The organism is Gilvimarinus sp. F26214L, assembly GCF_054401055.1.
Window position 1 is genome coordinate 112,867 of sequence record NZ_JBTIYG010000009.1, and the last position, 57,671, is coordinate 170,537.

At 60.1% G+C, this 57,671-nt stretch carries 48 protein-coding genes (1 of these 48 running past the window's edge); 25 read left to right on the top strand and 23 right to left on the bottom strand.

Features of this window, described 5'->3' with window-relative positions; genetic code table 11:
* Positions 1 to 125 carry the beginning of an MlaC/ttg2D family ABC transporter substrate-binding protein gene (locus tag ACURWW_RS11825; protein ID WP_458618488.1) on the bottom strand. The gene continues 535 nt to the left of window position 1, outside the view, so the window shows 125 of its 660 coding nt (coding positions 1-125); the start codon lies at positions 123 to 125; its stop codon lies off the left edge, out of view.
* A 231-nt stretch (positions 126 to 356) separates the two neighbouring features.
* Between ACURWW_RS11825 and ACURWW_RS11830 the strand changes: the two genes are divergently transcribed.
* The 12 genes from ACURWW_RS11830 to yjgA all read left to right on the top strand — a co-directional run bounded on the left by ACURWW_RS11830 (position 357) and on the right by yjgA (position 10,044).
* On the top strand, positions 357 to 1,325 hold the full coding sequence (locus tag ACURWW_RS11830; protein ID WP_445616863.1) for a KpsF/GutQ family sugar-phosphate isomerase: 969 nt from the start codon (positions 357 to 359) through the stop codon (positions 1,323 to 1,325).
* Positions 1,326 to 1,352: 27 nt separating this feature from the next.
* A complete protein-coding gene (locus ACURWW_RS11835; protein ID WP_445616864.1) occupies positions 1,353 to 1,889 on the top strand; it encodes a KdsC family phosphatase in 537 nt (178 codons plus the stop codon).
* Positions 1,882 to 2,508: an LPS export ABC transporter periplasmic protein LptC gene (gene lptC / locus ACURWW_RS11840; RefSeq protein WP_445616865.1), complete on the top strand. Its 627-nt coding sequence runs from the start codon at positions 1,882 to 1,884 to the stop codon at positions 2,506 to 2,508. Before ACURWW_RS11835 ends, lptC begins: the two co-directional genes overlap by 8 nt.
* On the top strand, positions 2,492 to 3,022 hold the full coding sequence (gene lptA / locus ACURWW_RS11845; protein ID WP_445616866.1) for a lipopolysaccharide transport periplasmic protein LptA: 531 nt from the start codon (positions 2,492 to 2,494) through the stop codon (positions 3,020 to 3,022). The genes lptC and lptA overlap by 17 nt, the downstream gene beginning before the upstream one ends.
* Before the next feature lie 5 nt (positions 3,023 to 3,027).
* Entirely contained in the window at positions 3,028 to 3,753 is a 726-nt protein-coding gene (gene lptB / locus ACURWW_RS11850) for an LPS export ABC transporter ATP-binding protein (RefSeq protein ID WP_445616867.1), read from the top strand.
* A gap of 321 nt (positions 3,754 to 4,074) precedes the next feature.
* A complete protein-coding gene (locus tag ACURWW_RS11855) occupies positions 4,075 to 5,565 on the top strand; it encodes an RNA polymerase factor sigma-54 (RefSeq protein WP_445616868.1) in 1,491 nt (496 codons plus the stop codon).
* Between the two features lie 207 nt (positions 5,566 to 5,772).
* Positions 5,773 to 6,063 carry a ribosome hibernation-promoting factor, HPF/YfiA family gene (hpf, locus tag ACURWW_RS11860; protein WP_445616869.1) on the top strand — a complete coding sequence of 97 codons (291 nt, stop codon included), beginning with the start codon at positions 5,773 to 5,775 and terminating at the stop codon, positions 6,061 to 6,063.
* Positions 6,064 to 6,107: 44 nt separating this feature from the next.
* Positions 6,108 to 6,572 carry a PTS sugar transporter subunit IIA gene (locus ACURWW_RS11865; protein ID WP_445616870.1) on the top strand — a complete coding sequence of 155 codons (465 nt, stop codon included), beginning with the start codon at positions 6,108 to 6,110 and terminating at the stop codon, positions 6,570 to 6,572.
* A gap of 185 nt (positions 6,573 to 6,757) precedes the next feature.
* Positions 6,758 to 7,672, top strand: a complete 915-nt coding sequence (gene rapZ, locus ACURWW_RS11870) for an RNase adapter RapZ (RefSeq protein WP_445616871.1) — start codon at positions 6,758 to 6,760, stop codon at positions 7,670 to 7,672.
* A 75-nt stretch (positions 7,673 to 7,747) separates the two neighbouring features.
* The gene (locus ACURWW_RS11875; RefSeq protein WP_458618489.1) at positions 7,748 to 8,017 is read left to right on the top strand and encodes an HPr family phosphocarrier protein; all 270 of its coding nucleotides are present in this window, start codon (positions 7,748 to 7,750) and stop codon (positions 8,015 to 8,017) included.
* Between the two features lie 86 nt (positions 8,018 to 8,103).
* The gene (gene mgtE, locus ACURWW_RS11880) at positions 8,104 to 9,468 is read left to right on the top strand and encodes a magnesium transporter (RefSeq protein ID WP_445616873.1); all 1,365 of its coding nucleotides are present in this window, start codon (positions 8,104 to 8,106) and stop codon (positions 9,466 to 9,468) included.
* 36 nt (positions 9,469 to 9,504) lie between these two features.
* A complete protein-coding gene (yjgA, locus tag ACURWW_RS11885; protein ID WP_445616874.1) occupies positions 9,505 to 10,044 on the top strand; it encodes a ribosome biogenesis factor YjgA in 540 nt (179 codons plus the stop codon).
* A 33-nt stretch (positions 10,045 to 10,077) separates the two neighbouring features.
* On the opposite strand, the gene ACURWW_RS11890 is transcribed toward yjgA, so the two are convergent.
* From ACURWW_RS11890 to ACURWW_RS11915, 6 genes are all read right to left on the bottom strand, one after another.
* Positions 10,078 to 14,034, bottom strand: a complete 3,957-nt coding sequence (locus ACURWW_RS11890) for a YhdP family protein (protein WP_445616875.1) — start codon at positions 14,032 to 14,034, stop codon at positions 10,078 to 10,080.
* A gap of 24 nt (positions 14,035 to 14,058) precedes the next feature.
* Positions 14,059 to 15,585, bottom strand: coding sequence for a ribonuclease G (gene rng, locus ACURWW_RS11895; RefSeq protein ID WP_445616876.1), 1,527 nt, complete (start codon positions 15,583 to 15,585; stop codon positions 14,059 to 14,061).
* Positions 15,578 to 16,186: a Maf family protein gene (locus ACURWW_RS11900; protein ID WP_445616877.1), complete on the bottom strand. Its 609-nt coding sequence runs from the start codon at positions 16,184 to 16,186 to the stop codon at positions 15,578 to 15,580. Before ACURWW_RS11900 ends, rng begins: the two co-directional genes overlap by 8 nt.
* An 89-nt stretch (positions 16,187 to 16,275) precedes the next feature.
* On the bottom strand, positions 16,276 to 16,770 hold the full coding sequence (gene mreD / locus ACURWW_RS11905) for a rod shape-determining protein MreD (RefSeq protein WP_445616878.1): 495 nt from the start codon (positions 16,768 to 16,770) through the stop codon (positions 16,276 to 16,278).
* Between the two features lie 3 nt (positions 16,771 to 16,773).
* A complete protein-coding gene (gene mreC, locus ACURWW_RS11910) occupies positions 16,774 to 17,604 on the bottom strand; it encodes a rod shape-determining protein MreC (protein WP_445616966.1) in 831 nt (276 codons plus the stop codon).
* Positions 17,605 to 17,700: 96 nt separating this feature from the next.
* The gene (locus tag ACURWW_RS11915) at positions 17,701 to 18,735 is read right to left on the bottom strand and encodes a rod shape-determining protein (protein ID WP_445616967.1); all 1,035 of its coding nucleotides are present in this window, start codon (positions 18,733 to 18,735) and stop codon (positions 17,701 to 17,703) included.
* 320 nt (positions 18,736 to 19,055) lie between these two features.
* Between ACURWW_RS11915 and gatC the strand changes: the two genes are divergently transcribed.
* The 5 genes from gatC (at position 19,056) to cysZ (ending at position 24,267) form a co-directional block, all read left to right on the top strand.
* On the top strand, positions 19,056 to 19,337 hold the full coding sequence (gene gatC / locus ACURWW_RS11920; RefSeq protein ID WP_445616879.1) for an Asp-tRNA(Asn)/Glu-tRNA(Gln) amidotransferase subunit GatC: 282 nt from the start codon (positions 19,056 to 19,058) through the stop codon (positions 19,335 to 19,337).
* Between the two features lie 117 nt (positions 19,338 to 19,454).
* Positions 19,455 to 20,906: an Asp-tRNA(Asn)/Glu-tRNA(Gln) amidotransferase subunit GatA gene (gatA, locus tag ACURWW_RS11925; RefSeq protein ID WP_445616880.1), complete on the top strand. Its 1,452-nt coding sequence runs from the start codon at positions 19,455 to 19,457 to the stop codon at positions 20,904 to 20,906.
* A 9-nt stretch (positions 20,907 to 20,915) separates the two neighbouring features.
* Positions 20,916 to 22,373, top strand: a complete 1,458-nt coding sequence (gatB, locus tag ACURWW_RS11930; protein ID WP_445616881.1) for an Asp-tRNA(Asn)/Glu-tRNA(Gln) amidotransferase subunit GatB — start codon at positions 20,916 to 20,918, stop codon at positions 22,371 to 22,373.
* 6 nt (positions 22,374 to 22,379) lie between these two features.
* On the top strand, positions 22,380 to 22,676 hold the full coding sequence (locus ACURWW_RS11935) for a PA4642 family protein (protein WP_445616882.1): 297 nt from the start codon (positions 22,380 to 22,382) through the stop codon (positions 22,674 to 22,676).
* 877 nt (positions 22,677 to 23,553) lie between these two features.
* Positions 23,554 to 24,267 (top strand): sulfate transporter CysZ, encoded by a 714-nt coding sequence (cysZ, locus tag ACURWW_RS11940; RefSeq protein ID WP_445616883.1) that lies wholly within the window; start codon positions 23,554 to 23,556, stop codon positions 24,265 to 24,267.
* 79 nt (positions 24,268 to 24,346) lie between these two features.
* On the opposite strand, the gene rhlB is transcribed toward cysZ, so the two are convergent.
* The gene (rhlB, locus tag ACURWW_RS11945; protein ID WP_445616884.1) at positions 24,347 to 25,789 is read right to left on the bottom strand and encodes an ATP-dependent RNA helicase RhlB; all 1,443 of its coding nucleotides are present in this window, start codon (positions 25,787 to 25,789) and stop codon (positions 24,347 to 24,349) included.
* Positions 25,790 to 26,256: 467 nt separating this feature from the next.
* Positions 26,257 to 27,645: a tetratricopeptide repeat protein gene (locus ACURWW_RS11950; RefSeq protein ID WP_458618490.1), complete on the bottom strand. Its 1,389-nt coding sequence runs from the start codon at positions 27,643 to 27,645 to the stop codon at positions 26,257 to 26,259.
* Between the two features lie 289 nt (positions 27,646 to 27,934).
* Between ACURWW_RS11950 and ACURWW_RS11955 the strand changes: the two genes are divergently transcribed.
* Both ACURWW_RS11955 and ACURWW_RS11960 read left to right on the top strand, forming a co-directional pair.
* A complete protein-coding gene (locus tag ACURWW_RS11955) occupies positions 27,935 to 29,017 on the top strand; it encodes a TAXI family TRAP transporter solute-binding subunit (protein ID WP_458618491.1) in 1,083 nt (360 codons plus the stop codon).
* On the top strand, positions 29,014 to 31,050 hold the full coding sequence (locus tag ACURWW_RS11960) for a TRAP transporter permease (protein ID WP_445616887.1): 2,037 nt from the start codon (positions 29,014 to 29,016) through the stop codon (positions 31,048 to 31,050). Before ACURWW_RS11955 ends, ACURWW_RS11960 begins: the two co-directional genes overlap by 4 nt.
* 53 nt (positions 31,051 to 31,103) lie before the next feature.
* Here ACURWW_RS11960 and ACURWW_RS11965 read toward each other — a convergent pair whose 3' ends face one another.
* Together ACURWW_RS11965 and ACURWW_RS11970 are read right to left on the bottom strand one after the other, a co-directional pair.
* Positions 31,104 to 32,243 (bottom strand): sugar-transfer associated ATP-grasp domain-containing protein, encoded by a 1,140-nt coding sequence (locus tag ACURWW_RS11965; protein WP_445616888.1) that lies wholly within the window; start codon positions 32,241 to 32,243, stop codon positions 31,104 to 31,106.
* A 276-nt stretch (positions 32,244 to 32,519) separates the two neighbouring features.
* Entirely contained in the window at positions 32,520 to 34,874 is a 2,355-nt protein-coding gene (locus ACURWW_RS11970; RefSeq protein WP_445616889.1) for a membrane-bound PQQ-dependent dehydrogenase, glucose/quinate/shikimate family, read from the bottom strand.
* Positions 34,875 to 35,201: 327 nt separating this feature from the next.
* Here ACURWW_RS11970 and ACURWW_RS11975 point away from each other — a divergent pair, with 327 nt between their 5' ends.
* Positions 35,202 to 35,882, top strand: coding sequence for an outer membrane beta-barrel protein (locus ACURWW_RS11975; protein ID WP_445616890.1), 681 nt, complete (start codon positions 35,202 to 35,204; stop codon positions 35,880 to 35,882).
* Between the two features lie 131 nt (positions 35,883 to 36,013).
* Positions 36,014 to 36,193, top strand: a complete 180-nt coding sequence (locus tag ACURWW_RS11980) for a hypothetical protein (RefSeq protein WP_445616891.1) — start codon at positions 36,014 to 36,016, stop codon at positions 36,191 to 36,193.
* An 8-nt stretch (positions 36,194 to 36,201) separates the two neighbouring features.
* Here the strand turns inward: ACURWW_RS11980 and ACURWW_RS11985 are convergent, their stop codons facing one another.
* From ACURWW_RS11985 to ACURWW_RS12015, 7 genes are all read right to left on the bottom strand, one after another.
* Complete coding sequence (locus ACURWW_RS11985; protein WP_445616892.1) at positions 36,202 to 36,630, bottom strand: YqaA family protein; 429 nt, start codon at positions 36,628 to 36,630, stop codon at positions 36,202 to 36,204.
* Positions 36,631 to 37,371 carry a gamma-glutamyl-gamma-aminobutyrate hydrolase family protein gene (locus ACURWW_RS11990; RefSeq protein ID WP_445616893.1) on the bottom strand — a complete coding sequence of 247 codons (741 nt, stop codon included), beginning with the start codon at positions 37,369 to 37,371 and terminating at the stop codon, positions 36,631 to 36,633.
* An 80-nt stretch (positions 37,372 to 37,451) separates the two neighbouring features.
* Positions 37,452 to 38,474, bottom strand: coding sequence for an amidoligase family protein (locus ACURWW_RS11995; protein ID WP_445616894.1), 1,023 nt, complete (start codon positions 38,472 to 38,474; stop codon positions 37,452 to 37,454).
* 111 nt (positions 38,475 to 38,585) lie between these two features.
* On the bottom strand, positions 38,586 to 39,350 hold the full coding sequence (locus ACURWW_RS12000; protein WP_445616895.1) for a DUF4159 domain-containing protein: 765 nt from the start codon (positions 39,348 to 39,350) through the stop codon (positions 38,586 to 38,588).
* 131 nt (positions 39,351 to 39,481) lie between these two features.
* Positions 39,482 to 41,665: a TonB-dependent receptor plug domain-containing protein gene (locus tag ACURWW_RS12005; RefSeq protein WP_445616896.1), complete on the bottom strand. Its 2,184-nt coding sequence runs from the start codon at positions 41,663 to 41,665 to the stop codon at positions 39,482 to 39,484.
* A 354-nt stretch (positions 41,666 to 42,019) separates the two neighbouring features.
* Positions 42,020 to 42,544, bottom strand: a complete 525-nt coding sequence (locus ACURWW_RS12010; RefSeq protein ID WP_445616897.1) for a VOC family protein — start codon at positions 42,542 to 42,544, stop codon at positions 42,020 to 42,022.
* A gap of 85 nt (positions 42,545 to 42,629) precedes the next feature.
* The gene (locus ACURWW_RS12015) at positions 42,630 to 44,843 is read right to left on the bottom strand and encodes an outer membrane protein assembly factor BamB family protein (protein WP_445616898.1); all 2,214 of its coding nucleotides are present in this window, start codon (positions 44,841 to 44,843) and stop codon (positions 42,630 to 42,632) included.
* A gap of 481 nt (positions 44,844 to 45,324) precedes the next feature.
* Here ACURWW_RS12015 and ACURWW_RS12020 point away from each other — a divergent pair, with 481 nt between their 5' ends.
* The 4 genes from ACURWW_RS12020 (at position 45,325) to ACURWW_RS12035 (ending at position 49,610) form a co-directional block, all read left to right on the top strand.
* The gene (locus ACURWW_RS12020) at positions 45,325 to 45,672 is read left to right on the top strand and encodes a CHRD domain-containing protein (RefSeq protein WP_445616899.1); all 348 of its coding nucleotides are present in this window, start codon (positions 45,325 to 45,327) and stop codon (positions 45,670 to 45,672) included.
* A complete protein-coding gene (locus ACURWW_RS12025) occupies positions 45,672 to 47,786 on the top strand; it encodes an outer membrane protein assembly factor BamB family protein (RefSeq protein ID WP_445616900.1) in 2,115 nt (704 codons plus the stop codon). Before ACURWW_RS12020 ends, ACURWW_RS12025 begins: the two co-directional genes overlap by 1 nt.
* Positions 47,787 to 47,811: 25 nt before the next feature.
* Positions 47,812 to 48,531 carry an SDR family NAD(P)-dependent oxidoreductase gene (locus tag ACURWW_RS12030; RefSeq protein WP_445616901.1) on the top strand — a complete coding sequence of 240 codons (720 nt, stop codon included), beginning with the start codon at positions 47,812 to 47,814 and terminating at the stop codon, positions 48,529 to 48,531.
* Between the two features lie 62 nt (positions 48,532 to 48,593).
* Positions 48,594 to 49,610: an NADP-dependent oxidoreductase gene (locus tag ACURWW_RS12035; RefSeq protein WP_445616902.1), complete on the top strand. Its 1,017-nt coding sequence runs from the start codon at positions 48,594 to 48,596 to the stop codon at positions 49,608 to 49,610.
* Positions 49,611 to 49,705: 95 nt separating this feature from the next.
* On the opposite strand, the gene ACURWW_RS12040 is transcribed toward ACURWW_RS12035, so the two are convergent.
* The 5 genes from ACURWW_RS12040 to ACURWW_RS12060 all read right to left on the bottom strand — a co-directional run bounded on the left by ACURWW_RS12040 (position 49,706) and on the right by ACURWW_RS12060 (position 57,639).
* On the bottom strand, positions 49,706 to 50,773 hold the full coding sequence (locus tag ACURWW_RS12040; protein WP_445616903.1) for an AraC family transcriptional regulator ligand-binding domain-containing protein: 1,068 nt from the start codon (positions 50,771 to 50,773) through the stop codon (positions 49,706 to 49,708).
* 511 nt (positions 50,774 to 51,284) lie between these two features.
* Entirely contained in the window at positions 51,285 to 52,952 is a 1,668-nt protein-coding gene (locus tag ACURWW_RS12045) for a carboxylesterase/lipase family protein (protein ID WP_445616904.1), read from the bottom strand.
* Positions 52,953 to 53,099: 147 nt separating this feature from the next.
* Positions 53,100 to 53,801 carry a nitroreductase gene (locus tag ACURWW_RS12050; RefSeq protein ID WP_458618492.1) on the bottom strand — a complete coding sequence of 234 codons (702 nt, stop codon included), beginning with the start codon at positions 53,799 to 53,801 and terminating at the stop codon, positions 53,100 to 53,102.
* Between the two features lie 357 nt (positions 53,802 to 54,158).
* Positions 54,159 to 56,501 (bottom strand): DNA polymerase II, encoded by a 2,343-nt coding sequence (locus tag ACURWW_RS12055; protein ID WP_445616906.1) that lies wholly within the window; start codon positions 56,499 to 56,501, stop codon positions 54,159 to 54,161.
* Positions 56,502 to 56,562: 61 nt separating this feature from the next.
* The gene (locus ACURWW_RS12060; RefSeq protein WP_445616907.1) at positions 56,563 to 57,639 is read right to left on the bottom strand and encodes a DUF2333 family protein; all 1,077 of its coding nucleotides are present in this window, start codon (positions 57,637 to 57,639) and stop codon (positions 56,563 to 56,565) included.
* Positions 57,640 to 57,671 lie beyond the last annotated feature (32 nt).

The following is a 57,671-nucleotide window of genomic DNA, read 5'->3' on the forward strand; positions in this document are numbered from 1 at the left end:
GACTCGGGCTGAGCTGCTGCCAGCGAGCCGAATGCAAGGAGCCCGACGAAGCCGGCAAAGGCCAACAGGCGTCCGGCGCCGTGCCGCAACGCCCTGTTTGTGCGAATCCACTGTACTGAACCCATCATCGACTCCTTTAAGACAATTCAAGAATGCTGACTGTTAGAGCGGGAATCCACCCGGGAGTTTGCTCCGCCTCCCGCCCACTTGCCAGGCTGTGCTCGAGCGCACTATACCAATAAACCGGATCGAGTCACATTGCGAGTCGTCGGCCGCGTCTGAGGGGCGAATTCTTCGCACTCAGTGCTGGAGGGCCGTATAATGCCGACCCAATCCAGCATTCAGCCAGGCGACTAATGGATAAAGAGCAGTTTATCAGGGTGGGCCAGCGCACGGTAAACATCGAGCGCGACGCCATTGCCGCCCTCGCGGGCAAGATTGACGACCAGTTCTATCTGGCCTGTAAAGCCATACTCGACTGCAGTGGTCGAGTCATTGTGACCGGAATGGGCAAATCCCATCACATCGGGGGCAAAATCGCGGCCACTCTGGCGAGCACCGGCACCCCCGCATTTTTTGTTCACCCGGGTGAGGCCAGCCATGGGGACCTGGGCATGATCACCAAAACCGATCTGGTGATTGCCATCTCCTACTCAGGCAGCTCGTCGGAGATTCTGATGCTCCTGCCCCTGCTCAAGCGCATGGGCGTGCCGCTGGTCAGCATGACCGGCAACCCGAACTCTCCCCTCGCCCGCGCGGCGGATTATCGACTGAATGTCGCCATCGACGCGGAGGCCTGCCCGCTGGATCTGGCGCCCACGTCCAGCACAACCTGTGCACTGGTCATGGGGGATGCGCTTGCGGTGGCGCTGCTCGAAGCGCGGGGATTTACGGCCGAGGACTTTGCCTTCTCTCATCCCGGTGGCGCTCTGGGTCGCAAGCTGCTGGTAAAGGTCGAGGATCTGATGCATCGCGGCGCCGAAATCCCCCAGGTCAATCGGGACACCCTGCTTCCCTCCGCACTGGTGGTCATGACCGAGAAAGGGCTGGGGCTTACCACGGTTGTGGACGAAGAAGGCGAGCTGATCGGAATCTTTACCGACGGCGACTTGCGGCGCAGCGTCGATCACGGGGTGGATATCAACCACGCCTCGATCGGCGACGTCATGACGAGCAAGCCGAAAACTGTGCACAAGGAGATGCTCGCAGCCGAAGCACTTGGTCTCATGGAAGACCGGAAGATCACCGCCCTGGTCGTGGAAGAAGACCACCACCCGATCGGCATCATCCACATGCACGACATTCTGCGTGCAGGCGTACTATAAATATTTCCCCCAAGGTTTCTCCACAACATGAGCGAAATCACAGCGGATCTCGCAGCACGCGCGGAAAAGATCAAACTCCTGCTTCTGGATGTGGACGGCGTCCTCACGGCAGGCCAGTTGTACTTCTCGAACAGCGGCGAAGAACTTAAAGCCTTCCATATTCTCGATGGCCTTGGCATCAAGCAATTGCAGCAAAGCGGGGTGAAGGTTGGCATTATCACCGGGCGGGAGAGCGCGCTGGTGGCCCGCCGCGCGGGGGAACTCAGCGTGGAGATCCTCGTCCAGAAGAGCCCCGACAAGCTGCAAGCACTTCGGAAGATCGCTGACCAGGAAGGGCTGACCCTCGATCAGGTTGCCTTCATGGGCGACGATTATCCCGACCTGCCGCCCATTCTCGCGGTCGGGCTGGGGCTGACCACGGCCAATGCCCACCCGGAAGTCAGCGCCCGCTGCCACTGGCAGAGCAAGCGCCGTGGGGGGGACGGGGCCGTGCGGGAGGTTTGCGATCTGATCATGCAAGCCCAGGGAACCTACCAGGCCGCTCTGGAGAAATATCTTGGCTGAGGCAGACGCAGGCAATCCCCGCAAACCGGGCCTGCCCCGCCACTGGCTGACGATAGCCGCGGTTCTGGGGCTGATCGCGGTCAGCGTTCTGCTCCTGGACTCGCCACCCGAGGTTTTTCAACCGGATGCGACTCTCGCTGGGCCGCCGGACGTGCAGATGACCGGCTATCTAACGGGTGTCCGGACCGTGCAGTACAACGCAGCCGGAGAGGTCGAGTATCGCTTCACCACAGACCGGATGTCTCATTTTCAGCCGGCCGGCGAGACCGATTCCGAAGCGGCCTACACCGCGATTGAAGCACCCTTCTTCACTTTCTATCCCGGTGGCACCGCGCCGTGGTACACCAGTGCCCGGCAAGGTCGCTCCAGTGCAAACGGCGACCTCGTTCTGCTGCAGGAAGACGTGCGGGTCTGGCAGGAAGGCCCCGCCGGGCCCACCGTAATCACCACCAGCGAGCTGTTGATCCATCCCCAAACGCAAGTGGCCGAAACCGATCAATTTGTTATCATGACCAACCCGCGCAGCGTTGCCCGCGGCACGGGCATGCGAGCCGACCTGGAACAGGAAAACTTTGCCATTCTTTCCGAAGGTAGCACGATTTATGAGCCCAACCCTTAAACAAGCGGCAGCACCCCTGCTCTGCCTGGCTCTCGTCTGCGCCGGTCCGCCGCTCGCCTTCGGATTACCCACCGACTCCCAGCAGCAAATCAACCTGAGCTTCGACACCTCGAACCTGGATCTCAAGAAAGGCGTTGCGGTGTATCAGGGCAACGTCAAACTGACTCAGGGCTCCTTGCGCATCGAATCCGACGAGCTGGTTGTGCACCGAAAAGGTGAAGTCATTGAAAAGGTTATTGCCACTGGCTCGCCCGCAATCTTCGAACAGCAGCCCGAGCCGGACCAGGCTCCGGTAATTGCTCAGGGCAAGCGGATCGAATATGAACTCCAGGCCCAGGTGGAGACCGTTGCTGTGGTCGACGATGCGGTCGTGGAACAGGCAGGGATCGTCTCCCGTTGCGAGCGGATAGAGTTCAATCTCACGGAGTCTACCGCGAAAATGATGGGGTCATGCGTTACCGAGCGTCCGGCCCAACCGGCTGGAAACACTCCCTCGCCGACCAACGGGCTCTGAGCTTCATGCCTCGATTGTACGCCAGCCACCTGGCCAAGAGTTACAAGGGACGCGAAGTGGTATCCGATGTGTCCCTCGAGGTGAATACCGGCGAGATCGTCGGGCTGCTCGGGCCCAACGGGGCCGGTAAAACCACCTGCTTCTACATGATCGCCGGACTGATCAAGCCCCTGCGCGGGTCAGTCATGATCGACGAGCTGGATATTACCCGCTTTGCCATGCACGACCGGGCCAGAGCCGGCCTGGGCTACCTGCCCCAGGAAGCTTCGGTTTTTCGCAAATTGAGCGTGCAGGACAACATCCTGTCCATCCTGGAAACACGCCAGGGGTTAAACCGTAAACAGCGTCTGGCAAAGACCGATGAACTGCTGCGGGAATTCAATATCACTCACCTGCGCGGCAGCAAGGGGATGGCGCTTTCAGGCGGCGAACGGCGCCGGGTGGAAATAGCCCGCGCGCTGGCCACTGATCCCGAATTCATTTTGCTGGACGAACCCTTCGCAGGGGTCGACCCCATCTCAGTCCACGACATCAAGCAGATCATTGAACACTTGAAACTAAGGGGCATCGGCGTCCTCATAACCGACCACAACGTGCGCGATACCCTGGACATCTGCGAGCGGGCCTATATCGTCAGCGAGGGTCAGCTCATCGAATCGGGCAATCCGGAAGCGGTGCTTGGCAACCCCAAGGTTCGCGAAGTCTACCTTGGCCAGAACTTCCGACTCTGAGCCCCTACCCTCTCCTGAAAAGTTGGCGCGTACAGGCATACATATTGCTTGTCAAAGGCGTCCTCCCGTTGTAGCCTGTCCAGACAGCTAGACCGGCAACTCACTCACGCCTCAGGGCGTATCCATACAAACTGTCCGATCTACTTGCGGCGGGCCGGTCTCATATCGACTGGCTCCCGGCGAGGGGGATGTCTACGCGCTGCTCTTCGAGCTGGCGGAGGCTGGACACATGAGAGAATTTGCAGAGGTAGTTGCAAGAATGATGTTGTTGTCTTTTGAAGTATTCAGCGGCGATCAGACAAAACGGGGTTGCGAACAGACATGAAACAGTCTCTGCAACTCAAACTCGGCCAGCAGCTCACCATGACACCACAGTTGCAGCAGGCAATTCGCCTGCTGCAACTTTCCACCCTCGATCTCCAGCAGGAAATCCAGGACGCGCTGGACTCCAACCCCATGCTGGAAGTCACGGAAGAAGAAGGCAACGAGGGCGGCGACTCCCAGAAGAACACGGAGACCTCCGAGGAGTATCAGGCCCGCGACGAAGCCAGCCCTGATCTCTCGGAAAAAGACCTCAATAGCAGTGATTGGGAATCGGACATCCCCAACGACCTGCCCGTGGATACCAGCTGGGATGAAATCTACCAGCCCACCTCCACGCCCAACTCCTCCGGGTCCGGCGAAAACGACGATTTCGATTTCGAGTCCCGCCGCAGCAGCACCGAATCACTGTTTGACCACTTGATGTGGCAACTGAACCTGACGCCCATGTCCGATCAGGATCGGGTCATCGCCATGGCCATTGTCGATGCAGTGGGCCCCAACGGCATACTCACCAGCAATATCAACGATATCTACAGCGGCCTCATCGAATCCATTGAAGATCTGGAACTCGACGAAGTGGAAGCGGTATTGCACCGGGTTCAGCAGTTTGATCCTCCCGGCGTTGCAGCGCACGATTTGCAGGAGTGCCTGCTGATTCAACTGCGCCAACTGCCCTCGGACACCCCCTATCTGAAGGAAGCGATGACCGTGGTCAGGGATCACCTGACCCTGCTTGGTTCCCGCGATTACAAGCAATTGATGCGCAAGACCAAACTCAAGGAACCGGAACTGCGCGATACCATTTTGCTGATTCAGCAGCTCAACCCGCGGCCCGGTGACCTGATCAACTCCGGCGACACGGAATACGTCGTACCCGACGTATTTGTGAGCAAGGAAGAAGACCGCTGGGCCGTCCGTCTCAATCCCGAGATTGCCCCCAAGATTCGCATCAATCCCGAATACGCGAGCCTGATCAAGCGTGCGGACAGCAGTAGCGACAATACCTTTTTGCGCGATAACCTTCAGGAGGCACGCTGGTTCCTGAAAAGTTTACAAAGTCGCAATGAGACTCTGCTCCGGGTTGCGAGCTGTATCGTGGAAAAGCAGCGGGGATTTCTCGACTACGGCGCCGAAGCCATGAAGCCGCTGGTATTGCACGACGTGGCGGAAGCAGTGGGCATGCACGAGTCCACCATCTCCCGAGTGACCACCCAGAAGTATATGCATACTCCCCAGGGCATCTTCGAACTCAAGTACTTTTTCTCCAGCCACGTGAGCACGGACACAGGCGGTGAATGTTCCTCCACGGCTATCCGGGCCATCATCAAAAAGCTCATTGTTGCGGAAAACCCCCGCAAGCCCCTGAGCGACAGCAAGATTGCGGAACTGTTGGCGGAGCAAGGGATTCAGGTCGCCCGGCGCACCATCGCCAAATACCGGGAATCCTTGTCCATCCCCCCCTCGAACGAGCGCAAACGGCTCGTGTGAATCGGGCGTTTTCGTTCCGCTTCCCACCCCCGACCTGCCCCCAACGCCTCTCCTCTTGGGAGGGGCGAGGGAGTCTGCTAACATCTGTTGAGGTAGAGCAAGTAAACTGACGAAACGGTGCAGACAAGTACGCAGTATTTGCTAATCTAGGGTCGAGGCCCGCCCCTTCACGGCAGGATCTGACCAACGTTCAGCAGGAGCGACACTATGCAGATCAACACCAGCGGTCACCAGCTTGACCTGACTCCCGCAATCAAGGATTACACCGAAAGCAAGCTGCAGAAGCTGGAACGCCACAATGACCGCATAACCAGCGTTAACGTCATCCTTTCGGTGGACAAGCTGGAGCAAAAAGCGGAAGCTACCGTCCACGCCAGCGGCAAGGACTTTTTCGCGGACGCCAGCGCCGATGACCTGTACGCAGCCATCGATCTGCTTTCCGACAAACTGGACCGCCAGCTGATCAAACACAAGGAAAAACTGAACAACTTCCGTTAGCCGGGCTGGTCAACACCCACTGCCCGCCCTGAGCGATGTCGACTATGGAACTCAGCACACTCATTAGCCCTTCCCGTTGCCGCAATCGCATCCAGGGGGGCAGCAAAAAGCGCGTTCTGGAGCTCGCGGCGCGATTGATTGCCGCCGATTACCCGGCGCTGGACGCCGATGAACTTTTCCGGCAGCTCATTGCCCGCGAGCGCCTGGGCTCCACCGGGATCGGTAACGGCATCGCCATTCCCCATTGCCGGGTCGAGAACTGTGCCAACGCCGTGGGCGGTATCATCACCCTGGAGGAAGCCGTTGACTTCGAAGCGGTGGACGACGCGCCGGTGGATATCGTTTTCGTTCTCCTCGTACCCAACGAGGCACAAGAGCAGCATCTGCAGATTCTGGCAGCACTCGCCCAGGCTTTCGGACAGTCTGAAAACCTGCAGCAGCTCCGGGCCGCCGAAAGCGACCAGGCCCTCTACGACCGCACCGTTGCGGTTTTTTCCACCGTCAAGTGAGAGATTCAACGGCCCGTGTACGGACCGCCAGTGGCGGCCCAACCCAAGTCGCCCCTGCCGGGATCGCCGAAACAGTGCTGGGATATCCGGAGGTTCCCTAAATCCGCGCGGTCCCCTAAACTTGACCGTCGGACTGATTGATGTCCGAGAGCTGTCTTGATTCAGGATTCACAGGAAGCGGAGCAATGCGACTCGTCGTCATCAGTGGTCATTCGGGTTCCGGCAAGAGTACGGCCCTTCACGTGCTGGAGGACGCCGGTTTTACGTGTGTGGACAACCTCCCTGCGAGCCTTCTGCCACAACTGGTGACCCACATCGAGAGCCTGCCGGCGGGCAGCAAGCAGAACTTTGCCATCAGCATCGACGCGCGGAATACCTGGCAGGACCTGAAGCAGTTCCCCCAGATCATCAACAGCGACGAGACCCTCGGGCTCAAATGCGAAGTGGTCTTCCTGGATGCGCGTAACTCCGTGTTACTTCAGCGATTCAGCGAGACCCGGCGCAAACACCCCCTGAGCGATCGGGCCACGGACCTGCAAAAGGCCATTGAAATCGAGCGCACGCTACTCGAGCCGATTGCCAACATCGCGGACCTGGTTATCGACACCAGTAACCTGAGCCTCCACGAGCTGCGGGATCTGGTAAAGATTCGGGTAGCGGGCAACAGCGGCACCGGAATGTCGATTCTCTTCGAGTCCTTCGGCTTCAAATACGGCGTGCCAGTGGATGCAGAGCTGGTTTTCGATGTGCGCTGTCTGCCCAACCCCTACTGGAAACCCCATTTGCGTGCCTACAACGGACTGCAACGGCCGGTGGCCGAATTCCTGAGCGATCAGGCCGAAGTGGCGGAAATGGAAGAAGATATCAAAGCTTTCCTGACCCGCTGGCTGCCACGATTCGCCGCAAACAACCGCAGCTACATTACCATTGCCGTGGGGTGTACGGGTGGCCAGCACCGCTCCGTCTACCTTTGCGATCGCCTCTACCGGCACTTTTCGGAACTCTACGACTCGGTTCAGGTCCGGCATCGCGAGCTGAAACTCAGCCATAATGCGGCTCAGCCCGTCGAAACCGAACCGGTGTCCACCGGAGAGCGTTGAGGGCACGAGGGTTGCTCTATCCCGTACCGAGCTGATTTGCTTGCCGGTAATTTCCCCCACCAAGATTCCACGCGCATGATTGAGAGAGAGATAACAATCGTCAACAAGCTGGGCCTGCACGCCCGGGCGGCTACCAAACTCGCCAAAACCGCCGGACAGTTTTCCTCGACCGTCGAGGTCTCCAACGGCAAATCAACAGTTGATGGAAAGAGTGTAATGTCGTTGATGCTGCTCGCAGCCAGCCGGGGCACATCGGTAACTGTATCCGTCACCGGCGACGATGAGCAGGATGCGATGGACGCGATTGAAAAACTCATCAATGAACGTTTCGACGAGGAAGAGTAAGCCTCTTCCTCCACCACTCACCTCGAATTTGCACCGGCGTTTCGGTAAACTACGCGTCACTTCGCCTTCCGTACCGACGCGCGCCTATGCAAACACCCGCTGAAGAGCTGCAGACCCAGACCCAGGATCAACTGGAGAAAATTTTCGATGCGCTCGAAAGCGGGGCATTTCAACCAATCCGCCGAATGCTCAACGGCCTGCGTCCGGTGGAAATCGCCCATCTGCTCGAATCATCGCCCCCCAAATCACGGATCATTCTCTGGCAGTTGGTGGATAAGGAACTGGAGGGCGAAGTACTCCAGGAAATGTCGGAAGATGTGCGCGGCTACTTTCTCCGCCGCATGGATTTCGCAGAGCTGGCCGCTGTTACCGAAAGCCTCGATGACGACGACGTAACGGACATCCTTCAACAGCTCCCGGACCGGGTGATCCGCCAGGTTCTGGCTGCCATGAGCGAACAGAATCGCCTGCGGGTGGAATCATTGCTGTCCTACAGTGGCGACACTGCTGGCGGCCTGATGAGCTCTGACCTGATCACCGTACGTCCACGCCTGACCCTGGACGTGGTGCTTCGCTATCTGCGCCGCCATGATGAGCTGCCTTCCTCGACAGACAGCCTGATCGTGGTCAACCGGGACGATCAGTTTCTGGGCCTGCTGCCGATCAGCAAGCTCCTCACGACCGATCCGAGCATCACAGTGCGAGAAGTCATGGTGACCGACGTGGAACCCATCCGCGCGGACATGTTCGATTCAGAAGTAGCCCGCCTCTTCGAGTATCACGACTGGATCTCGGCCCCGGTCGTGGACGACAGCGGCAAGGTTCTTGGTCGCATCACCATTGATGATGTGGTGGATGTAATCCGCGAAGACGCCGATCATTCGCTCATGAGCATGGCCGGTCTGGATGCCGAAGAGGCGACCTTTGCGCCGGTGCTGAAAACCACCCCCCGTCGCGCACTCTGGCTGGGGATCAACCTGGTCACCGCGGTGATCGCTTCGGTGGTGATTCATTTTTTCGAAGGGACCATTCAGAAAGTGGTCGCGCTGGCGGTACTGATGCCGATCGTTGCCAGCATGGGTGGCGTGGCGGGGAGCCAGACTTTGACTGTGGTGATCCGCGGCATGGCCCTGCAGCAGATTGGCCGCAGCAATATCAGCTGGCTGTTGTCACGGGAGTTCGTAGTGAGTGCGCTGAACGGATTGTTCCTGGCCATAGTCCTGGGCGTCGCGGTGTCCCTCTTTTATGATGATCTCACCATCGCGTTCATCATAGCCGGCGCCATGATCATCAATCTCATCACGGCCGCCATGGCCGGGACACTGCTGCCCATGCTCCTGCGCAGGGTCAAGGTCGACCCGGCCCTGGCCGGTGGGGTGCTGCTCACCACGGTTACTGACGTGGTTGGCTTTCTGTCATTTCTCGGGCTTGCCACCCTCTTCTACGCCTGATCACTCTCCTTACCTAACACTCCTGAGCATGCAGCCATGAACCACGTTGATTACGAACAGCCGGACGACGGTGAAGACGAAGGCAAAAGCAAGAGCCAGCGCAAACGGGAGATGCAGGCCCTGCAGGACCTGGGGCGGCAGCTAACGGAGCTGAGCGAACAGCAGTTGGCCGCCTTTCCGCTTCAGGACGACCTGCGGGCTGCCTTGCGCGATTACCAGCGCATTCGAAAAAATGAGGCAAAGCGCCGCCAGCTCCAGTATATCGGCAAGCTCATGCGCAAGGCGGACGAGGAAGGAATTGCAGCGGAGTTCGAGCGCATTGCCGCCCAGCGCCGCCGCAGCGTTCAGCAGGAGCATTTGGCAGAACAGTGGCGGGAGCGGCTGCTGCAAGGGAATGGGGACGAAGTCACACGCTTTCTGGAGGCCTACCCCGCCACGGACCGGCAGGAATTCCGTCAGCTCGTCCGCAATGCCTTGCAGGAGAAGCAAAGCAATAAACCGCCGGCTCAGGCCCGCAAACTGTTCCGTTTCCTGCGCACCGCCATTGCCCGTGCCGCCGAGGGCGAGTCGTTCTGAGCCGGCGCCGCGGTCCCGGCCCGGATCGTGGCCTTACATTCCGCTGCGAGCATCCGCTTGCACGGCCTGGTCGTCAAACAGGCGCACGAAGTCCATGTCCGGGTCATTCAGCGGCCCGGTCACATGAAAACTCAGGCTGGACATCTTGCCGATCTGCTCCTCGAAGACCTTGCTGATCAACCACATGCCCGCGACCGTGGGCAGCCCCATACCGGCCAGAGCAGCCACGAAGGTGAGATTGCCGCCGACGGGAATCGTTGCCACAAGCTTGGTGTCCAGTCGCGATTCCATCAGGTCCACCTCGCCGGCCATCTGAAAACGGCTGGAATGGCTGTTCACCACCACCGGCTGGTGCATGAAAACCGACCCCTCCTCAAAATGCAGGCTGCCCTCGATCGTCTCGAAGGCCGTTCCCGCCCGGGTCAGGTCGGAGAAATCGAGCCGCAGGCGGCGCAGCCAGGTATCGAAATTGAAAAAGGCGATCAATTCCAGCAATGCGCTTCCGGTGCTCGCCTCTCCGGCACCGCGAATAAAAGTACCTCGCTCAACATCCATAACGATTTGCCCCTGCAGGGCAGTGAGCGCCATGGCTGCGGGTGATCCGGGCCAACTCAAAGTGGCGTCGAATTCGGAGGACTCGCTGTCCAGGAGACGGGGCTGGTTCCATTGCTCAAGCACGCTGCCCAGGTTGTCGGTAACAAAGCGCCCCTCGAAACGGCTGCTGAGCCGCTCTCCAACCTTCTCCCAATACAGCTTCGCGCCTTCTCCAGCCTGGCGGCCGACAATCTGCCCGCCCCGTACACTGCCGACGATACTGTCGGCGAGCACACCTTCAGCGGTAGGCCGCAGCCGGAAGGTCCAGCTCCCGTAGTCCTCACCGCCCAGAGACAAGCTGCGTACGGAAAAGTCCAGGGCTGGCAGCGAGCGGGGATCAACTTCAGCCAGCAGGTCCACCGGCTCCGGCTCCGGCAATGGGAGGAAGGGATTCACAATCGCGGGGGTCTCCTGCTCCTTTTCCGGCAGGTGCAAGTGATCCAATTCCAGCAGCATCGGTCGATTGTGGGGAAAGAGTCGGACTCGGCCGGCGACTGCGTCGGATTCCAGGTTCAGGTCCCACTGTTCGGCTTGACCCTGCCCGCGAAGCTGCACATCGTTCAGTTCCAGATCCCGCACTGCCACACTGCCGAAATGCAGATCCAGACTCTGCTCCAGACTTGCTCCCCGGCCGGAAGCGTCGCCGGATTCCCGTGCCGCCTGGTACCGGGTGAGAACCTGCTGCCACTGGGTCGGCTCAAAACGCGCAAGGTGCCCCCCGACATGCAGTGTCCGAGAGGCCGGAAGACTGGGCGAACCACCACCCAGCATCAGGGCGCCGCGCTCGAGCTGCCCGTTCTCCACCTCCAGCAAACCATGAAGCAGCTCCGCATAGCGAAGATCGTATAGGGACTGCCCGCTTCCAAGGGAAGTGGAGAATCTGAAGGTGCGCGGTTGAGCCGCCGGTTTGCCGAAGGGCGGCGGCAGGTCGACCGCGACTCCTTCCAGGTCACTGCTCACCACCAGGCGCGGCGGCTCGCCGGAGCCACCCGCTTCGAAGGGCAGCTCAATCCGGGCCGTGGCAGCTGCTTTTCCGTCTGCAAACTCCAATTCCGGTAGCGGCAGCCAGGTTTTGAGGGAGTCGATGCTTGCCCGCCCCTGAAAACTGAGCTCCAACTGGCGGGGCTGATCGTCCGTGGCCGGGCGGGTGGCAATCCGGCCTTGAATTGGTTCACCCCAGAGTCGGCCGCTGAGCTGGTCCCCATGGAGGCCCTCCGGGTCGTAGATCACGGTCCCGGCGACAGAGCCGACCTCCAGACCAAGCTCCTGCATGCTCAACCGGGTGTCTTCCACGTCCACCTGGATCTGGCGAATCTCTGCCTCGCCGCCCGCAGCCAGAGGTACGGTTAAATCAAGGGCAGTTTTCATGGATCCCTGGAGGACCCAATCCGCGTACCACTCTCCTCCCAGCATTTGCCCGAGGGGCGTCTCCCGGAGAATTCGCAGACCGTCGCTCGCGTCGCCCTCCGTGCTCCCGCGCAAGGTGAGCCGTCCGCCCTTCTCGTTCGCTTCCACGAGGATCTCGCCGCCGGTGAGCTGGGTATCCAGCACGCGGGCCGATTCGAGGTCGGCCCGTACCGTGCGGTCGTCCAGCCACACGACGCCCTCCCCCTGGCGTAACGCCGGCCATTCGGGGTGGTAGGCCAGTTCTGTTGCCTGAACGTTGAGAAACAGTTGGACGCTGGCAGCTGCGGCGGTCTCCGCCCGCAAACCGCCTCGATAGATGAACCCCCCAGAACTGACCCGGCCCTCCCCAACGCTCTGGTCGAGCCAGTTCAGCAAAGGCTCTGGGAGAATATAAGGAACGAATTGCTTGTGGTATCGAGTGCTGCTGTCCCGCAAGCCAGCCTGGACGATCAGCTCTTCCTGGTGAGAAGAGCCCTCGAAAGGCAGAAACAGGGAAAAATAGCCGTGGGCTTCTCCAACTGCGCCGTTCAGCGACACCAGACCGCTGTGAATCTTCACCAGTTTGTCATCGAGATCGACCCGCCAGTGCACCCGACCCCGGGCACGTTCAAACTGCAGGGCGTCCCGGTAGATGGTCGGGTAGTGCATGGAGAAGCCCTGCTCGCTGGCCAGATCCACAAAGCCCGAGAGTCCCTTTGCCTCGAGGTAGGCGTCCACTCCGGTGACTGCCGGTGCCCCGCGCCACGACTCGACCGTCAAACCGTCGACGTTGGCCGTCAGGGCCAGGTCCTCCAGTCGTGTGCCAGCCAAGGTCATCTTGCCATTGCGCAACTGACCGCCGGGCTGGAGAACCTCCAGGGCCTCTCCCACCGCGCCGGGCAACAGACCGGCGGCGTTCAAACGTTTATACCAATGAGCGATATCCAGTGACGCTACCTGGAGCTGCACCGGTTTCCCGAGGCCCTCGGAGGAAAAAAGCAGGTCCAGAGGCTCGGCGCTGCCGTCCTCCCATTTGAGACTCAGGTCCCGCAGCGCTACCTGCCAGTCGCCGTTTCGCCCCCACTGTCCCACAAAACCTGCCGTGGTGCGCGTCGGCAGGGACAGGCCTTCGTCCACATCCACCGGGAGTTCGCCGATGTCCAGGTAACCGCGCGCTTCCGCGGCCATGCCTTCGCTCACATCAAACCACAGCTCCAGGTTCAGTTGATGCCCCTTGCGCCACTCCTGGTTGGGCAAACCATCCCAGAAGCGCCCGGGGAGGGCGGCCACCGCCTTGTCCAGTTCAAACTGCTGTAGCTTCAGGTGCCCTTTCGCGGTGAAGTTTTCCGGATCCCGCGGGTCGCCTTCGGCTTCCATCACCAGGGCCAGCACATCGCGGTTGCGATCAACGGCCACCTCGGAGGAAAGGCGATGAAAGGTGCCATTGTTTTCCAGAAGCAACTGCGGGAGGGAGACCTCGCTGCGGTGGCCCGAGCGAAAATCGAAGGAGAAATGGGCATCCCGAAACTGTATCCGGTCACCCAGCAGGAAGATGTCGAGCGGGTTGCTCAGATCGATGGCCTCGCTGTCGGCGGGGCGCGGCGGCAACCCGGGCAGGGTCCAGCTTCCGTCGGCACGCTGACGGAAGCCCATGGTCATATCCACGAACTCCAGTTGCCCGAGTACCAGTTCCCCATTGGCAAGGCTGCGCATGATGCTCAGCTCCGCGAATGCGGTATCCACCGCCAGGATCTGCTCCCCCTCATGGCTGGATATGCTCAAACCGGTCAAAGTCAGCTCGGGGCTGAGCCCTTCCCAGCTGGCGGTGATGGCAGTGATCGTCACTTGCGCGTCCATGGCGCTGGAGAGGTAGCGTTCTATTTCCGGGCGGTACTGACCGACCTGAGGTGCGAGCTCCCGGCCCAGGGTCACAACCACCGCCAGGCCGATGAGCACAAAGGCACACAGACCCCAGAAACGCTTGACGAATGTTCGAGTTAGATTTCGCATGGGCTCGGCTATGGAAGAACCGGTTTACACCAGCACAATGTCGTACTGCTCCTGGTTATAGATGGTCTCAACCCGAAACTCGATCGCGCGCCCCACAAAAGCCTCGAGGTCCGCAACGTGAGTTGATTCCTCATCGAGGAGGCAGTCAATAACCGACTGCGCGGCAAGTACCAGAAACTTATCATTATCATAGACTCTGGCTTCCCGGAGTATTTCCCGGAAGATCTCGTAACACACGGTCTGCGCGGTCTTCAGGATGCCCCGCCCCTTGCATACCACGCAGGGTTCGCACATGACCTGCCCCAGGCTCTCCCGGGTGCGCTTGCGCGTCATCTCAATCAGCCCCAGCTCCGACACCCCGGTAATCGTGGTGCGGGCGCGATCGCTTTCCATCGCCTTCTCCAGCGTCCGCAATACCTGGCGCTGGTGCTCGGGATCCTGCATATCGATGAAGTCGAGGATGATGATACCACCCAGGTTCCGCAGCCGAAGCTGGCGGGCGATGGCCGTGGCCGCTTCCAGGTTGGTCTTGAAGATGGTTTCTTCCAGGTTGCGGTGACCGACGAACGCCCCTGTGTTCACGTCGACGGTGGTCATCGCCTCGGTCTGCTCGATGATGAGGTAACCGCCTGACTTCAGAGGAACCTGAGTGTCCAGCGCCCGCTCCAGCTCGTCTTCCACACCGTTCAAGTCAAACAGCGGGCGGTCGCCAGTGTAGTGCTCCAGTTTCGGAAGAAGCTCGGGGGCATAGCGTTGAGCGAAGCGGCACATCTGCCCGTAGGCCTCGCCACTGTCGACCCGAACCTTTTCGATCCGCGGATTGACCAAGTCCCGCAGGGTCCGCATGAACAGAGGCAGGTCCTCATGGACGCAGGCGGGCACCCGGGCGCTCTCGATGGCCTCTTCCACTGAAACCCAGAGCTTGAACAGAAAAGGGATGTCGGCACGGAGCTCTTCGGGGCAGCAGCCTTCCGCCAGAGTCCGCAAAATGAAGCCACCCGCAGGTCGATCGCCCTGCTCCGCCAGGGCCTCTTCAAGCATCGTGCGCAGCCGCTCGCGCTCCGCAGCGTCCTCGATCCGGGCGGAAATACCCACGTGGTGGGCAAAAGGCATGTACACGAGGTTGCGCGCGGAGACCGACAACTGGGTCGAAAGGCGCGCGCCCTTGGTGCTGATCGGGTCCTTGGTCACCTGGACCAGAAGCGTTTGCCCCTCCCGGACGAGTTCACGAATGTCCTTGGTGGGAGTCGCGGACTGGTCGCCATTGCGGCGGCCTGCAACCGCGGGGGCATCGAGACCGTTGTTCTCCGGCGCGGGAGCGTCGTTGGAGGCAAAGTCGCCGGCGTGAATGAACCCCGCCCGCTCGAGTCCGATGTCCACGAAGGCTGCCTGCATTCCGGGAAGCACACGCGCCACCTTGCCCTTGTAGATGTTCCCGACCAGACCCTTGCTGCGGGTCCGCTCCAGATAGATATCCTGCACCAGACCGTTCTCAACAAGAGCAACCCGGGTTTCGGTGGGGGATACATTGACGAGGATTTCATCACTCACGGCGGTGTGGCTCCTCGCGGTTTCGCCAGTACGGCACACCGAATTCGTCCAGTAGCGGCACCAGGATCTCGAGCGGCAGACCAACCACTCCGCTGTAACTACCGACGATTTTGTTGACGAAAACGGCTCCGAGGCCCTGGATAGCGTATGCGCCAGCCTTGTCGTGAGGTTCACGGGTATGCCAATAGCAATCGATGAGGTCCGGGCTCAGTTCCCGAAAACTTACCTCAGTGACCGACGTGCGGGTCGCCTGACGACCCACACCCGCCAGAGACACAGCGGAGATCACCCGGTGCGTCCGGCCGGATAGACGTTCCAGCATCTCGCGGGCATGCTCCTCGTCCGCAGGCTTGCCCATGATTTCACCATCCAGCACCACCGCCGTGTCGGCGCCGAGCACCCAGTGCTGGCCGTTGTGGTCGCCCAGGAGTGCGGCGCCCGCAGCGGCCTTCTCCGCCGCCATCCGGGCGACGTAGTCCTCCGGATCCTCGCCAGGACGTACTGATTCATCCACCTCGGAGGCCAGCAACTGGAAGCGCACGCCGATTTGCCGGAGCAATTCGCGGCGGCGAGGGGATTGGGACGCGAGATACAGTGACACAGCCAACCCGTTCGTCGGAAGAGTGAGACATTGAGACAAGAGTATACATCAGGGACCGCCGACTCCAGTCCGGAGCGGCATCCCCGGCGTCAGAAGGAGAACTGGCGATTACGCCGGCTCAGCCAGCGCAGGCTCAGCAGAACGAGGGGCCAGATAAGGGCACTGATCAGCGCCGGGAGCAAGAATATGAGGGACTGGGCGGAAGGGCCCGTGAGACTGTTCACCCAGTTCCAGAACAATTGGTGAATTCCCACCAGAATGAAAACCCAGCCCGATTGCTGCCATAGGGCATAGTTGCGGATCCGGCGGTAGGAGAGCACACACACGTAAGCAACCACTACCAGCGCGAGAGCGTGCTGTCCGAGCGCCGAGCTTTCCACCAGGTCCTGCAGAAGGCCGACTATGAACGCCATCCCCACTCCCATGTGATCGGGGAGCGCCATGGTCCAATAGATCACCAGCAGGGCAACAAATTCGGGCCGAAACCAGGCCGCACCCTGAGGCAGGGGAACCACACCGAGCAGTAACGCCACCAGAAAGGAGGCTACCGGGAGGCCGAGTCGGGGGCGCCTGTGCAGTTCCACCCGTTATTCTCCTTTTGGCCGGCCGGCGTTATTGAAGACCAGCAGCACATGTCGGCTGCGGTTCATCTGGGCCATGGGGCGCGCACTCACTCGCGCAAACGGCTGACCCGGGTCGTGCACCACCTGTTCCACCACGGCGACGGGGTAGCCCACCGGGAACCGCTGACCCAGACCCGAGCTCACGAGCAAATCCCCTTCCTGGATGTCCAGCGTGTTGGAGACATGGCGCAATTCCAGCCGGTACAGGTCGCCCACACCCTCCGCCACCGCCCGGACACCGTTCCGGTTCACCTGAACCGGAATTGCATGAGTTGTGTCGGTGATCAGCAGGACCTCACTGGAAAACGGGCCCACTTCCACAACCTGCCCCATCAGTCCCTCGGCATCGAGCAGGGGCTGGCCCAGGTAAACTCCATCCCTGGTGCCCTTGTTGATGATGACCTTGTGGGCCAGGGGATCCGGAGAAACGCCGAAAATTTCCGCTACCACGACTCGCTCGTTGAGCCGCTCGCTGGCGTTCATCAATTGCTGCAGGCGCACATTCTCCGCATACATGGCGGCCATCTGCTGGACCTTGCGTTTATTGATGAGCAGCTCTTCGCGCAGCGCGGCGTTTTCCCGAAGCAGATCTTCCTTGCTGGTGAAGCGGTCACCGACCCAGGCATTGAAACGAGTGGGAAGATCCGTCGCCCAATGCGCCGACTGGGTCACAACGCCCAGTTTGGAACGCAGAGGATCCAGAAGGGAGGTGTAACTGCTGAGAATGATGAGCAGCAGGGCGAGCACGCCCAGGATCAGCGCTCGTGAGGCTGCGGAAGAGTTTCTGGCAAACAGTGGTTTAATGGCAAACGCTCCTGTTCACTTCCCGGGCTTGTTTGAAAGTGGTGGTCCGAGCCGCCCCAACCCCGGGGCCGCTCAAACCGGACGCTATCAGGAAGATAGCAGATCAATGTTGTGCCGATCCATCAGATCCATGGCGCGGCCTCCACCGCGGGCCACACAGGTCAGGGGATCCTCGGCCACGATCACCGGCAGCCCGGTTTCTTCCGTCAGCAGCCGGTCGATGTCGCGCAACAGCGCGCCACCACCGGTGAGGACGATGCCCGACTCGGCGATATCCGAGGCGAGTTCGGGGGGGGACTGCTCCAGGGCGCCTTTGACGGCCTGAACGATGCCGGTCAGCGGCTCCTGCAGAGCTTCGAGAATCTCGTCACTGTTGAGAGTGAAGCTGCGGGGCACCCCTTCCGCCAGGTTCCGCCCGCGCACGTCGATTTCCCGTACTTCGCTGCCCGCGTAGGCACAGCCGATTTCCTGTTTGATGCGCTCGGCGGTCGCGTCACCGATCACACTGCCGTAGTTCCGACGCACGTAATTGACGATGGCCTCGTCAAAGCGGTCGCCACCGATGCGGACCGAATCCGAATAGACCACCCCGTTCAGAGAGATAATGGCAATCTCCGTGGTGCCGCCGCCGATGTCCACCACCATACAGCCGCTCGCGTCTTCCACTTTCAGCCCCGCACCGATTGCGGCTGCCATCGGCTCCTCGATCAAGCGGACCTCACGGGCACCGGCGCCGAGGGCGGATTCGCGGATGGCTCGCTTCTCCACCTCTGTGGAAAGGCAGGGTACGCTAACCAGAACCCTCGGGCTGGGCTGGAACCACGCGGCTTCATGCACCTTTCTGATGAAGTGCTGGAGCATCTTTTCGGTTACCTGGAAGTCGGCAATCACGCCGTCTTTCAAGGGGCGAATTGCGGTGATGTTCCCCGGTGTACGGCCGAGCATGCGCTTCGCTTCCATACCCACTGCTTCCACGACCTTCTGGCCGCCGTGGTGCCTGATCGCCACAACAGAGGGCTCATCCAGAACTATTCCCCGTTCGCGCACATAGATCAGCGTGTTTGCGGTACCGAGGTCGATGGAAAGATCATTCGAGAACATGCCGCGAAGGCGTTTGGGCAAAAGCATTGAGAGGTCTACCTTCAATTGAGCTTATTATCGCGAAGCGCTTGGATGGCTACTGATATTGGGTAAAAGGGGTGGATGATAAAACTGCCTGCAATTGTAGTCTATTAAACGCATTTTTACTCCAGCGAACAGCAAAATGTGGCAGAACACTGTCGCAGAACCGGACGATAGATCGCAAGCGCGGTACAGACCTGCGCGTGACCACCTCCGGAACAGCTGTATAGACAGCTTAATATAAAGAAGCAAGGGGATTCAGGGCCGCCGGCAAATATGGTAAGTTTACGGCCCGCTCAATCCAACCGCTGGAGACCACTGTGGACCGATCCGAACTGGAAAAACTGGCGTTGCTGGCCCGTCTCGACGTTGACGATACCGTTTTCGACGAAGTGGCCCAGGGGATCAATGATGTTCTGAATCTGGTGGAGCAGCTGAAAGCGGTGGATACGGAAGGCGTTGCCCCCATGGCCCATCCGCTGGACGCCCTGCAGCGCCTGCGGCCGGACCAGGTCACCGAAGGTGATTCCAGGGAAACCTTCCAGGCCATAGCGCCGCTGACAGAGAATGGTCTTTACCTGGTGCCGAAAGTCATCGATTGACCGTTCCCGGCGCCGGTGGCTGTCCAGCCCGGCGCCCCGGAAGCACATCCCCGGCACACACTCCAATTCAGGGCAGCCCTCTGTCCACCCATGAATTCATTTAAAAGGTCGCGCGCAATGCACACACTAAGCTTTGCCGAGTTAGCTCAGGGTTTACGGGACAAGTCCTTCTCAAGCGTCGAGCTGACTCAGCATTTTCTCGACCGGATCAAACGTCTCGACCAGTCTTTGAACAGCTTCGTAACAGTAACGGAAGAACAGGCACTCAAACAGGCCGAAGCCGCGGATCAACGGCTCGCCAAGGGCGATAAGGACCCGTTGTGCGGCATCCCCCTCGCCCACAAGGACATCTTCTGCACCGAAGGCGTGCGCACCACCTGCGCCTCCCGAATGCTGGACGCATTCGTGCCTCCCTACAATGCCACCGTGGTGGAAAACCTGAATCAGGCGGGAACTGTCGCGCTCGGCAAGACCAATATGGATGAGTTCGCGATGGGATCGTCGAACGAGACCAGCTACTACGGCCCGGTCCGCAATCCCTGGGACACCGAGCGCGTACCGGGCGGCTCCTCCGGTGGCTCTGCCGCGGCGGTCGCTGCCCGCCTGGTACCCGCGGCCACAGCCACGGACACGGGGGGCTCCATTCGTCAGCCCGCGGCCTTGTGCGGGCTGACCGGCCTGAAACCGACTTACGGCCGCGTTTCCCGGTGGGGGATGATCGCCTTCGCATCCAGCCTCGACCAGGGCGGCACTCTGGCCCGCAGTGCCGAGGATACCGCACTGCTTCTGCGCAGCATGGCCAGTTTCGATCCGAAGGATTCCACCTCGGTAGAAAGAGAAGTCCCCGACTACGCAGCGGGCCTGAAAGAAAAAATCGCCGGGTTGAAAGTGGGCGTGCCCCGTGAGTACTTCAGCGAGGGCCTCGACGGAGGCAACGAAGCCGCGGTCCGGGCATCCCTGACCGAACTGGAAAAGCTCGGCGCCGAACTGGTGGAAATCAGCCTGCCCCACACCCACCTGGCCGTACCCACCTACTACGTGATTGCGCCGGCCGAGTGCTCCGCCAACCTGTCCCGCTTCGACGGCGTGCGCTACGGACATCGCTGCGATGACCCCAGGGATCTGCTGGACATGTACTGCCGCTCGCGCGGTGAAGGCTTCGGCAACGAAGTAAAGCGCCGGATTCTCCTGGGAACCTACGCCTTATCCGCCGGCTACTACGACGCCTACTACCGCAAGGCCCAGCAGATTCGCCGCCTGATCAAGCAGGATTTTGTGGACGCCTTTGAAAAAGTGGATGTAATCGCCGGCCCCACTGCGCCTTCCATCGCCTTCGCGCTCGGCGCCAAAAAGGACCCGGTGGCCATGTACATGGAAGACATTTACACCATTGCCACCAACCTGGCCGGACTCCCGGGCCTGTCGATTCCCTGCGGCTTTTCGCAAGGCATGCCCGTGGGCCTGCAACTGATTGGTAACTACTTTGAGGAAGGTCGACTGCTGAACGTGGCGCACCAGTTTCAACTCGCCACTGACCACCACCTCAAAGCCCCTGCGAACATCGATTAGGACAGCGTCATGGAATGGGAAACAGTTATTGGTCTGGAAGTGCACGTCCAGCTTTCGACCAAATCCAAATTATTCTCCGGCTCCAGCACCGCCTTCGGCGCTGAACCGAACACCCAGGCCAGCGCGGTCGATCTGGCCATGCCCGGCACCCTGCCGGTGGCAAACGAACAGGCCTTTCGCTACGCCTGCATGTTCGGCCTGGCCGTTAACGCAACCATCAATCAACGCTCCGTGTTTGAGCGCAAGAACTACTTCTATCCGGATCTCCCCAAGGGTTATCAGACCACCCAACTGGCCGAACCCATCGTCGGTTCCGGCGAGGTCCACCTCCAACTGGCCGACGGCAGTACCAAGACCGTACGCATCCACCACGCACACCTGGAAGAAGACGCCGGAAAATCCCTGCATGAAACCTCGTCCATGGCGAACCAAGGCATGTCCGCCATCGACCTGAACCGGGCGGGCACGCCCCTGATCGAAGTGGTAACGGAACCGGACATGCGAAGCGCAGAGGAAGCGGTCGCCATGGCCAGGCACCTGCATTCCATAGTCACCGCACTGGGGATCTGCGACGGCGACATGTCCCAGGGCTCCATGCGCTTCGACGTGAACATTTCCGTTCGCCCGAAGGGGGAAGAAAAGCTCGGCACCCGCACGGAAACAAAGAACCTCAACTCCTTCCGCTTCATGGAAGACGCCATCGCCAAGGAAGTGGACCGGCAGATCGACCTTCTGGAATCTGGCGGCACAGTGATTCAGGAAACCCGGCTGTATAACGGCGAAACCGGCGAAGCCCGCTCCATGCGCAGCAAGGAAGAATCCAACGATTACCGCTACTTCCCCTGCCCCGACCTCCTGCCCGTGGTGCTGGACGATGCCTTCATTGAAGACATCCGCAAAACAATGCCCGAGCTTCCCGAAGCCAAACGCCAGCGCTTCATGGACGACTACGGCCTTTCCGCCTACGATGCGAACATACTCGCGGCGGACCGGACCACCGCGGACTTCTTTGAATCCGTAACCAGCCTGTCCGGCGAGGCCAAACTCAGCGCAAACTGGATCATGGGCGACCTTGCGGCCCAACTCAACCAGACGGAAACCCCTATCGAGCGCTCGCCGGTTTCAGCCGAGGCGCTTGCGGGCCTCATCAAGCGCATCGCCGACAACACCATCTCCAGCAAGATTGCCAAGCAGGTGTTTGCCGCCATGTGGAGCGGTGAAGGGGATGCGGACGCAATCATCGAGAAGCGCGGCCTCAAGCAGGTGAGCGACACCGGCGCGCTGGAGAAAATGGTGGACGAGGTTATCGCCAACAGTCCCCAGCAGGTTGAAAACTACCGCAAGGCGGACGAAGCCAAGCGACCGAAGATGCTTGGCTATTTTGTCGGCCAGATCATGAAAGCGTCCAGGGGGCAGGCAAATCCGCAGGCGGTCAATGAGATTCTGTTGAAGAAACTGCAAGAGTAGAGAACCATGGCATTGAGAAAGGACAAAAAGAAGGTTGTCGGCGAACATTTCGATGACGATCGCATTCGCAGTTTTCTAAATTTTGAGGCTCCCCCGGGGGTAAATCCGGATTTTCATATTCTGGAAAAGGCCTACCGGGGCATGATTCCGGAGAATTTTGCGACCTTTGTTAAGTTTTTTGTTGAAGCCGGCCGGGACATCAATGCGACCGATCCCAGCGGCACGACGCTTTTGCAGCAAGTGGAAACCCATCGTTACGGGGACGACTACGCGCAAGCGCTAAAGGCTGCTGGAGCCAGGTAGCGCCGAAGCGAATCTGTTTGACAGTGTGGGACATCCCCGCATGAAGATCGGAATTGGGCCTAAGATTGGAGTTTTTAATCCGTTTCGAGCCGGAGAGGGGTCTCCCAAAAGGCCCACCCCCGTCCCAAACGGCTTCAGAACTGAAACCTAGACCGACCGTAGAATTTACCTCGGGATAGGCAGGAACCAACAACTTGAATTTGCTTCAATCCGGCGGATTCACAGCTCGGGTTTTGGTCCGACAAATTGGAGTTCTTAATCCGTTTCGAGCCGGAGAGGGGTCTCCCAAAAACGCGGTGAATACATCCCTGTAGCTCCCTCGCGGGGTCCCTCCCGCGAGGGTTTTGGGAGACCCCTCTCCGGCTCGAAACTACCATCGCAGAGTCGGCGACACCGTGGTTCTACCGTTTTAACTACCGCAGAACCGGCGACACCGCGTTTTTAGGGCCTGGAAGATACCGTAGACTTCCTGATACTCCGATGGGAGTTTGGGGCGGGGGTGGGCCTTTCGAAACCCTCGCGGGAGGGACCCCGCGAGGGAGCTCCAGGGATGGATTCATGCGTTTTCGAAAGGCCCACCCCCGCCCCAAACGGATTCAGAACTGAAACCTAGACCGACCGTTGAATTTACCTCGGGATAGGCAGGAACCAACAACTTGCATTTGCTTCAATCCGGCGGATTCAAAGCTCGGGTTTTTGGTCCGACAAATTGGAGTTCTTAATCTGTTTCGAACCGGGGAGGGGTCTCCCAAAAAAGCCCACCCCCGTCCCAAACGGATTCAGAACTCAAAACCTCGCAGCAACAAAAAAGCTGGGTTGAAATCGGTCCAAGAGAGTTCCAAACTCAGCCCTTACCGTTTCGGTCCGGAAAAAATCCATGAACACCCCAGGCAACTTCCTCAACGGCACCCGCTACCTTATGGAAGGGATGAAGCTCCTGAACCACCCCAAACTGCGGTTGTTCGTACTCGTCCCGATACTCGTCAACACCTTCCTGTTTATCATTCTCACCACCATCCTCATCCGCCAGTTCGGCGACATGCTGGACTGGTTCATGGAATGGCTGCCCAACTGGCTCGACTTCCTCGCCTGGGTCATTGGCGTTCTCGTGGCGCTATTCGTCGTGCTCATTTACGGATACAGCTTCAGCATGATCACCAACGTGCTCGCCGCACCCTTCTATGGCTATCTTGCTGAAAAAACCGAACAACTGACCACCGGCCGTACGCTCGACGGAGAATCCCTGCTGGCCATGATTCCCCGCACCGTCGTGCGGGAACTGCGCAAGCTCTGGTACTTTCTGTGGCGCAGCCTGCTCATCCTCATACTCACCTTCATCCCCCTTATCGGCCCCCTCATCGGCCTGCTGTGGGGCGCCTGGTCCATGAGCATCCAGTACAGCGACTACGCAGCGGACAACCACCAGACGCCCTTCGGGGCATTGAGGGATAGATTGGGGAGCCGGCGCGGATCCGCGCTCGGGTTCGGAGGCATGGTCATGCTGGGAATGATGGTGCCGGTGCTCAACATCTTCATCATGCCGGCAGCGGTTATTGGCGGAACCCTGTTCTGGGTCCGGGAACTGGAATAAATCCGGAGAGAGGAAGCGGGCACGATGCGGAACTCAAGAAGCCCCGCATCGCACCTTTGGTTGTCAGAAGTCGATAACCTTAACTGCGACGTCGCGGGCGATTTCCGCCGCCGCTTCGCCCTCCACCGCCGCCGCGACGCTGTCGCGGGCGGGGCGGAACCTTCACCTCCGGCGGCGGCACCAGCAGCTCTTCCGGGGGCTGAGTGCACTTCAGGTCGGCGCCAAGCAATTCCTGAATGGGCATCAGGCGGAAGGCGTCCTCCTCACAGGCGAAGCTGATCGATGTTCCGAGTTTGCCCGCGCGGCCGGTTCGACCGATGCGGTGTACGTAATCCTCCGGCTCCTCTGGCAGATTCAAATTCACAACGTGGCTGATGCCATCAATATGAATACCGCGGCCAGCCACATCGGTCGCTACCAGAACCTGGATCTCTCCCGACTTGAAAGCGTCCAGCGTGCGGACCCGCTGCTTCTGCTGGATCTCTCCGGACAGAAGCCCGACGGAAAAACCGTGGGCTTTGAGCTTGTCGTAAAGATCCCGGCATTCGTCCCGGCGGTTCGAGAATACGATCAGGCTGTCTACATCATCCTGCTTGAGGATGTTGTACAGCAACGTGTACTTCTCGTCTGTCGCGGCCAGATATACGTGCTGGGTTACCGTGTCTGTGGCAACGCTTTCGGGCTCGATCTCAACGGTCACCCGGTCAACCGTCCACTGGTCTACCAGGTTCATGACGTCGGGGCTGAATGTAGCCGAGAACAGCAGAGTCTGGCGATGGCTCTTGGGTGGGGTCTTCTGGATGATCCGACGGATCTGGGGGATAAAGCCCATATCCAGCATGCGGTCCGCCTCGTCGATGACGAGCACTTCAATCTGGTCCACGTGGGCATCGCCATTGCTGCAGAAATCCAGCAGGCGCCCGGGCGTTGCCACCAGGATATCCACCAGCCGGTCCTGCAGGTCCCGCTGCTGCTTGCCGTAGTCCATGCCGCCAACCAGAGTATGAACTTCCAGGTCCGTGTAGCGGGTCAGGGCCTTGGCATCTTCGGCGATTTGCAGGACCAGCTCGCGGGTGGGTGCAATGATCAGCGCTCGCGCCTCTCCGGCGTAGCGCTCCTGCTCCAGCGGGTGCTTCAGCAAATCATCGATGATGGCCACCAGAAATGCGGCTGTCTTGCCGGTACCCGTCTGGGCCTTGCCCACCAGGTCCTGTCCGTTCAACGCGTAAGGCAGCGATTGGGCCTGGATCGGGGAGCAATACTCGAAACCCAGATCGGCAATGGCGTGCATCACCTCGACCGGAAGGTCCAGGTCGTGAAAGCGGGTTTTGCCGGGGACTTCCGGCACCGGAAACTGGCTGATGTCCCACGGACGCCGCGAGCCGCGCTTCTTTCTCGGGGCGCCCTGCTTGCGCGGGGCATTGGGACCTTGTGATTTCTTCTCAGGCTGCTGCTCGCCGGTCGGGCTGCTTTCAGCCCGGGCTGATGGGGCGTTGCCCCCTTCGGTCTGGGATGAGTTCATTGGACTGTTCTGGCGTCTGCCGCCTCCACGTCTGCGCTTGCCGCGCTCCGCGGAACCGTTTCCGCCGCTCGCTGCCGCTTTGTTCTTGTTGTCGGATTCCCTGCTCTGGTCCGTCTGCTGGCGCGCTGCGCCGTTCGGGTTTCGGCGGCGGGAGCCGCCTCGCCTCGAGCGCCGGCCCGGTCCGCCGTTACGGTTCTGCCGCTCCTGATCGGGCTGGCCCTGAGGGCCGGAGGAGGAATGTGATTCGGGGGTGTTTTTACTGCTTTTGAATAGCCTGCCTAACAAAATGACTTCCCAACGGTTGCTTCTGAGTGGCGCCCAGGCGCCGAGGCCCCGCCAGAGTGCGGGCTGCGCGAAAGTCTGGAGTATAGCATGGGAGCTCCGGGCGATGAAATTGACTGCTTGTGTGACGTCCAGGCGCGCCCAACGTTCCCCGAGTGGGCTCCGGACGCGGTATCAAGAGCAACTCACCGGGCAGAATCCGCAGCGAAGAAGTAGCGCATGCGCGATCGAGCGCTGGCAACCGTTCGGCCCCCTTCCAGGCGCGGACGGAAGGTCAACGCTTCGAGATCATCGATGACCTGGCGTTTGCGTGCCCCATCCAGAGAATCCGGGACATGCAGGTCCGCAACACCGCCGCGCCCGCGTGAGACCCGGGCGAGGGACGAACGGGGATGGCGGGTGCGCATCCGCCGGCCGCGCAGTTCCGCGGTGAAGACCAGATCCACGTGTTCCCGGGCCTCTCCGGCATCCATATCCCCGAAAAAATCTTCCCCCGGAAGTTTAAGCCCGGCAAGCCGGTGAGGTCCCGCAAAGTAGTCCTCCAGCCGCAGCGCATCTTCCTCCCCCTTCTCATCCTCCCCCTTCGGCCGGTCGGTTACGGCCGGTTCAGGTGTCCGTGGGACCCGGTCCTGAAACTCCGCCACCGGGATCACCCGGGGGCGGGAGAAGAATGCGTCCAGGACGCTCTGCTCGATATCGAGAGCGGACAGGTCCCTGTAGGTTTGCTCATAACTTCGCCGCGCCCTTCCGGGTCGCCCCATCAGGAGCTCCCAGTCGGCCAGATGAAGCCGGGCCATGGCCGCGGTTTCCGTGGCGCCGTCTCCCTCCGCAGTAGCAATGGCAGTCCGCAGCAGGCTGCGACCTTTGCTCAGTTCGGTGGAGATAAGGGGCCACGTGACTTCGTTCGTTGTCAGAGCCCGGTCCGCCGCCCGCGTGCTGAACACCGTCTCATCCCGGTATGTGGCAGGCGCCTCCCGCTCCACCAGCCGTCGCCCGGTCGCCCCGTATTCGTCAATCGCCACGGCCTTGAGGTAGTGCACCAGCGCACGGTGATACAGAGCAGGTACCAGCTCCGCGTGCCCCGCCTGGGCTTGAGACAGCAGATCCATACGCTGCTCGGCCAACTCTTCCAGTTCCAACAGGATGCCGCTCTTGTCATCTCCGGGCGCCAGCGCGATAAAACGAAGCTTCCAGTCGAACAGGCGTCCGACACTTTGGGCAAGACGGACGGGGTCCTCTTCATGAATGCGCTGACTGAGCCAGTGACGGTACTCCTGGCTTTGATCAAGGCCAGCCCAGGCGGACTGGGCCGCGAGTTCGTCCATGATGTTCTCAACAATGGGAAGGTGACTCTCGTGGTAAAAACCGTTATTGATCCGGTTTACGTGCAGAAGGCGGGTATAGAGTTGCAGAGCCTGATCGTGTTCACCTTCTTCACTGAACAGGTTGGCCAGCGCGCGCAAAGGCTCCACCAGTTGGAAATCAAACGGCCCCGAATCCTGTTCAATTCTTTGCAGCGCTTTGAGGTAATCATCCCGGGAACTCTGTGGGTCGGGGTCGTTCGCAGCAAACACTGCGGACGCGCTCACCAGTAGAGCGCAGAGCGATGGTAAAGAAATCAAAAGATGCCTGGTCATGGCTTTTCCATTGTGATCGGGCATGTCCGTCGCGGTCTCCCGCTGAGAATTGCGGCAGATCGGGAATTATGATTACATCCCGCTGCGGGTCGCGCAATTGCTGCCAGTGCCATCGAGCGCAGGCACCCCCGCCGGTGCCCCTCAGGGATACCACAGACAACCATAACTATAACAGCCAGCCGGGGAAAGCCCCGTAGCCACTCAGCCCTCAATCAATAAGAACCTTATGAGATTTTTCCCTACGAAGAAGTTGTTCGTGTCATTGGGCATCAGCGCCCTGAGTCTCTTTCTGCTGTCGTGCGCAGAGCCGCTGCAAAGCAATAGGCCCTACGTACTGACCACTGCCACCACCGGCGGCACCTACTACCCGGTGGGAGTGGCGTTGGCGACGATCACCAAATCCCGGCTGCAGCATACCCACGGCATTTCCCTTGCCGCGATCAGCTCCGCCGGCTCTCTCGAAAACATCAAACTGCTCCGGGACAACCAGGCCCAGTTTGCACTCCTGCAGGGGATTTTCGCCGCCTGGGCGTGGCGGGGTGAAGGCCCGATCAGCAAGCCGCAGCCAAACCTTCGCAGTGTCAGCGCCATGTGGCAGAACGTGGAGCACTTTGCGCTGCTGACGGAGCACGTCCGGGGCGGGACCATCGCCGATCTCGCCCACCTCAATGGCGAGCGCTTTGTGCTGGGCGCGCGGAATTCCGGAGCCGAACAGACCGGCCGCTACATTCTCGATCAACTGAAAATCGACTACGCGCGCAAGTTCAATTTGGCGTATATGGGCTACGGCGCCACTGCCGACGCCATCCAGGACGGCAACATCGTGGGCATGAACATTCCGGCAGGTGCGCCGGTCAGCGCCATCACCCGAGCCTTTGCCATCCTTGGGGAGGACATCTCCCTGCTGGGCTTCACTGAAGAGGAGCTGGCCGCCATCAATGGTAAGTATCCGCTGTGGGATTTCTATGACTTTCCCGCCGGCACTTATCCGAATCAAACCAGGGCCGTCCGCTCCATCGCCCACCCCAATGTGCTGGCGGTGAACGCCGACGTGCCGGAGGAAGTGGTCTATCAGATTACCAAAACCATCTGGGAGAACCTGAGCGCGCTCAACGACATTCACAAAGCCACGCGGGACATGAAGTTCGAGATCGCCATCAAGGGCCTCGGAGCACCCCTGCATCCCGGCGCTATTCGCTATTATCGCGAACGCGGTTTGCAGATTCCCGCCGAGCTGATCGTCGACCCGGTTCCCGAAGTCGGGACGGCAGCAACCGCAACCCAGAATAACCAAGAGCCTGCCCAATGAACTCTACTGCGATCAAATGGGCGGCCTTTCTCTTCGCTCTGCTTCACGTGTACAGCAACGTGTTCGCTTCCCTTTCGGAACTCTGGTTTTCCGCCATTCATTTCGGCGGCTTCGCCGCGCTTTGCGCGCTGGGTTTCCACAAGGCGCCCCCAGCGGTTGGAGTGCAAGGACACCCGAGCGGAGGTCTCGAGCGGTTGACCAATATCCTGCTGGCCATTCTGGCGCTGGCGGTTCCCGCGTACCTGATTCTTTTCGAGAACGCGCTGTACGCCAGGGAAGCGGAATTCATCGGGTCCGATTACCTGATGTCCGCACTGGCCGTGCTGCTGGCCATGGAGTTCACTCGCCGCACCAGCGGTCTTTTCATGCCCGTTCTGATCATGATCAGCCTGGCCTACATCCTCTTCCTCGGGCGCTACGTTCCGGGAGTCTTTTCCTTTCCCGGCCTGAGCCTGGAAACCGTGCTCTACCGAAGTTATTTCAGCAGCGAAGGCATGTTCGGGATGGTGGCCAATATTTCCGCCACCTACGTCTTCATGTTCATCCTGTTCGGCGCGTTTCTGTTGCGGTCGGGGGCCGGGGACTTCATCGTCAAGCTCGCGAACTGCCTGGCTGGGCGCTTTACCGGCGGAGCGGGCATGGTGGCGGTCGTGGGTTCCGGCCTGATGGGTTCTGTCACCGGGTCTGCAGTGGCCAACACCGTATCCACCGGTGTCATCACGGTTCCCATGATGACGCGCGCAGGGTTCACCCCCAAATTTTCGGCCGGCGTCGTGGCCTCCGCGTCCACGGGCGGCCCCCTGATGCCGCCGGTGATGGGTGCCGGTGCCTTTGTCATGGCGAGCTACACCCAACTGCCCTATCTGCAGATCATTGCCCTCTCCACCCTGCCAGCCGTTTTGTACTTTCTGACGGTTGCCTTTTTTGTGCGTATCGAGGCCAAGCGCCTGGGCCTGGAGCCCAAAGAGACGGAAGAACATGAGCGAATCGGGCGGGTACTGCGGGAGGGCTGGGCCTTCATCATTCCCCTGCTGGTACTGGTTGCCATGCTGGTGATTGGCTATACCCCGATCATGGCCGCAGCCATTGCCATCGGCGCCGTGGTGGTTGTTTCCTGGATCACCCCCAGGCCCATGGATGGACGACAGTGCTTTGAGGCAGTTCTGGACGCGGTCCGTACCATGATCCCCACCGCATTGCTACTGGTTGCGGTCGGGCTCGTGATCAACGTGGTCAACACCACAGGTATTGGCAACTCTTTCTCTTTCATGATTGTAGAGTGGGCCCAGGGGAACCTTTTCGTCACTCTGGTGCTGGTGGGGCTGGCCTCTCTGGTGCTGGGAATGGGGCTCCCGGTCACCGCCTCCTATATTGTGCTCGCCACCCTTTCGGCGCCTATCATTTTTGACCTGATCAGCCAAAGCCAACTGCTTGCCGTATTGCGCGCTGGCGACCTGCCCACCAGCGTGGAGGCGACCATCGACCTGTTCGGTGGCGATCCGGTGGTGGCGCTGAAGGAAATGCCACTGGAAATGAAGCAACTGGTGCGCGAGCAATTGTTGGATCCGGGCGTGCTTGGGGCCATGCTCCTGAGTGCTCATCTGATTATTTTCTGGCTGTCCCAGGACAGTAATATCACCCCACCGGTCTGCCTGGCCGCTTTCGCTGCGGCGGGAATTGCCGGTACCAAACCGATGGCCACTGGCCTGACGGCCTGGAAGGTTTCAAAAGGTTTGTACCTGGTGCCATTATTGTTTGCCTACTCACCGCTGGTAAGCGGTAGCTGGCCGGAACGGATCGAGGTCTTTATCTGGGCCTGTTTCGGGCTCTACGCCCTGGCGGGTTTACTGCAATGGCATCTGGAAAAGCCCTTGAACCTGCTCAGCGGCGCACTACTCCTAGTGAGCGCGATCTGTCTGAGCTGGGCCCCACTCAATATGGGCTTTCACATTGGCGGAGCTGTGATTCTGGTGGGGATAATCGTCTGGCAAAAGCGCGGTAAGCGGGCGCCCGTCGCGGCCCAGACCGGTTAGCGGATACGGGGTGTCCTCCAGCCGGTTGAAAAGGTTTTGGGGCACCTCCCGGACTACGATACGGGCGGCCCGCCCGCCAGATGCCAGCGCGTGGCCTGATTGCCATAACGTGCAAGAAACGCCCGGAAGTTCTCGTCCAGTACTCCGCGACCCTTGGCCAGTTCCACAATATTCAGCGAACCGGCGGTATTGAGTTCGTAGAATACCGGCCCACGGGAGGACAGGCCCACATCCCAGTGTTGAAATCGAAACCCCGGAAACGCCTGGGCGGCGTTTTCCAGCACCGATTTCAGCTTCTCCCAATCGGGAATCTGCTCACCAACCAGATCGCGTCCACCAGGAAGGCGCGGGTTGATCTGCAACCTGGTGTAGGCGCCGGACACAACCCGACGCACTTTACCGGTCTCTGTGTCCACATCGGCGATCCAGTTGCCTGTCTTGCCGTAGACGAAGTTGTCCACGAAGTTCCCTTTTGCCGGCAGCTTCCAGACCAGACGAAACAGCCTGGGGCCTTCGTCTGCTGCGAGCATGATGGCACGGCAGCCACTGACGGCGCCGCCGCAAATGTCCAGTGTGTCCGGATGGGGCTGCAAGGCCTCCTGAAAGAGAAAACCCCACCCTTCCGGATCCACGAGCCCCTCGATGAACTGCTCGGGGGACAACTCCCCCCCGGTAGCCAGTTGAAGGCGATCGCTGCGTCCGTCGTAGGACTCCACCCGTAGGCAGCCTTTGGCAGACCCACCCTTGATGGGCTTGCAGAATATTGGATACGGAGCGCCACGGAGGAAGTCGGCCAGCTCCTCCTTGTGGCGATACACCGGAACGTTCCCCATGGTCCGCCGGTAACGACAGGCGACCCCATAGAGTGCCGGCTGGGGAATGCCGCAGGCGGAAAACACCGCGGACATGACCAGCTTGTCCGTGACAATGGCGTCCCAGTGAGGGCTGTTGAGTTTTCTATGCAGTTCGATGGTCTGGGTAGTGCCGCCAAAGCTCTCCAGATCTACATCCCCGTAAAGCTTTCGGTTGCCAAGATTCATCAGGAAGTAATGAGCGGCACTGAGCTTTGCTTCGCTGCTGCGCAGACGAAGAATTTCGCGCACCTGCTGCCACAATGGTTTAGCCCCGGGGGCGGTCACTGACGCCTGGAACTGGCCAAAGCGTTCCAGGGCGCGCCGGTAGATCGGTTGCATCGCATAGTCCCTTCTTTCGTTTTTCGAGCACCTCATTCGCCAGAGTCGACTTCCTCCCATCGGTTCCCGACACTGTTCACAGGGCGAAAGCAAGGCATTGGCGTCCACACTGCGTCACGGTGCAGCTGCCACCTCGATCGCATTCCCTCGAGAGAGGTTTTTCCACGCCGCCGATTCCCCTGGCGGCGTTCGTGCCCTTCCAAGTTTCGGGCCACCAAGCTGGACTCTCGGCGACCAGGTTCGGAAACAGGGAAATCGGTGATGGTCGTCCTTTTCCTATTGGTCGCCTCGCAACCGGAATGCAATCACATAGCCTCCTTCCGGATCTTCCTCTCCGGCCGACTGGGTTCTCGCTCCCCCGGCACCGGTGCGGCCCCAGACCGGTGTGGTAATGACCAGCGTCTGACGTTTGGAGCGTGGCGAAAGATAACTCATGGGCGTGGCCTGTGCCGTGGTGGGGAGCCGGTAGCTCCACACCTCCTCGCCGGTTTTTACGTTCACCGCGTGCAGCGTGCTGTCCATGGTGCCACCAATGAAAATCAGGCCGCCCCGGGTGACGATGGAGCCGGCGCTGAGGGGCGTTCCCACGGGAATGGGCAGGCCCAGCTTCAAGCCCAGTGGGCCACTGTCGTTGGCGTTGCCGATGGGCCGCTTCCAGACCATCTGCCGGGTTTTCAAATCCACAACCGCCAGTACGCCGTACGGCGGTTTCAGGCAGGGAACCTCCAGCGGCGACAGGAACATGCGGGTGGATGCTCCATAGGGCGTACCGAGTTGCAGTGATCCCTCGGCGCCCGCGTCCATCTCCGCACGCGGAATGAGCCGCAACTGGTTGGCCATGATCATGGGGCTGGCAATCATCAAGTGGTTGGCTTCATCCACCGCGACACTGCCCCAGTTGAAGCCACCCGCATTGCCTGGAAACTGCAGGGTGAGCCGGGTGCTGGGGGGAGTGAAATGGCCTTCGTAGCGCATCTTCCGGTATTCGATGCGACACCACAGCTGGTCGAGCGGGGAGATGCCCCACATGTCTGCCTCACGCAGGTCCTCACGGAAGTGCGGCATACCCACAGAGAAGGGCTGAGTGGGCGAGGTCCAGTCCTCGGGCACACCCCCCTGGGGGACGAGCCGCTCCTCCACCTCGGCGATGGGCTCACCGGTGACGCGGTTCAACATGAAGACTTCGCCGCGCTTGGTGGGCTGCAGGAGCGCCGGCACCACCGAGCCGTCTTCGGCGGGAAGGTCGATCAGAACCGGCTGGGAAGGCACGTCGTAATCCCAGATGTCGTGGTGAACCGTCTGGAAGGACCATTGAACCGAGCCATCCTCCCCGTCCAGTGCCACTACGGAGCTGGCGTATTTTTCGGAGGCTTCCTGCCGGTGCGCGCCGAAATAATCCGGCGTTTCGTTACCGGTGGGGGCATAGATCCAGCCCCGCTCTTCATCGACGCTGAAGATACTCCACACATTGGGCGTACCGCGGGTATACACCTCGCCCTCCGGCGGCTCGGTGTTGATTCCCGGCCGCCCCATGTCCCAGGCCCAGGAGAATTCTCCGGTCAATGCATCGAAGGCACGCACAACCCCGGACGGTTCCCCCACTTCGCGATTGTCGAGGACCCATCCACCGACCACCGCGTTACCGCGGACAATGGCGGGCGGCGAGGTGACGAAATAGTAGATGGGTGCTTTCAGGCCCATCTTGCGCGTCAGATCCACTGCGCCGTTTTCACCGAAGTTTCGGCAGGCTGCTCCAGTGTGGGCATCGATGGCAAGCAGGCGGGCGTCAGCGGTTGCGGTCAGAATCCGTTCGGGACACTCGCCCTGGTAATCAGCCGGCGCCCGGTGGTAGGACACCCCACGGCAGGTGGTAGTGAAGTAGCGGGCGGTGTCGAGGTGAGCCGGATTGATTTGCGGATCGAAGCGCCAGCGTTCACTGCCGTCTTCAGCATCGAGGCCCAGCACCACGTTTCCGGCCCCGCAAACGTAAAGCATGTCATTGACCTGAATGGGAGTACCCTTGGCAACTCCACCCAGACCAGTGCGAACCTTCCAGGCTACCTCCAGATCGGACACATTCTCCGCCGTAATCTGATCCAACGGCGAGTAGCGTGTGCCTGCACGGGTATTACCGTAGGCGGGCCAGTCGCCCCGTGTGTTCGCCGGGCTTTGCGTGTCGGCGGTTCGCATCGCAGAGGGAGCGTCAGGCCGCGCGCTGACTATGAACGGCCCCGCCAGCAGGAGCACCACCGCCGCGCTTCCCAACCATGAGGCAGGGCCCGCCAACAATGGCGGCGGGTTCCCGGAATGGAGTGCGGCTCGCACCCAGGGCATCAGCAGGTAAAGGCCCAGAACCATCAGCGGCAACAGGCGCGGCGCGAGCGCCCAGCCATCGGCCCCCACTTCCCAATAGCTCCAGAGCAGGGTCGCCAACAACAGTCCCCCGTAGACCCAGGATCCGGCCGGCCTGTGCTGCCACAGCAAGACGGAGCTGATCAGCAGCGCGAATCCGGCGAGCAGGTAGTACCAGGAACCCCCCAGGGTAATCAGTTGCAGCCCCCCCAACAGCAGGGCGGCCGCCACAATGGCGAGCAGGAAGGCAAAGAGGCGAAGGGAAATGGACTTGCGCATGAAGAGACCTTTTTTATTGTTAGCGTGGCGCCGAAAGAAGCGCTCCTTCTATGTATAGCAGAAATGCCAAGGGGGGCTGAATCGATCACAACATTTAATTGCCTCGGCCTTCCTGTGACTCCGCAGTATCGGTTGCAAGTTTTACAGTGTGGACCAGTGAAGCTTTTTCGCACCCACTCTGGCGAGACCCGCACCCCAGGGGGCACGCAATGCAGCCCACTCTTGGCCGAAGGCCAACCGTTCGCGAGAAACCACGGACTGGAATGGGTCTTGCTCAATCGCGGTACACGACGGAACGAAAACTTCACAAGAAGTTAAGGAGAGTATATGAAAGCCCCCCTCATACTGGCGGCCGCAGGTCTGGCGTTTTTTCCTCTCAGTGGCATGGCCATTGAAGATCTGAGTGATACCTGGGTCGAGGTGGACTGGGTCAACCTCGACATTGACGAGTATGGAGATGATGATTTCATCGACCTGGATGATGGCGACGGCATCGCGCTGCGCGGTTCCTATGGTTTCGATACCGCGCCGGTGGAGTTTATCGACAGCTGGTTTCTGTTTGTCAACTACATCGAAACCGAATCCGATGCGACTTTTGTGGACGATTTCGGCCTGCTCCAGCCAGCAGACACGGATGTAATCAAGTTCGACCTGGGCGCGGGGTTCAACATGCCGCTGAACGACATGTCCCAGATCGTGGTGCGCATCGCCTATTCCGACATCGATATTGACGACTTCAACATCGGCGCATCCGATACCACGTCCATCAGTGATCTGGGAGATGATTCGTCCGACGGGTTCTACCTGGATGGATCGTGGCGCGCGCAGATCAGTCAGAATGTCGAGGTCTCTGCCGGGCTGCGCTACACGGACATCGAGGAAACTGATCAGTTCAGTGTGATCGGCAACGCGCTATTCGAGATCACCGAGAACTGGGGCGTGAATGTGTCGGCAGATGTCGGTGACGAGCTTACAACCATCGGCATCGGCGCCCGCTATTCCTTCTGACTGGGTGTTAAACCCGCTTTAGTCTGTTCCCTGCGAATGCCCGGAGTTTTCCGGGCATTCCTGCGCCCCCTTGACCGGTCCGCGCCACAGCTCTAGCATTCGGCCACCATACAAGATCAAGCGCCGCTGCTATGAACCTTCTCCTGATCCTGGCCGTTCTCTTTACCTTGCTATTTATCATTGTCACGGTGCTGGAAAAGTACGGGAAACGGCATTCCGGTGAGGAGACGGCGAAGTGGAGCCGCTTCATTTTTCCACTCATCGGGCTCATCATGGTCCTGCAGGCCCTGCGTTATTTTTTCGGCGGCTAGCACGGAGTTCAGAAACCGAACACGCCCATGAAGCCGAGCAGAAACGCATAGCGCAGGCCCTTGCCAATTCCGGTGAGCAGGAAAAACAACCAGAAGTTGACCCGCATGATTCCGGCAATAAAGGTCAGCGCGTCCCCGCCGATAGGTGCCCACGCCATTAACAGGGACCACACCCCGTATTTTTGAAACCAGCGCTGGGAACGCCCCAGTGAGTCTTCCTTGAAGGGAAACCAGCGCCGGCTCTGAAAATGAAGCAGATAACGCCCCATGACCCAGTTCACTGCCGAACCCAGTGTATTGCCGCTGGTGGCAAACACCCACAGCAACAGCGGATCGTAGCCTTGGCTGAGCAGGCCGGCGAACAACAGTTCCGAATAGGCCGGCAGTATGGTGGCCGCGAGGAAGGCGATTCCGAACAGGCTGAAGTAGGCTTCCACTCACGCCCCCTTTCGCATGTAAGCGGCAGCCCGGGCCTGGCCCACCAGGTAGGCAAAGAGCTGCTGCTGTTCGCGAATCTGCGGCAGGTATTCCGGATGCCACTGTACACCTATTGCAAGAGCGGATTCGGAGCCAGGCCCCGTTCTATACTCGATCGCCTGCACCACCTGTGCCTCATCCCGGGCCACAATATCAACCCGGCGACCCAGGTCGGCAATGGCTTGATTGTGCAGGGCGTTGACCCGGCAATCGAAACGTCCAAGAATCCTGGAAAGACAACTGCCCTCGGCCAGCACGATGCGCTTGCGGGGCAGCAGACTTCGTACGTGAGGCACCTCGTCGTAGAACTCGGCGATGTTCTGATGGAGACTGCCACCCAGCACGACGTTCAAGAGTTGAGCGCCCCGACAGATTCCCAGTACTGGAATTTCGCGGTCCATCGCCTCGGCGATCAATCGTTTTTCCAGTACATCCCGGTCCGGGTCGTAGCCCTGACGAAACTTCACCGCAAACAGGATGCGCAGGAGAAACAGGACAAAGGAGATCAGCAGGTCGAGGATCGGGCTGCCCTGACGCCGGTTCTCCTTCATATCGGCGAACGGAGTTTCGCCGTAATGACTCGGTTCGATATCGCTGCCGCCGCCAATGACCAGACCGTCCACAGCGTTGATGGTCTGGGGTTTGCGCGGAGTGATGCGAAGCGCCCTCGCGCCGGCGCGGTTCAGAGCCAGACGAGTCATCAACCAGGCGGGGGTGCCGCCCCGGTTGGGCCCGGTAACTCCTATGATCGGCCTTTTGCTGATAGACAGTCCCCTCTCTTCTATTCCGCCTGCACCGACTCGGCAAACTGCCGTACTCGTTCCAACCACGGTACACGATGGCTGAGGCGGAATCTTGCCTGTTCCTGTTGCCACGCATTCAGAAGATCCTGACGTTGCGCGCGGTCAAAAGCCAGCACTTCCACCAGTTGCCAGCGATTCCACTCGTCCTCCAGCTTCCACCCGGGCTCACCGACCCGGCAATCCGGTAACCGGTAGTGATAAGCGGGGCGGCCCTTGATCAGGGAGCGTTCGCTCTCTTTTACATGTGCCAGCACGCCGTCAGGATCCAGCTCCACGAAGATCGGAAGCATGTCAAGACTGCGGTTGCGAGTCGGGTTGTATCGCAGATAATCCCTGATCAGGCCCTGCAGGTCCGGCTGGTAGAGAGGGTCCAGTACCATTTCCATGTAGGCCTTGGGAAAGGGGTCGATGTACTTGGTAAAAAATCGCCTTGTGAAATCGGTACCGGCATCCTCGATTATCCAATCGCTGAGCAACAGAAAACTCTGCAGATAGGCGAGCAGGGATTCGCTGGATGCAGATGGAATCGAGGGGTTCATGTGCAGGCCGAACGCATAGTAAATGGACATCTGCGTGCCCTCCCCCTCCACGGATTCGATGACCTGGACAATCTGGTGAAGGCTGGCGAGTTCGGTCATGGGGATCGGTCCCGTGACCACTTCGCAGGGAATCAGTTGACGACTGAGATGATCGACGCTGCGCTCCCAGCGTTCGCCTTCGGAGCCCGGCGAGAAATCGACGCCCACGCTACCGAGCCAGTCCCGGTAGGCCAGTGAGGTCAGCAACCGGGTATCCCGCTCGACTTTCAGGCGCCCGAGCGCGGAGTCGTTCAGCACGGCTTCAAAAGAGCTGCGCATTTCCACGCGGCCACCGAGCCGCGCCGCAAGCGCTTCAGCGAGGGTCTTCACCCCCACGTTCCCGACCTCGAATTCAAAGCCGACCCGACGGACTTCGCCCTTGTCGTCCTCCACCTGCGGCGGCAAGCGAAACGATCGTGTCATGAAAACTTTCCGGTTCCAGCGAGCCCGTTGGACGTCCAATATATGAGGAACAGTCCTGCCTCAGCCAGGGGGTTGATGCAAGACGCTCGCCACCCGCTTGCCCCGGCCGGATCAGTGAGTGAGCGCATAGATGAGGTAGTTGATTCCCAGTTGATAGGCGAGATTCGCGTAGCGGGTGGGATAAGCCGGGTGATAGGTATGCTCCCAGCCGTCGCCGATGTCCGAGTTCCAGTTCACCAGCACCATCACCCGCCCGTCGTCGTCGAGCAACGCCCAGTTGGAGGCAAAACCCACGTCGGCCTCGGGAATGTTCTGGGCATTGCCCAGGGCCGGTATCATCTGGGCGCCGTCCACGTCGTAGAAGCCGTGAAAGATCTCATGATCGGCATCCAACTGGACCAGTTCCCGGTCCGGGAAAAGGCGGCCGAAGGTCCGATGAAAGTTCTCCCACTCCTGGGTGCCCCAGAAGTCGTCGATGAAGAGGAACCCGCCGCGCAGCAGGTATTCACGCAGATTGTCCAGCTCCTCCGGCGTAAAGGTGACGCCGCCGCCACTACCCATCTCCAGAGCATACAGAAAAGGATAATTGAAGATATCCTCATCATCCAGGCGGCGGACAATGGGATCGCTGTTGATTTCGACGTGGGTGAGTCGCTTGACCCCCCGCAGGAAGTTTTCGTCAGCCGCGGGATAGTCGATACTCCAGAACGAGCCGAATCCAAAGCCGCCGCGCCCGTACTCGCTGTCGTAGCGCAGGCGCACGAAGGAGAACTCCCCTTCGAACCGCGAACCGTCGGTGGCCATGGCCGCGCTGCCCCAGCCCGCCGTCAGCCAGGCAGTGAACAGCAACGTTATCTTGGTCAGAAAACACTTCACGTTCCTTCGTCCCCTGCAGAATATGCCCTGCAGGATACCAAGGAGACGGGAAACTGGAAACGGCAAGCGTTCAGTGAGATTCACCCTCGCGCAAACAGCGCGGCCCGCTAGCACGCCTTCGAGATCTCTCGTCAGAAAGTCGTCTTGATTTTCAGCGCGACCTTGGGACCGTAGGTGTAGCAATAGCTTTCCACCTCTTCGACGACGCGAGTGGCGGTTCCGCCCGCGTAGCGATTCCGCTCATAACAGCTGGGCTCGTCCAGGAGGTTCGTCGATTCCAGGCGGAAAGTAATGCCGCCGAAGGCGATCTTCTCCACGAACAGACTGGCATCCGGGGGCCGGAAGCGCTCCTCGATGTCTCCGATCTCCACGATCCGTTCGGCGCCGGTCAGAGGGTAGGTGTAGTCCGCGCCATAGTTCAGGTTCCACAACGGCAGGTCGTGCCGGAAACCCAATTTGAACTGGCCGCGACCATGAGAGGTAATGCGCCGGCTCTCTTCCAGAAAGGGGTCCGTTACTTCGGAATCCTCCACCAGCGCGCCAATAGTCAGAAGGGCATCGGGCATGTCCAAAGCGTGCAGGCGAACGCTGGCGTCCAGTTCGGCACCGTAGCGTTTGCCGTCGCCGATATTGCCGGGCGCCGAAAGAAGCAGTGCGGATTCGGTGGAAACTGCCACGCGATCGATGACATCGTCGATGTCATCGTAGAACACACGGGAGTTGAGCACCCCCACCTCTCCCGGCAGGCGATACTCCAGATTGACTTCATAGCGCCAGGTCTTCTCCTGCACCAGGTCCGCGTTTCCGGCACTGACGTTCTTGTCCAGGTCCAGCGTATCGCTGCTTCCTGTGCTGAAATTCGCGAAGCTCAACTGGGAGATATCGCGCTCGAGAGTCGCCCGCAGTTGGGTTCGCTGGTTGATGTCATAGCGATAGTCGAATTTGGGCTTCAGAAATTCGAACTCCCGAGCCTTCTCCACGGGCCGTCCGTTGTTGGTGCCGCGCTGGGAGATTTCAGATATCTCCGCCACCAGAGTCGATTCCAGCGTTGCGTCGGACCCGAGGCGCCAGTTGTGGATCAGGAAGGGCTCATAGCGAATCTCCTCCACAAAGGAGTCCACGTCGCTGATCGGCGCCAGCCCGCCAAAGCGGGGGTCGGCCGCTCCGTCCCGCGGCAGTCCCATGCGGAAGGACTTGTCCAGGGTTGTCTGTGCCGCTTCCAGACCGAGCTCCAGATCCTGCCCGATCGTCAGCGGGGTATTGAAGGAGAACCGCAGGATGCGCTCACGATCCATCTTGTCCTCGCCGATGTACAGAACTTTGGAACTGTCCGCTGCTTGCAGTTCGAAGCGGTCGTAGTACCAGTCGTCGACACTTTCGTTCACAACGAAAATCAGGCTCATGCGGCGCCCGTCGGCGAAACCATGCTGATAATTGCCGCCCACTTCCCACTTGGTGCGCTCCGATTCCCGCTCTTCGAACTGCCGGTTGATTTGCAGGGGGTCGACATCCCAGCGGGTATTGGTCCGGTGGATTTCATGGGGGTTGCTGTTGTCCCGCACAAAGGCGTTGAACTGCAACAGATCCCGATCGCTGAACTGGTAACCGAAATTGCCGGCCAGCTCATAATCGGTCTGCTCACGGATTCGGGTCTGGTCCATGCTGTCTTTCGGCCGCCCGTCCCGGTGAACGCTTGTTTCCCGGCGCACCTGGCGCTCGTAGTAGGGCTCCGCCGTCAGGCTCGCAAGGTAGTTCAGATTCCCGGTCTGCCCCCCGAAGGAAAACGACCCTCCGGGCCCCAACTCGCCATCGCCGTAGCGAATGGTCTTCAACTCGGCGGACACACTGGAGCGGGAAGCGCCCTCGTGCATGACGATGTTGACAATCGGGCCCGCTGTCCGGACCTCCAGTTCCGCTGAACTGCCGCGAATGATCTCCACATAATCCACCTGTTTGGCGGCAATGCGGCTCAGCATCTCGCTGCCGCTGTTCTCCTTCCCGGCAATCCGGCGGCCGTCAATCAGGATCGCGCTGCTGCCCGCCCCCAAACCGCGGCGACTTTGCGCTTCCGCGTTCACAACGGAATCGATCCCCGGTATTCGGTTGAGCATGTCCAGAGCCGTCACTGGATCATAGCGGGAAAAGAAATCCGCTGGATAGGTCACGGTGGACGCGTCCCCCTCGCCGACACCGGTTTCGGGCGGCGAAGAACGGGTCGAAGTTTCCGCTTTCGCGAAAGCAACCACCGGGAACACGCAGAGGAAAAGAGCTGTTTTAAAAGCAGTAAAGATTGGATCCTTACTAGAAAACGCCACTGGGAGACTCCGTACTACTGTTTTATGTCCGGCACATGCACTCCACCCGCGGCGCGATATCGGAGTATCGCTGTTATTTTAATTTTCAGGATGGGTTTGCATGGGGCCGCCACCTGGCGGTGGCAAGAAGCGCGAGTTTAGCAGTTTTCCGGGCTCGCGGAATGCCTGGTCATCTGGAGGTTACATAACTTTGCGTTGAGCACTGCCCGACCGAACGGTTTATAACGCGGGCACAGGGAGATCATTACATCTATTACTTTCAACGCAGCTGAAAGGAGTAGTTACGCACCTCTGGGGGCGCACAGCACCGGACGACTCACGTTATTTCGGCGTGAGCCGCCCGTGGAATCCAATTTAGCTTTTGCAGACACTCCCCAGGGGACCGCTGCCGCCGCAGTAACTTTCGTCCTGCAGCTGCATGAAGATGCCGTTGGGATCAAGGAAGTAGATTTCCGGCACCTCGTCGCGCATGCGAATCTGTGCCTTGATGCCGTGCTGCGAAAGTATCTCCACGGTCCGGTCCACGTCGAAGTTCTTCACACCGAGGCACACGTGATGAATGGCCTCCTCCGTATCGGGAGTGCCACCGTAAAACCCGAGAAACTGGCCCTGGTCTCCGGTGGAAAGGTTGATGCCGTTGCTCTGCTGGCTCTTGACCTCCAGCCCGAACAGGTCCTGGTAAAACGCCGCCGCTTTCGGAATATCCTTGACAAAGAGTGTGACATGGTTGATGGATGTCACTTCCAGCTGGGCGTTCGTCTGCGCCCGCACCCCGGCACTGCTCATCAGCGCCATGGCGGAGAGCGACGCAAGAAAGCTGCGACGGGAAATGTGGCCGTTTTCGTACTCTGCAAGCAGTTCTTCAACCGATTCACTCATGACAATCACCCCTCTTATTGTTGTTGTCCGATGTGTGATCAAGGTGCGAAACAAAAAAGGCGCTCGCGAGCGCCTTTTTAAGTGATTATTCGGGAAGCGCCAGCGCCACCAGCCTTCCGGCTGACTTGCCATCGCCCACGGCCATGACAACGTACTGCCGACCGTTACTCATGTAGGTGACGGGCTGCCCGGCCTGGGTTGCGGGCAGGTCGATTTCGGCAACGATTTCCCCGGTTTTCTTGTCGTAGGCCCGGAATACGGGACTGCCGCCCCAGCCCTCACCGGCGAAGAGCAGTGACTTGGTGAGCAGGAGACCGGAACGGGTGGGCTTTCCCGTGCGCTGGAGATCCACGTCCTTCAGGTCCGGGTGGTTGGCAACCTCCCCCGGAGTATCGCCATTGGGAATCCACCAGCGATGATCCCCGCTGTTCAGATCGATTGCCGTAATGCGTCCCCACGGTGGCTTGACCAGGGGCAGACCGCGAACCTTCGGCACCCGGCCGCCGCCTCCCCAGATATACTTCACCGAAGAGGCTTTCGCATCATGCATCAATGCAAGCATGGAAACGTCCGTGAAGGAAGGCACATACATCATGCCCGTCTCCGGATCGAAGGCGCCGCCCTCCCAGTTGGTACCGCCCGTGGCGGACGGCAGGCTCAGGGTACCCTTGGTGCCGTCGGGGCCGTTGGCCACCGAGGGTGGCGTATACAGCGGGCCCAGGCGGTAGGGTTTCACTGCCTTCTTGGCTTCGGCGAACAGTTCCGGGGTGAAGTCAATCAGATCTTCGTGGCTGATCCCCTGGCGGTCGTAGGCGGCCGGTTTGGTCGGAAATGGCTGGGTGGGCGAGGTCCACTCGCCGGGCACGTCCGTCTGCGGCACCGGACGTTCAACAATCGGCCAGACCGGTTCACCGGTTTCCCGGTCGAAAACGTAGGCGAAGGACTGTTTCGTGAGTTGCACCACCACCTTTCGGCCATTGGGCAAGTCCGCCAGGATCGGCGCGTTGGGGTTGTCCCAATCCCAGATGTCATGGTGAATGATCTGGTAATGCCAGCGTTTTTCGCCAGTGTCGATATCCAGGGCCACCAGGCTGTTGGCATAAAGGTTGTTGCCGGGCCGATCACCGCCGTAGCGATCACCCGTTGCCGATTCCACCGGAAGATAGACCAGCCCCAATTCCGGGTCCGCCGACATCGGGGCCCACACACCCGCATTTCCGGTGAACTTCTCGGAGCCGTTCAGCCAGGTTTCAGAGCCGGGCTCGCCAGGCTCCGGAATGGTTTTGAAGGTCCACAACAACTTGCCCGTGCGCGCGTCGAAGCCGCGGATGTCACCCTTTACGTTGGATGCAGACGTGGGACGGAAACTCACCAGATGTGCCGCGCCCACGATGATGACGTCATTCACCACCAGCGGCGGCATGGACAGACCAATGTCGATGTCCTCGCGGTCCTCGGCCAGGCGCAGCCCCTTTTGCAGGTCCACCCAACCACCGGCACCGAAACTCGGGTCCGGCAAACCGGTTTTTGCATTCAGCCCTACCAGATAGTACCCCGGGGTAACCGTGTAGATGCGTTCCTGGGCACCGTCCTTCCAGTAGGCCACACCCCGACCCGAGCCTTTGCGGGGCGCGTCGTCGAACCGCTTGCCTTCCTGGGGCCGCCACATCCATTTCAGCTGGGCGGTCTCAGCGTCGATCGCCACCACGTTGCGCGTGGTGCCGGCCGTAAAATAAAGCGTGCCGTCCACCGCCAGCGGCGAGGTGGTGTTCTTGAATTCGGGCTGAGGGCCGAAGATGCCGGCATTGAACTCCCAGGCAACTTCCAGGCTATCGGCATTGTCCGCGTTGATCTGGTCGAGCGGTGAATAACGGCTCGCAGCGAGATCGCCGTTAAACTCGGCCCAGTTCACCATGCCGTCCTGCTTGTCGGCGGTTGTCGCCTCTTCCGGGACGATGGTCAACTCAGCCAGTTGCTGCTGCTTCAAATCTCCCTCGGGAAGCGGGACGCCTCCTTGGTTGAGAATGTAGGACGTTACATCCAGATACTGGGAATCGGGCAGGGAACCGGGCTGTTCACCGGGCATGGTCAGCTTGATGCGCTGAAAAAGTTCGTCCGCCTTGCGGCCCGCCCAGACGCTGCGAACCCGGCCATCCATTTCCAGCGGGAGATGACAACGGCTGCAATGATTCTGAAAAACCTCAGCACCGCGCTCCACGTTGTCCGGAACCGCGTTCGCAGACAGTGAAAGCGCGGCCAGCGCCAGGGAGATCAGGGAGGAAGATGCTGGTCTGATCAAGCCGATTCTCCTTTATTTTTATGAAACAACAATCGCGCAGGCTGCAGGCACGTATGATCAACTCCAGGTCACGCGGACGACCGTACGGATTGCCTTGAGTTTCGTCTGCCAGATTGACCATCGGATGCGTCGGTCATCCGGGATTATTCGACCGTATGGTACTTGAGTCCATGGGGATTCGTCGTCAAATTAACACTTCCAAACGGTTACCGTTCCGCGACCAGTCACGGACAACCGTTCTTGAATTGCCTCCACCCCTGCTTTACTCTTTTGTGCTCCATTCCCCCACAATAATTCGATAATGCCAAGCTTTGTTCATTTTCGCGCGCGCTGGCTGGTTGCAGTGAGCTGCTGTTCACTTTTGTTGTCCGTGCCCGTTTCTGTGGAGAACGCTCACGGGGAAGGCACCGCCCGAGGGGTTCACCGGCCGGGCCCGGCCGCGACCACCGGATCTTCGCAGTTTGAAGCGCGGCTGGCTCCCATGCCTGTTGATTTTCGCTCGATCGACAAAGTCACCGGTCTGGGACAGGCCACGGCGCAGCTCCGTGGATCACTGCTCACTGTGCACGGCCATTTCGCCGGCCTTAAAGGAGCGGCGCAGTCCGCGCATCTGCACATGGGGCCGAGGGGCATCCCGGGTCCGGCCATTGCGGAACTGCAAGTGAGTCCCGGTTCGGAGGGTAAGCTCGTGGGCCGCATCGAACTGACTGCCGCGCAAATCGAAGCGTTGCACCAGCAGGCACTGTACGTACAGGTCCACAGCGAGGCAGCGCCGGCAGGAAATTTGCGCGGCTGGCTGTTTCCCATCTCACCAGGACCCCGGAACTGATGAACTCACCCCGGAATCGACCCGCGCGCCTGCTTCGCCTCGCGACCTGTGCAATGGTTACCTTTTTGACAGCCTGCTCCGAAGCACCACCGGAGGTGACTTCCGCTCCCGCTGCCCCCCTTGCCACTTACACCGATGTCCAGGCCAACAGCGGGCGAGGCCTCTATTCCGCTAACTGCTCCGGGTGCCACGGTGAAACACTGGAGGGAGGTCCCGCCGCGCCCGGGCTGACGGGTGAAGGCTTCCTGCAGAAATGGGCCGGACGCGACGTGCAGAATTTGCGGGGCCTGATTCAGAGCTCCATGCCTCCTGGAGGCAACAGCAACCTCGAGACAAATGATTTTTTGCAGCTCACCGCGTATCTGCTCCAGGCCAATGGGCTTGCGAGCACTCGCGGTGCGCTGACCGTCGCCAGTAATTTCCGACTCGGTGAAGCGCCGCGCAGCGCAACGGCCCGGCAACAGGCCCGTGCCCCGGTGGGAGTGACCGTTAAAGGTCGAGTCGAAGGTTTTGTCCCGGTCACCGACGCCACGCTTCGCGACCCTGATCCGGCGGATTGGCTGATGGTGCGGGGCAATTATCAGGCCTGGAGCCACAGCGCGCTCAGCCAGATCAATCGCAACAATGTGGGGAACCTGCAACTGCAATGGGTCTGGGCCATGCATGAGGGAAGCTCCGAGCCCTCGCCCCTCGTCTACAAGGGAATTATCTACCTGATCAACCCGGGTAACATCCTGCAGGCCCTGGACGGGGAAACCGGAGATCTGATCTGGGAGCATCACAGCGGGCCGGCAAATCGCCAGGACATGCGCAATATTGCCATCTACAACGACAAGATCATTCAAGCCACCACCGATGCCCGCCTGCTCGCCCTCGATGCACGCACCGGTGAGAAAGTGTGGGAAACCCGGATCGCCGACCCCAACGCAGGCTTCGAAAACTCCAGCGGCCCCATCGTGGCCGAAGGGCTCGTTCTGCAAGGGCTCGCGGGATGTGCCCGCTACGACGACGAGGGTTGCTTCGTGAGTGCCTACGATGCGGACACCGGTGAACTCCAGTGGCGTTTCGAGACCCTGGCCCGCAGTGGTCACCCGGGAGGAGATACCTGGGGCGGACTGGAAGACCGGTTCCGTGCCGGCGGGGAAACCTGGATTACCGGCAGCTATGACCCGGACCTGAAGCTCACCTATTGGGCCACCGCCCAGGCCAAGCCCTGGGTCCCAGTGAGCCGCCACATGTCCATTGAGGACCAGGGGCTCTACACCAACGCCACTGTGGCCCTCGGCGTGGAGGACGGAGCCTTGTCCTGGTATGTTCAACACGTTCCCGGCGAGGCTCTGGACCTGGACGAAGCCTTCGAACGGGTTCTGATCGACCGCCATGGCCGCAAGCTCGTGGTCTCTCTGGGAAAGCACGGCATTATCTGGAAGCACGACCGAAAATCGGGCGAGTTTCTTCAGCACGCTGAAACGCTTTTCCAGAATGTGTTCAGCGATATAGACCCCCAGACCGGTGCCGTCACCTACCGGGACGACATCGCACGCGCGCAGCTTAACCAGTGGATCTCCGCCTGCCCCAGCAGTGCCGGCGGCAAGGACTGGCATCCCATGACTTACCACCCGGGCGAGGGCCTGCTGATCACGCCGCTGGTGCAAGCGTGTTTCGAGACCGCCGCCCGTCCCGTGGAACTGAAGGAAGGCTCCGGAGGCCTGGCCGCCAGCCGACGCTTCTTCGAAATGCCCGGAAGCAAGGGCATGCTGGGCAAATTCGCGGCCTTTGATGTGGATACCCTGGAGGAGGTGTGGAGTGTCGAGCAGCGCGCTTCTTTCCTCACAGGTGCTCTGTCCACGGCCGGTGGCCTGGTATTCGTAGGCGACCTGGACCGCAACTTCCGCGCCCTTGACGTGAAAACCGGAGAACAACTGTGGCAATCCCGGCTGGCCACGTCCGTGCAGGGCTTTCCCGTCTCATTCAGTATCGAGGGTCGGCAATACATTGCGGTAACGGCCGCGTTAGGCGGAACCAGTCCGCGCATGGTGCCGCGCCTTGTAACGCCGGAAATCCAGCCACCCCAAAACGGCAATGCGCTTTACGTGTTCGCACTGCCCGAGTGAATGTTTACCAATGTGAGGATCAAGCATGAGCGATTTGAAGGACAAGAATGTGGTTGTCGCCGGAGGCACCTCCGGCATCGGCTTTGCCATCGCCGACCTGGCTTCCCGCGCCGGCGCCAGGGTCTGGGCGCTAGGCCGAACCCAAAAATACATTGACCAGGCAAACCAACAGGCGGGCGGCCGGATCGAGTTCCGCCAGATTGATATTCACGATGGAGATGCCCTGGCTCAGCTCCTCAACGAGGTCGGCACCGTGCATCACCTGGTGGGCAGCGCCACAGGCGCCAATCGCACCATCGCACCGTTCATGCAACAAACCCACGAGCAGTTTTCCGAGGCGTTTGGCAAATTCTGGGGCTACACAAACCTGGTGCGAACCGGAGTTCCCTTTATGGCAGAGAACGGTTCCATTACGCTCCTGAGCGGCACACCCTCGCGCAAGTGCCGACCGGGAATGTCGTCGATCAGTTGCGTAGGCAACGCGGTGGAAGGTTTGTGCCGGGCCATTGCCCCGGAGATCGCTCCCATCCGCATCAACACCGTCGCGCCGGGCATCATCGATACCACCATGTATGAATGGATGGCGGACGCCAAGGATGAACGCCTCCACGCCATGACCGCAGAACAATCCATCAAGCGCCCGGGGAAGCCGGAGGAAGTCGCCGGGGCGGTTGTCTACCTGATGACGGCCGACTATGTGACCGGCACCAATATCGATGTGGATGGCGGCCTGCTGCTGCCCTGAATACACCCGGCCGGGACTGCAGTCCCTTAACCCGTACATCAATCAACTTCCGGAGACACGCAATGAAGACACAACGCATCGTTCTCGCCCAGCGCCCAGTAGGCGAACCCGACGACAGCTGCTTCCGCACTGAGGAGGCAGAACTGCCCGCGCTGCAGGAGGGGCAGATTCTGATCCAGGTTCTGTGGCTGTCGCTCGACCCTTACATGCGCGGACGCATGAATGACGCAAAATCCTATGTGGAGCCCACCCGGATCGGCGAGGTCATGCCCGGCGAATCCGCGGGCGTGGTCATCGAGTCCCGTTCCGACAAGTACAAGAAGGGCGATTACGTAACCGCCTACACGGGTTGGCAAACGCATTTTGTAATCGACGACAGCGCCGAGCGGTTGCGTCCGGTGGACCTGAATCTGGGCACGCTGGGAATGCACCTTGGCGTAATCGGCATGCCGGGCCGCACCGCATATTGGGGGCTCACGGAAGTGGGCAAACCGAAAGCGGGCGAAACACTCGTGGTGGCCGCCGCTTCCGGAGCCGTGGGTTCAGTCGTGGGACAGTTGGCCAAGATTCTCGGCCTGCGTGCCGTGGGCATTGCCGGCGGACCCGAAAAATGTGCTTTCGTTCAGGACGAACTGGGATTCGACGCCTGCATCGATTACAAAACCCCAGGGTGGCAGCAGAAACTGGCCGAAGCCTGCCCGGATGGGGTGGACGTATACTTCGAGAATGTGGGCGGCGAAGTGGCCGAAGCAGTCGCCAGCCTCTTCAACCCCGGGGCGCGCGCGCCAATCTGCGGTTATGTGTCCGCGTACAACGCCAAGGACCGAAGCGAAGTGAAGACTCCCTTCGACATCTTCGCAAAGGCCGAAAATGTTCCCGAACATCGCTTCTTCGTGGTCACTGAATGGGACGACCGCTGGCAGGAGGCCACCACACAATTGGCGGAGTGGGTCAAGGCGGGAAAGATCAAATTCCGCGAATCGCTGGGAGAGGGTCTGGAAAATGCCCCGGAGCTGTTCCGCGGGCTGCTTAAGGGGAGGAACTTCGGCAAGCAACTGGTGAAAATCGCCGAAGAATAACCACTTCAAAACTGCACCAGCCACGGACAAAAAGCCGGCCCCGAGCCGGCTTTTTCTGTTGGAGGGCGAAAGCGATAAACGCCCCGCTCCGGCTGCTAGTGCTCGACTACGCCGCGCCGCTTTTCCCGCAACTCGCCCACCGAATGTCCCGACCAGTTCTTGATTGCACGGCGCAGACTCGAAGGGTTGGAGAACCCCATCAGCTCAGCGATCCTGTCCACCGATAGTGTCGAGGACCGCAAGTGATGGGAGGCCACTTCCATGCGAACCTCGTGAAGAATGCTGCGAAAGCTGGTTCCTTCCGCTGCCAATTTGCGGGTCAACGCCCGTGGCGTTGTGGCCAGCAGCTCGGCAACTTCTTCGAGAGTTATGAGCCGACCGGGAACGCCATTGAAGTAGGCACAGATATGCCAACGGACTTTGCGGGTGGTGGAGCTTTCCAGTTCCGCCTTTTGAAACTCTTCCTCACATTGGGCAATGATGCGATCGAAGGCGCTCTTCCGGAACAGCCTGAACGGCTCGGTAATGAACAGGTGGTGAGCGGCGATGGCTGATTGCTCGCAGTCGAAGCGCACTTCGTCACACGGGAGGTCCTGGTACATTTCCGCGTGAGCTGGAGCCGGATAGTGCAGATAGGCGTGCACGGCCGGATCCGGGACCGATTTGTTGCCGCACAGGTCACAAATGCGGAGAGTCACGGCGAGTCGATATTCTATTTCGAAAAGGTTCAGCTCCGCGTCATTCTCGGGAGAGGCGAAGTATCGCAGCGGTGTGACGACCATTCCATCCGCATCGATATACATGTTGGGTTTGTGGATGTACATGGTGTAGTACGGCTGCGCAATCAGCACATAACGGCGGAACGCTTCGCCGGCGGCCTGCAGGGTCGGGCTGCAGTGCACCACGCCGCCCACCGTGCCGTTGTAACTCCAATCCATGTACTGCCCCACCAGCAGGCCCAGCCCTGGTTTGCGGCACAGGCGAATGCCGTTGCGAAGAAGCTGGTGCTGCTGACGGTAGGAGATCCGGGCCTCCCGTGATGTCAGCATGTCCCGGGTGATGCCGGTATTGTCCAACAGGCGGTCGAGATCCGCACCAAAATGGGTAAATGCTTCAATAAATCCCAGCGGGTGAAGCTCAAAAGGAATTGTTTTCGCTTCCATGTGCCACCTCATTATTATTTGTCTAACGAAGCGATCCGGCCTTGCGCAGACCTCATCATGCTCGTGGGTGGTACCCCAATACTATTTGCAATGGGTATCCGCACGAACAACCGCCGCTATCCCGCGGGGACACATCGCCAGTGTACTGGCAGCCGACCTTGGAGGCAGGAGGATGATAGCTGGATTGTAAAGGCTTGTTAACCGCGTCAGGTATTTTTTCGCGGCAAGCCACGGAATGACATTTCGCGTGGCAGTGGTGATTTCGACACACTGGCCAGGGGAATCGGAGGCTGGCCCCAGGGGACATTAATGGGGTAAATTTACGCCACACGCACACCACATGTCGCGCAGATAATTCGGTAGCCAAATAGAAAGGAAACCGTACAAATACCACAAGCCGTTTTGGCGGGCGGCTTCTCGCAGCCCGCCATCAAAAGTCAATGGGGCGCAGGTTCGCAAACCGTCATGACTGATTGATCGGCCCGATGGACCGTCAAAAAGTTGAAACAACCTAGCCCTCGTCCAGGAATATGGCACGCTGATCACCGTGGGGATCCACCACCACTTGCGGCTCCAGGTCAAAGACCATGGTGGAGCGCTCGTCCGGTGTGTACGCCGGCCACTCTGGAACTCCGTCGTGATTGGGGTCACCTTCACGGGCGAATGCGAGCCAGGCCTTCGACATCATGTCGGCGATTCGCTGTTGGTCGTCGCCGACTCCGGACATGGATTCGGACTTCGCCACGTTGTCGAAAACCATTCCGATTTCCAGAGCGTGAGGCGAGAACCACTTTCCATCGTCCACGGGCGTATCCCAGTTGAGGAGGTACATGTAGACGGGCGCTCCGCCCTGTTGCGCCTTCTGATCGGCAAGTTCGATACTGTTGTTGAGAAAGCGTGCATCGGTCGTCGCTGTGAAGAACAGTTCCGCCGCGCCCATTTCCGGATGCAGCTCGCGATAGGTTTCGATCACCCGCGCCGGATCCGTACCGGGTACATAACGCTCCAGCGCGCCGGGCAAGGTATCCCAGTCAAGATCGAACGTGGAGGGGTCACGGGCACCGATCAGTAGTGAATTTTCCGTGCGGGTGGTGCCGATCAGTAGCGGTACATCCGCCGATTGGGGCGGGGCACCGTCCTGAAAGGGGTGGCGGCTGAAGTTGGTACCGTCCAGTACCGGTCGACTGCCGGGTGAAAGATTGCCTTCCGCGGCCACTGCGCGGGCGGCTTCTTCAATCTGATTACTGGGCATCGTCAGGATTCTGTCGATCGTGTCCGCTGTCAGTCCCAGCTTCTCCACAACTGCCGCCGTGGCCTTGGCTGCGCCTTCCCGGGGAGCAATGGTCAGTGCCGGACCGCTCTGGACGACGGCGCGATGGAACAGCCCCTCAGCCGCATCCATTGCCATCAGCACGCTCACCTTGGCCCCGCCACCGGACTCACCGAAAATGAGCACGTTGTTCGGGTCACCGCCAAATTCTTCAATGTTGTCCCGCACCCATTCCAGGGATTGCACCAGGTCCAGAATGCCTGCGTTACCCGAATCCGCGAACTTCTCACCGTACTCACCCAGGTAGAGATAACCGAAGTAGTTCAGCCGGTGGTTGACTGTAACCACCACCGCATCACCCCGGCTGGCGAGCCGCACCCCGTCGTAGGCATTACTGGAACCGTTGCCCGAGCTGAAGCCACCGCCGTGGAACCACACCATCACCGGACGTTTGCCGCCGTCGCGCAGCGCCGGGGTCCAGACGTTCAGAAACAGGCAATCCTCGCTCAGCGGCGGGACGGGATCGGGACGCCAGGAGTTGAAGAGCCCGCCGCCACTGCCGGTGGGAATCTGCGGGCAGGAGTTGCCATAGGCTGAGGCGTCCGCCACCTCACTCCAGGGTTCCGGTTCGGCCGGTGCCTGGAAACGCGTGGTGGCGGTATCGGCGCCGTAGCGGATACCCTTGAAGACATTGACTCCATCTTCTACGAAGCCCTTCACCTGACCGTGCTCGGTCGTGGCAACGGGCGATTCGTCCGTGCCGGATTCGCTGTTGCCGGTCGCCTGGGTGCCGGAGGGCTCGCTCTGGCCACAGCCACCCAGCGAAAGCAGGGCAAGCAAGCAGCAGGCGATTGTTATTCGGGATGATGACAGGACGAGCGGGACGGTTTGTCGGTTGAACATGATCATGGTTACCCCTCTAACCGGTTTGAATTCTTGTTATGAATCGTTCGGGTAGAAGCCCTCGCAGCGGGGGCTCCGCGACTACTGTTCAATCACTCTGGCGAACACGCTTTTCCATGGTATGGCTATGGGCCGCTACAATCAACGCGGCATTTAACAACTTCGGATAGTGACGTTAGCGGAAACGGGATCCCGGTCTACACGGGTCCGGTTTGCCGGTACGGCAGGGTCCTCGTAGCCGAACGCGATGCCGAACAGGATTCTGTGGTCGTCGGTCAGTTGGAAGGCTTCTCTTACGAGGTCCGGGTAGTTGCGCATTGCTCCCATGGGGCAGCTATGGAGTCCGAAGGCGGTGAGGGCAAGCATGAAGTTCTGGGCCCACATGCCGACGTCGAGGGCAACTGTGGTGCCGAATTCTTTGTCCATACCGACAAAAGCCATGCAGGGGGCGTCGAAGAATTCGAAGTTGCGCAGCGCCGCGCGGGAACGCCCTTTGGTGTCATCGCGCGCGATACCCATTTCGCTGTACAGGGCGACGGCGCACTCGACTTGCTTGCGGCGGTAATCGTCAAGAAAGCGCCCCCGATAGGGGTAATCGGGATTGGCGGGAATGCCTTCTTTGACCCGTTCCACCATGTCCGCGCTCAGCCGGTCTTTCAGGACGCCTGTGGCGATGTGAACCTGCCAGGGTTGCACATTGCAGTTGGATGGTGCCTGCTGGGCGATTTCGAGGATGCGCTGCAGGGTTTGGGCGGGGACCTCCTTTTGCAGAAACCCCCGTACGGAACGTCGCCGGTAGATGGCTTCGACCAGTGACATTTCGGGATCGCCTGTCTGTAATAATGTATCGGACATTTGACTTGGGACCTCTTATCTGAATTCGTTTGACGCTGGCGGACACGGTGCACCATGCCTTGTTTGACGCTGACGGATCGAGTGCACCATGCCGTTTGGCGCTGACGGGATCCCTTCCGAAAACGCGGTGAATACATCCAGGCAGATTTTTGCTCCTGCAAAATCTGCACTTCCACCATCCATGGCGGTCGTAGCTCCTTCGCTTCATCCCTGAAGCGAAGGTTTCGGAAGGGTTCCCATCAGCGCCAAACTCGCTCCGTGCCAGGTTTTGAATTGTAGCTTTCGTTCGCGGGAACAACATGCGGTGGTATTCGGCTTGACTCAACGCCTTGTTGAGCTTTTCTGAAGGTTGCTCGCTTACAGCCCGAACAGATTCATTTGCGGTTCGATAATATCCTCGAAAGAGAGCCCCACGAAACGCAGTATGCCATCCGCGACCGGTGCCAGTTGCCGATCCACGTAGTGGTTGTAGTCAATGGGGCTTTGCAGTGCTTTGACCGGCTCGGGACCGTTGGTTGTAATCAGGTATTCGATCCAATCCCCGCGCCCGGTGGACACCTGTCGCTGCGCCAACAGCTTCCGCGCGGCCTGCACGTGTGGCGGGACGTTTTTGGTGTAGTCCGCAAGCTTGCGCCGCAACCGTTTACGATAGACCAGTTGCCCGTCGCGCTGGCCGGCCCGAACCGCCTGGACGGTCTCCTTCACGAAGTCTTCTACTGCCTCACCCGCAAATACCCGCCGGTAGATTTCCTCCTGAAACGTTTTTGCAAGTTGGGTCCAGTCGGTCCGGACGTTCTCGAGCCCTTTGAAAACAAGCCGTTCCTCGCCGCGCTGGCGAACCACCCCGGCGTAGCGTTTCTTGCTGCCCTGCTCCGAGCCCCGGATGGTGGGCATCAGGAATTGCAGGTAGTGGGTTTCAAACTCCAGCTCCAGTGCGCTGTCGATGCCGAAGTCCTCATGGAGTTTTGCTGTCCAGCGGTTGTTGAGTGTGGCCGCGAGCCCCACTCCGACCGCACGGGCCTGCTCCTCATCCAGGTCGTTGCCCACCCACAGGAACAGGGAATCCGTGTCGCCGTATATGACCGTAAAGCCCTGCTCCTCGATCCAGCGCTTGCTGGTCTGGATAATTTCGTGGCCGCGCAGGGTAATGGAACTGCACACCCGGGGATCGTAGAACCGGCAGCCGGTGGAGCCCAGAACACCATAGAATGAGTTCATGATGATTTTGATTGCCTGGGACAAGGGCTGATTGTTTTCCGCTTTGGCGCGGTCACGTGCGGCCCATAAGCGTTCGATGATTCCCGGCAGCAAATGCTCGTTTTTGGCGAAGCTCGCGCCCCGGAAGCCGGGCACCAGCTCCGCCTCGGAAAGCCGGTTGTGGCGGGCGAACCAGAACCCGTAGGGGTCGACTCGGAAGGTGCGAATGATGCTGGGGTAGAGGCTTTTAAAGTCGAGCACCAGAACATTTTTGTAGATGCCGGGCTGGGAGTCCAGCACGTAGCCACCGGGGCTGAGCAGGTCCGACTGCAGCTCGCCCAGGTTGGGCGCGACGTAGCCTTTGCGATGCAATAACGGCAGATAAGCGTATTCGAACGCGGCGACGGAACCGCCGCTGCGGTCCAGCGGCAAGCCGGTCAGATGGGCGCGTTCGATGGCGAATTGCAGCAGTTTGCACTCCTCCACAATTTTCCAGACCAGTATGCAGTCCTGCAGGTTGTATTCCGCCAGACGTCGCTTATCGGTGCGAAAAAGCTCGGTAATTTCGAGGCCGCGGTCCGCCGAGTGCAACAGTTTTCCTTCGCCAAGTACCGCCTGCGCGACCGATTCCAGCGCGAAGCTCGGGAAGTTGTAGGTGGCCGCTTTCATCAGCTCGATGCCGTCGAGCACGACGCGACCGGGAACCTGGATGTAACGCCGGTGGCCGTCTTCGTCCTCTCTCCATTGAACCCGTTGCCCGGCTCGCCCCAGGGTGAAGGGTACCTTGTGCCGCTGGCAGAGGCCCGCCAGTACCCAGAGGTCGAACTGGACCACATTCCATCCGATCAGAACGTCTGGATCGTAGCCGTCCAGCCAGCGAAGAAACACCCGCAGGCAGGTCCGGGCGTTTTCGCAGCGGACGATGGTAAGGCCCGGGCTGTCTTCGCTCTCCCCGTCCACCATGAACACCTGGCGGACATCGTGCCCGTAAACGGCGATTGAATAGAGCCGCTTTGCGTCCATGGAGGTTTCGATGTCGAGGGACACAACTTTAAGGTCGGGCCGGTACTCGCTCGCGCTGAGTCGTGGATTAGGTGCTCGGTGGAGTTTCCCCGCGGATTCGACCGCCCCCTCCACCGCCAGGCCAGCGGTAATGAAGCGCTCCATCAGAAACCGTTCCGGGGGGCGAATGTCCGCCTCCCAATGGGGGATGCCGGCTGAACTCAGCGCGGAGGCCGCTTCGCGCAGGTGACGGTGGCCGGCAAAATAAAGCGGTACAACCGGTTCATTGCCGAGGTTGCGTAACCGGGCCTGTCCAACCCGGGGGATCGATGGGGCGAGTGTTGAAGTTGCCTGCTCCAGATCGCTCTCGCGGACGAAGAAGACGCCCTCCTGGCCATCGATAGCTATGGCGACCGGACCGTGTTCGCTGGCGCACCACAGTTCGAGACCGATGCCGGAGGGTGTATCGCGCCAGTGGCGCGTGAGCAGAAAAGCATTCATCGGGTTGTGGGGCCGGCCCCCTCCTTGCCACGGGTTCGCCGGTGCCCGGCCGGGATGTCGGCTAACCTTGCGCCAGCAGAGCGCGCAGATCGGACAGGGCGGAGTGGGCCCGGGATATGTAGGAGGCCATTACCAGTGAGTGGTTGGCGAAAATTCCGAAGCCGCGACCGTTCAGCACCATTGGACTGAACATGGGCTGCTGGGTTGCTTCCAACTCGCGGATGATTTGTTGCAGGCTCACCCGGGCGTTCTTGTTCTCAAGCACTCCTGCAAAGTCCTGCTCCACCGCACGCAGAAAATGCAGCAGCGCCCAGGTCGAGCCGCGGGTTTCGTAGAAAATGTCGTCCACCTGCAGCCAGGGGGTCTTGATGAGGTCCTCGTCTGCCACCGGGGTGGCGCGGGATGAGGATTGGGAGCCAGCCAGATCCGTGTTCAGCCGGCGTTGCCCCACACTGGCGCTGAGCCTTTGGGAGAGGCTGCCCAGACGGCTTTCGACGGTAGTCAGCCAATTGCGCAGGTTGTCGGCCCGGGAGTAGAACTGCGCGTCGCTGCGCTGTTCGTCGGTCAGGCGAACAAGATAAGCGCGCAGATAGCCGATGCCGTCCCGGTATTCGGTTTCCGACGCGGGGAGCGCCCAGCTGTCGTTGTCGAAGTTGAAACGGGGTTCGGCCTTGGCCAGTGCTTCGTCTTCCACGGATTGGGATTGAGAGCGGCTGAAGGATTCCCGCATGGCCTTGCTGAGGTCGCGCACCTGTATGAGGACTCCGAATTCCCAGCGAGGCATGTTGTCCAGCCACAGGCTGGGCGGGGTGATATCGTTGGTGAGAAAGCCGCCGGGCTTGTCGAGCAGGGTTTCCGCCACATGGATCAGGGTCGCGGTGGTGGCGGCGCCAACAACAGGACTGCGGCCAAAGCGTTCCACTTCAGCCTGGGTAACCTCGTCGACGGAGAACAGGTCGGGCTCGCGACTCCAGTAGATTCCGAGGATGATCAGTACCAGAAACAGTCCGGCCAATCCGAAGATGGCCACTTTGACCATCGGTCCGCCGCGTTTCAGGTCGTCGGACATCTCGGCGGACTGATCGCGAAAAAAACGGCGAATGCCGACCCAGGCCTTTTTTACCCCATTTGTGACCATGTCTTACCTGTCTGACTTCTGAGTGTTCGATT

Excerpts from the sequence above, each read along its gene's own strand:
- ACURWW_RS11830 (WP_445616863.1), top strand. The coding sequence starts at position 357 with ATGGATAAAGAGCAGTTTATCAGGGTGGGCCAGCGCACGGTAAACATC.
- ACURWW_RS11835 (WP_445616864.1), top strand. The coding sequence starts at position 1,353 with ATGAGCGAAATCACAGCGGATCTCGCAGCACGCGCGGAAAAGATCAAA.
- lptA (WP_445616866.1), top strand. The coding sequence starts at position 2,492 with ATGAGCCCAACCCTTAAACAAGCGGCAGCACCCCTGCTCTGCCTGGCT.
- lptB (WP_445616867.1), top strand. The coding sequence starts at position 3,028 with ATGCCTCGATTGTACGCCAGCCACCTGGCCAAGAGTTACAAGGGACGC.
- ACURWW_RS11855 (WP_445616868.1), top strand. The coding sequence starts at position 4,075 with ATGAAACAGTCTCTGCAACTCAAACTCGGCCAGCAGCTCACCATGACA.
- hpf (WP_445616869.1), top strand. The coding sequence starts at position 5,773 with ATGCAGATCAACACCAGCGGTCACCAGCTTGACCTGACTCCCGCAATC.
- ACURWW_RS11865 (WP_445616870.1), top strand. The coding sequence starts at position 6,108 with ATGGAACTCAGCACACTCATTAGCCCTTCCCGTTGCCGCAATCGCATC.
- rapZ (WP_445616871.1), top strand. The coding sequence starts at position 6,758 with ATGCGACTCGTCGTCATCAGTGGTCATTCGGGTTCCGGCAAGAGTACG.
- ACURWW_RS11875 (WP_458618489.1), top strand. The coding sequence starts at position 7,748 with ATGATTGAGAGAGAGATAACAATCGTCAACAAGCTGGGCCTGCACGCC.
- mgtE (WP_445616873.1), top strand. The coding sequence starts at position 8,104 with ATGCAAACACCCGCTGAAGAGCTGCAGACCCAGACCCAGGATCAACTG.
- yjgA (WP_445616874.1), top strand. The coding sequence starts at position 9,505 with ATGAACCACGTTGATTACGAACAGCCGGACGACGGTGAAGACGAAGGC.
- ACURWW_RS11890 (WP_445616875.1), bottom strand. The coding sequence starts at position 14,034 with ATGCGAAATCTAACTCGAACATTCGTCAAGCGTTTCTGGGGTCTGTGT.
- gatA (WP_445616880.1), top strand. The coding sequence starts at position 19,455 with ATGCACACACTAAGCTTTGCCGAGTTAGCTCAGGGTTTACGGGACAAG.
- gatB (WP_445616881.1), top strand. The coding sequence starts at position 20,916 with ATGGAATGGGAAACAGTTATTGGTCTGGAAGTGCACGTCCAGCTTTCG.
- ACURWW_RS11935 (WP_445616882.1), top strand. The coding sequence starts at position 22,380 with ATGGCATTGAGAAAGGACAAAAAGAAGGTTGTCGGCGAACATTTCGAT.
- cysZ (WP_445616883.1), top strand. The coding sequence starts at position 23,554 with ATGAACACCCCAGGCAACTTCCTCAACGGCACCCGCTACCTTATGGAA.
- rhlB (WP_445616884.1), bottom strand. The coding sequence starts at position 25,789 with ATGAACTCATCCCAGACCGAAGGGGGCAACGCCCCATCAGCCCGGGCT.
- ACURWW_RS11955 (WP_458618491.1), top strand. The coding sequence starts at position 27,935 with ATGAGATTTTTCCCTACGAAGAAGTTGTTCGTGTCATTGGGCATCAGC.
- ACURWW_RS11960 (WP_445616887.1), top strand. The coding sequence starts at position 29,014 with ATGAACTCTACTGCGATCAAATGGGCGGCCTTTCTCTTCGCTCTGCTT.
- ACURWW_RS11965 (WP_445616888.1), bottom strand. The coding sequence starts at position 32,243 with ATGCAACCGATCTACCGGCGCGCCCTGGAACGCTTTGGCCAGTTCCAG.
- ACURWW_RS11970 (WP_445616889.1), bottom strand. The coding sequence starts at position 34,874 with ATGCGCAAGTCCATTTCCCTTCGCCTCTTTGCCTTCCTGCTCGCCATT.
- ACURWW_RS11975 (WP_445616890.1), top strand. The coding sequence starts at position 35,202 with ATGAAAGCCCCCCTCATACTGGCGGCCGCAGGTCTGGCGTTTTTTCCT.
- ACURWW_RS11980 (WP_445616891.1), top strand. The coding sequence starts at position 36,014 with ATGAACCTTCTCCTGATCCTGGCCGTTCTCTTTACCTTGCTATTTATC.
- ACURWW_RS11990 (WP_445616893.1), bottom strand. The coding sequence starts at position 37,371 with ATGACTCGTCTGGCTCTGAACCGCGCCGGCGCGAGGGCGCTTCGCATC.
- ACURWW_RS11995 (WP_445616894.1), bottom strand. The coding sequence starts at position 38,474 with ATGACACGATCGTTTCGCTTGCCGCCGCAGGTGGAGGACGACAAGGGC.
- ACURWW_RS12010 (WP_445616897.1), bottom strand. The coding sequence starts at position 42,544 with ATGAGTGAATCGGTTGAAGAACTGCTTGCAGAGTACGAAAACGGCCAC.
- ACURWW_RS12020 (WP_445616899.1), top strand. The coding sequence starts at position 45,325 with ATGCCTGTTGATTTTCGCTCGATCGACAAAGTCACCGGTCTGGGACAG.
- ACURWW_RS12025 (WP_445616900.1), top strand. The coding sequence starts at position 45,672 with ATGAACTCACCCCGGAATCGACCCGCGCGCCTGCTTCGCCTCGCGACC.
- ACURWW_RS12030 (WP_445616901.1), top strand. The coding sequence starts at position 47,812 with ATGAGCGATTTGAAGGACAAGAATGTGGTTGTCGCCGGAGGCACCTCC.
- ACURWW_RS12035 (WP_445616902.1), top strand. The coding sequence starts at position 48,594 with ATGAAGACACAACGCATCGTTCTCGCCCAGCGCCCAGTAGGCGAACCC.
- ACURWW_RS12040 (WP_445616903.1), bottom strand. The coding sequence starts at position 50,773 with ATGGAAGCGAAAACAATTCCTTTTGAGCTTCACCCGCTGGGATTTATT.
- ACURWW_RS12045 (WP_445616904.1), bottom strand. The coding sequence starts at position 52,952 with ATGATCATGTTCAACCGACAAACCGTCCCGCTCGTCCTGTCATCATCC.
- ACURWW_RS12050 (WP_458618492.1), bottom strand. The coding sequence starts at position 53,801 with ATGTCCGATACATTATTACAGACAGGCGATCCCGAAATGTCACTGGTC.
- ACURWW_RS12055 (WP_445616906.1), bottom strand. The coding sequence starts at position 56,501 with ATGAATGCTTTTCTGCTCACGCGCCACTGGCGCGATACACCCTCCGGC.
- ACURWW_RS12060 (WP_445616907.1), bottom strand. The coding sequence starts at position 57,639 with ATGGTCACAAATGGGGTAAAAAAGGCCTGGGTCGGCATTCGCCGTTTT.